This window comes from Qipengyuania sp., from assembly GCF_048550555.1.
GTDB lineage: Bacteria > Pseudomonadota > Alphaproteobacteria > Sphingomonadales > Sphingomonadaceae > Qipengyuania.
Map to the genome: position 1 here is coordinate 57211 of NZ_JBLYYF010000037.1, position 57267 is coordinate 114477.

General features: G+C 67.1%; 51 protein-coding genes and 1 tRNA gene (2 of these 52 cut by a window edge). 34 read left to right on the top strand and 18 right to left on the bottom strand.

Going from position 1 to position 57267, the window contains the following annotated elements; translation table 11 throughout:
* The 3 genes from ACN4E0_RS09135 to ACN4E0_RS09145 form a co-directional block, all read left to right on the top strand.
* Positions 1–687, top strand: partial view of an arginyltransferase gene (locus ACN4E0_RS09135; protein ID WP_419567294.1) — the 3' portion only. Its footprint begins 156 nt before the window's first position; the window shows 687 of its 843 coding nt (coding positions 157–843); its start codon lies beyond the left edge, outside the window; its stop codon occupies positions 685–687.
* Positions 688–919: 232 nt separating this feature from the next.
* The gene (locus ACN4E0_RS09140) at positions 920–2827 is read left to right on the top strand and encodes an autotransporter assembly complex protein TamA (protein ID WP_419567295.1); all 1908 of its coding nucleotides are present in this window, start codon (positions 920–922) and stop codon (positions 2825–2827) included.
* The gene (locus tag ACN4E0_RS09145; RefSeq protein ID WP_419567297.1) at positions 2827–7035 is read left to right on the top strand and encodes a translocation/assembly module TamB domain-containing protein; all 4209 of its coding nucleotides are present in this window, start codon (positions 2827–2829) and stop codon (positions 7033–7035) included. The genes ACN4E0_RS09140 and ACN4E0_RS09145 overlap by 1 nt, the downstream gene beginning before the upstream one ends.
* Here the strand turns inward: ACN4E0_RS09145 and ACN4E0_RS09150 are convergent.
* From ACN4E0_RS09150 to ACN4E0_RS09185, 8 genes are all read right to left on the bottom strand, one after another.
* Entirely contained in the window at positions 7032–7610 is a 579-nt protein-coding gene (locus tag ACN4E0_RS09150; protein WP_419567299.1) for a fasciclin domain-containing protein, read from the bottom strand. The genes ACN4E0_RS09145 and ACN4E0_RS09150 overlap by 4 nt on opposite strands.
* A gap of 11 nt (positions 7611–7621) precedes the next feature.
* Entirely contained in the window at positions 7622–8593 is a 972-nt protein-coding gene (locus tag ACN4E0_RS09155; protein ID WP_419567301.1) for a hypothetical protein, read from the bottom strand.
* Between the two features lie 215 nt (positions 8594–8808).
* Positions 8809–12249 (bottom strand): autotransporter domain-containing protein, encoded by a 3441-nt coding sequence (locus ACN4E0_RS09160; RefSeq protein WP_419567302.1) that lies wholly within the window; start codon positions 12247–12249, stop codon positions 8809–8811.
* A 230-nt stretch (positions 12250–12479) separates the two neighbouring features.
* On the bottom strand, positions 12480–13889 hold the full coding sequence (gene glnA, locus ACN4E0_RS09165) for a type I glutamate--ammonia ligase (RefSeq protein WP_419567303.1): 1410 nt from the start codon (positions 13887–13889) through the stop codon (positions 12480–12482).
* A gap of 57 nt (positions 13890–13946) precedes the next feature.
* Complete coding sequence (locus ACN4E0_RS09170; protein ID WP_221603212.1) at positions 13947–14285, bottom strand: P-II family nitrogen regulator; 339 nt, start codon at positions 14283–14285, stop codon at positions 13947–13949.
* A gap of 212 nt (positions 14286–14497) precedes the next feature.
* The gene (argC, locus tag ACN4E0_RS09175; protein ID WP_419567305.1) at positions 14498–15436 is read right to left on the bottom strand and encodes an N-acetyl-gamma-glutamyl-phosphate reductase; all 939 of its coding nucleotides are present in this window, start codon (positions 15434–15436) and stop codon (positions 14498–14500) included.
* On the bottom strand, positions 15426–15779 hold the full coding sequence (locus ACN4E0_RS09180; RefSeq protein ID WP_419567306.1) for a hypothetical protein: 354 nt from the start codon (positions 15777–15779) through the stop codon (positions 15426–15428). Before ACN4E0_RS09180 ends, argC begins: the two co-directional genes overlap by 11 nt.
* Before the next feature lie 74 nt (positions 15780–15853).
* Positions 15854–17242: a leucyl aminopeptidase family protein gene (locus ACN4E0_RS09185; RefSeq protein WP_419567307.1), complete on the bottom strand. Its 1389-nt coding sequence runs from the start codon at positions 17240–17242 to the stop codon at positions 15854–15856.
* A 47-nt stretch (positions 17243–17289) separates the two neighbouring features.
* Between ACN4E0_RS09185 and ACN4E0_RS09190 the strand changes: the two genes are divergently transcribed.
* The gene (locus ACN4E0_RS09190) at positions 17290–18096 is read left to right on the top strand and encodes a PdaC/SigV domain-containing protein (RefSeq protein WP_419567308.1); all 807 of its coding nucleotides are present in this window, start codon (positions 17290–17292) and stop codon (positions 18094–18096) included.
* A gap of 41 nt (positions 18097–18137) precedes the next feature.
* Positions 18138–18965, top strand: coding sequence for a type I methionyl aminopeptidase (gene map / locus ACN4E0_RS09195; protein WP_419567310.1), 828 nt, complete (start codon positions 18138–18140; stop codon positions 18963–18965).
* Positions 18966–19031: 66 nt separating this feature from the next.
* Here map and ACN4E0_RS09200 read toward each other — a convergent pair whose 3' ends face one another.
* The 3 genes from ACN4E0_RS09200 to ccmA form a co-directional block, all read right to left on the bottom strand.
* Positions 19032–20744, bottom strand: coding sequence for a bifunctional sulfate adenylyltransferase/adenylylsulfate kinase (locus ACN4E0_RS09200; protein ID WP_419567312.1), 1713 nt, complete (start codon positions 20742–20744; stop codon positions 19032–19034).
* 62 nt (positions 20745–20806) lie between these two features.
* The gene (locus ACN4E0_RS09205) at positions 20807–21460 is read right to left on the bottom strand and encodes a heme exporter protein CcmB (RefSeq protein ID WP_419567314.1); all 654 of its coding nucleotides are present in this window, start codon (positions 21458–21460) and stop codon (positions 20807–20809) included.
* Positions 21457–22038 (bottom strand): heme ABC exporter ATP-binding protein CcmA, encoded by a 582-nt coding sequence (gene ccmA, locus ACN4E0_RS09210; protein WP_419567315.1) that lies wholly within the window; start codon positions 22036–22038, stop codon positions 21457–21459. The genes ACN4E0_RS09205 and ccmA overlap by 4 nt, the downstream gene beginning before the upstream one ends.
* A 57-nt stretch (positions 22039–22095) precedes the next feature.
* Here ccmA and ACN4E0_RS09215 point away from each other — a divergent pair, with 57 nt between their 5' ends.
* On the top strand, positions 22096–22389 hold the full coding sequence (locus tag ACN4E0_RS09215) for a 4a-hydroxytetrahydrobiopterin dehydratase (RefSeq protein ID WP_419567316.1): 294 nt from the start codon (positions 22096–22098) through the stop codon (positions 22387–22389).
* Here ACN4E0_RS09215 and ACN4E0_RS09220 read toward each other — a convergent pair.
* Both ACN4E0_RS09220 and ACN4E0_RS09225 read right to left on the bottom strand, forming a co-directional pair.
* Positions 22378–23424 carry an alpha/beta hydrolase gene (locus ACN4E0_RS09220; protein ID WP_419567318.1) on the bottom strand — a complete coding sequence of 349 codons (1047 nt, stop codon included), beginning with the start codon at positions 23422–23424 and terminating at the stop codon, positions 22378–22380. The genes ACN4E0_RS09215 and ACN4E0_RS09220 overlap by 12 nt on opposite strands.
* Before the next feature lie 22 nt (positions 23425–23446).
* Positions 23447–24253, bottom strand: coding sequence for an SDR family oxidoreductase (locus ACN4E0_RS09225; protein WP_419567320.1), 807 nt, complete (start codon positions 24251–24253; stop codon positions 23447–23449).
* A gap of 99 nt (positions 24254–24352) precedes the next feature.
* On the opposite strand from ACN4E0_RS09225, the gene ACN4E0_RS09230 reads away from it, so the two are divergent.
* On the top strand, positions 24353–25021 hold the full coding sequence (locus ACN4E0_RS09230; protein ID WP_419567321.1) for a class I SAM-dependent methyltransferase: 669 nt from the start codon (positions 24353–24355) through the stop codon (positions 25019–25021).
* A 39-nt stretch (positions 25022–25060) separates the two neighbouring features.
* Here the strand turns inward: ACN4E0_RS09230 and ACN4E0_RS09235 are convergent, their stop codons facing one another.
* Entirely contained in the window at positions 25061–25678 is a 618-nt protein-coding gene (locus tag ACN4E0_RS09235) for a DNA-3-methyladenine glycosylase family protein (RefSeq protein ID WP_419567322.1), read from the bottom strand.
* Positions 25679–25769: 91 nt separating this feature from the next.
* On the opposite strand from ACN4E0_RS09235, the gene ACN4E0_RS09240 reads away from it, so the two are divergent.
* From ACN4E0_RS09240 to ACN4E0_RS09360, 25 genes are all read left to right on the top strand, one after another.
* The gene (locus ACN4E0_RS09240) at positions 25770–26087 is read left to right on the top strand and encodes a 2Fe-2S iron-sulfur cluster-binding protein (protein ID WP_221603199.1); all 318 of its coding nucleotides are present in this window, start codon (positions 25770–25772) and stop codon (positions 26085–26087) included.
* A 227-nt stretch (positions 26088–26314) separates the two neighbouring features.
* The gene (locus tag ACN4E0_RS09245; RefSeq protein ID WP_419567324.1) at positions 26315–27331 is read left to right on the top strand and encodes a cysteine synthase A; all 1017 of its coding nucleotides are present in this window, start codon (positions 26315–26317) and stop codon (positions 27329–27331) included.
* Between the two features lie 31 nt (positions 27332–27362).
* Positions 27363–27725: a hypothetical protein gene (locus ACN4E0_RS09250; RefSeq protein WP_419567325.1), complete on the top strand. Its 363-nt coding sequence runs from the start codon at positions 27363–27365 to the stop codon at positions 27723–27725.
* Complete coding sequence (locus tag ACN4E0_RS09255; protein WP_419567327.1) at positions 27703–28467, top strand: ABC transporter; 765 nt, start codon at positions 27703–27705, stop codon at positions 28465–28467. Before ACN4E0_RS09250 ends, ACN4E0_RS09255 begins: the two co-directional genes overlap by 23 nt.
* Positions 28468–28809: 342 nt before the next feature.
* Complete coding sequence (locus ACN4E0_RS09260) at positions 28810–29310, top strand: division/cell wall cluster transcriptional repressor MraZ (RefSeq protein ID WP_419567328.1); 501 nt, start codon at positions 28810–28812, stop codon at positions 29308–29310.
* A complete protein-coding gene (gene rsmH, locus ACN4E0_RS09265; protein WP_419567329.1) occupies positions 29307–30245 on the top strand; it encodes a 16S rRNA (cytosine(1402)-N(4))-methyltransferase RsmH in 939 nt (312 codons plus the stop codon). Before ACN4E0_RS09260 ends, rsmH begins: the two co-directional genes overlap by 4 nt.
* Entirely contained in the window at positions 30245–30754 is a 510-nt protein-coding gene (locus ACN4E0_RS09270; RefSeq protein ID WP_419567330.1) for a hypothetical protein, read from the top strand. Before rsmH ends, ACN4E0_RS09270 begins: the two co-directional genes overlap by 1 nt.
* Positions 30755–30816: 62 nt before the next feature.
* Positions 30817–32517 carry a peptidoglycan D,D-transpeptidase FtsI family protein gene (locus ACN4E0_RS09275; RefSeq protein ID WP_419567369.1) on the top strand — a complete coding sequence of 567 codons (1701 nt, stop codon included), beginning with the start codon at positions 30817–30819 and terminating at the stop codon, positions 32515–32517.
* The gene (locus ACN4E0_RS09280) at positions 32514–33986 is read left to right on the top strand and encodes a UDP-N-acetylmuramoyl-L-alanyl-D-glutamate--2,6-diaminopimelate ligase (protein WP_419567331.1); all 1473 of its coding nucleotides are present in this window, start codon (positions 32514–32516) and stop codon (positions 33984–33986) included. Before ACN4E0_RS09275 ends, ACN4E0_RS09280 begins: the two co-directional genes overlap by 4 nt.
* Positions 33983–35449: a UDP-N-acetylmuramoyl-tripeptide--D-alanyl-D-alanine ligase gene (locus tag ACN4E0_RS09285; protein ID WP_419567332.1), complete on the top strand. Its 1467-nt coding sequence runs from the start codon at positions 33983–33985 to the stop codon at positions 35447–35449. The genes ACN4E0_RS09280 and ACN4E0_RS09285 overlap by 4 nt, the downstream gene beginning before the upstream one ends.
* 18 nt (positions 35450–35467) lie before the next feature.
* The gene (gene mraY / locus ACN4E0_RS09290) at positions 35468–36538 is read left to right on the top strand and encodes a phospho-N-acetylmuramoyl-pentapeptide-transferase (protein ID WP_419567333.1); all 1071 of its coding nucleotides are present in this window, start codon (positions 35468–35470) and stop codon (positions 36536–36538) included.
* The gene (murD, locus tag ACN4E0_RS09295) at positions 36535–37830 is read left to right on the top strand and encodes a UDP-N-acetylmuramoyl-L-alanine--D-glutamate ligase (RefSeq protein ID WP_419567334.1); all 1296 of its coding nucleotides are present in this window, start codon (positions 36535–36537) and stop codon (positions 37828–37830) included. Before mraY ends, murD begins: the two co-directional genes overlap by 4 nt.
* A 44-nt stretch (positions 37831–37874) precedes the next feature.
* Positions 37875–39092 (top strand): FtsW/RodA/SpoVE family cell cycle protein, encoded by a 1218-nt coding sequence (locus tag ACN4E0_RS09300; RefSeq protein ID WP_419567371.1) that lies wholly within the window; start codon positions 37875–37877, stop codon positions 39090–39092.
* Positions 39089–40285, top strand: coding sequence for an undecaprenyldiphospho-muramoylpentapeptide beta-N-acetylglucosaminyltransferase (murG, locus tag ACN4E0_RS09305; protein ID WP_419567336.1), 1197 nt, complete (start codon positions 39089–39091; stop codon positions 40283–40285). Before ACN4E0_RS09300 ends, murG begins: the two co-directional genes overlap by 4 nt.
* Entirely contained in the window at positions 40282–41706 is a 1425-nt protein-coding gene (gene murC, locus ACN4E0_RS09310; RefSeq protein ID WP_419567338.1) for a UDP-N-acetylmuramate--L-alanine ligase, read from the top strand. The genes murG and murC overlap by 4 nt, the downstream gene beginning before the upstream one ends.
* On the top strand, positions 41703–42608 hold the full coding sequence (gene murB / locus ACN4E0_RS09315) for a UDP-N-acetylmuramate dehydrogenase (RefSeq protein WP_419567340.1): 906 nt from the start codon (positions 41703–41705) through the stop codon (positions 42606–42608). Before murC ends, murB begins: the two co-directional genes overlap by 4 nt.
* Positions 42609–42617: 9 nt before the next feature.
* A complete protein-coding gene (locus tag ACN4E0_RS09320; RefSeq protein WP_419567341.1) occupies positions 42618–43592 on the top strand; it encodes a D-alanine--D-alanine ligase in 975 nt (324 codons plus the stop codon).
* Complete coding sequence (locus ACN4E0_RS09325; protein WP_419567343.1) at positions 43585–44493, top strand: cell division protein FtsQ/DivIB; 909 nt, start codon at positions 43585–43587, stop codon at positions 44491–44493. The genes ACN4E0_RS09320 and ACN4E0_RS09325 overlap by 8 nt, the downstream gene beginning before the upstream one ends.
* On the top strand, positions 44493–45779 hold the full coding sequence (gene ftsA / locus ACN4E0_RS09330) for a cell division protein FtsA (RefSeq protein WP_419567344.1): 1287 nt from the start codon (positions 44493–44495) through the stop codon (positions 45777–45779). The genes ACN4E0_RS09325 and ftsA overlap by 1 nt, the downstream gene beginning before the upstream one ends.
* Before the next feature lie 134 nt (positions 45780–45913).
* A complete protein-coding gene (gene ftsZ, locus ACN4E0_RS09335) occupies positions 45914–47662 on the top strand; it encodes a cell division protein FtsZ (RefSeq protein WP_419567345.1) in 1749 nt (582 codons plus the stop codon).
* Between the two features lie 49 nt (positions 47663–47711).
* Positions 47712–49346 (top strand): tetratricopeptide repeat protein, encoded by a 1635-nt coding sequence (locus ACN4E0_RS09340; protein WP_419567346.1) that lies wholly within the window; start codon positions 47712–47714, stop codon positions 49344–49346.
* 150 nt (positions 49347–49496) lie between these two features.
* A complete protein-coding gene (locus ACN4E0_RS09345; protein WP_419567348.1) occupies positions 49497–50000 on the top strand; it encodes a YbjN domain-containing protein in 504 nt (167 codons plus the stop codon).
* Positions 50001–50134: 134 nt separating this feature from the next.
* Positions 50135–50875: a Bax inhibitor-1/YccA family protein gene (locus ACN4E0_RS09350; RefSeq protein ID WP_419567350.1), complete on the top strand. Its 741-nt coding sequence runs from the start codon at positions 50135–50137 to the stop codon at positions 50873–50875.
* A gap of 128 nt (positions 50876–51003) precedes the next feature.
* A complete protein-coding gene (locus ACN4E0_RS09355) occupies positions 51004–51936 on the top strand; it encodes a hypothetical protein (RefSeq protein WP_419567352.1) in 933 nt (310 codons plus the stop codon).
* A gap of 87 nt (positions 51937–52023) precedes the next feature.
* Positions 52024–52099: transfer RNA gene (locus ACN4E0_RS09360), tRNA-Ala, on the top strand.
* An 18-nt stretch (positions 52100–52117) separates the two neighbouring features.
* On the opposite strand, the gene ACN4E0_RS09365 is transcribed toward ACN4E0_RS09360, so the two are convergent.
* From ACN4E0_RS09365 to ACN4E0_RS09375, 3 genes are read right to left on the bottom strand one after another with little or no spacing between them, the layout of a single operon-like run.
* The gene (locus ACN4E0_RS09365; RefSeq protein WP_419567353.1) at positions 52118–52831 is read right to left on the bottom strand and encodes a hypothetical protein; all 714 of its coding nucleotides are present in this window, start codon (positions 52829–52831) and stop codon (positions 52118–52120) included.
* Positions 52832–52856: 25 nt separating this feature from the next.
* Positions 52857–53735, bottom strand: coding sequence for a hypothetical protein (locus ACN4E0_RS09370; RefSeq protein ID WP_419567355.1), 879 nt, complete (start codon positions 53733–53735; stop codon positions 52857–52859).
* Positions 53728–55086: a replication-associated recombination protein A gene (locus ACN4E0_RS09375; protein ID WP_419567357.1), complete on the bottom strand. Its 1359-nt coding sequence runs from the start codon at positions 55084–55086 to the stop codon at positions 53728–53730. Before ACN4E0_RS09375 ends, ACN4E0_RS09370 begins: the two co-directional genes overlap by 8 nt.
* Before the next feature lie 106 nt (positions 55087–55192).
* Here ACN4E0_RS09375 and ACN4E0_RS09380 point away from each other — a divergent pair, with 106 nt between their 5' ends.
* Positions 55193–55828 carry a PadR family transcriptional regulator gene (locus ACN4E0_RS09380; protein ID WP_419567358.1) on the top strand — a complete coding sequence of 212 codons (636 nt, stop codon included), beginning with the start codon at positions 55193–55195 and terminating at the stop codon, positions 55826–55828.
* 71 nt (positions 55829–55899) lie between these two features.
* On the top strand, positions 55900–56355 hold the full coding sequence (locus tag ACN4E0_RS09385) for a hypothetical protein (RefSeq protein ID WP_419567359.1): 456 nt from the start codon (positions 55900–55902) through the stop codon (positions 56353–56355).
* 1 nt (position 56356) lies between these two features.
* Here ACN4E0_RS09385 and ACN4E0_RS09390 read toward each other — a convergent pair whose 3' ends face one another.
* On the bottom strand, positions 56357–57267 hold the 3' portion of the coding sequence (locus ACN4E0_RS09390) for a glycosyltransferase family 4 protein (RefSeq protein WP_419567360.1). It continues 265 nt past the right edge of the window; the window shows 911 of its 1176 coding nt (coding positions 266–1176); its start codon lies off the right edge, out of view; it ends in the stop codon at positions 56357–56359.

Consider the following 57267-nt stretch of genomic DNA (forward strand, 5'->3'; position numbering starts at 1 on the left):
AGCCAGACGGTCGCCTACCGCCCATCCTGCCTCGATTGTCAGGCTTGCGTCTCGGTGCGCGTCGCGGCGGGCGAGTTCAAGCCGTCCTCCAGCCAGAAGCGCACGTTAAAGGCGAACGAAGACCTCGTCGCCACCGAGTGTCGCCCCTGGGCGACCGCCGAACAGTTCGAGCTGCTGCAGAAATACCTTGCTGCGCGCCACCCCGGTGGCGGCATGACGCAGATGGAGGAAACCGACTTTGCAGACATGGTGGAACACACCAGCGTAACCAGCTATGTCATTGAATATCGGGAGCCGGCTGTCGGTCCCGAACCGGGTCGCCTGGTCGGGGCGTGCCTGACGGACTACCAGGGCGACGGGCTGTCGATGATCTACAGCTTCTACGACCCTGAGCATGAGGATCGCGCCGGGCTTGGGAACTACATCATTCTCGACCACATTCGCCGTGCCGCCACCAACGGATTGCCCTATGTCTATCTCGGCTATTGGGTCGAAGGCGCCGAGCGGATGCAGTACAAGGTCCGCTATCGTCCGCTCGAGCGGCTTACCAGGGGCGGATGGGAGCGCATGCCCGACCAAGAGCAGAAGCGCCATATCGCCGCCGCGACCGCTCCGAGGGGCGAGCGCCGCGAAGACGCGCTCCCGGCCAAGGACGGGCTGTCCGCGGATTACAAGATTCCCGACTGACCGCGCGCTGAGCGCCCTTGTCCACTGCCTGGCGGCGCTCGCCCTCGCCGGTGGCTCGGCGCTCGCCGCGCAGGATCGCGAGGTCCCGCCAAGCCTCGAGGATCTGATCCCCGACGGCGCGGTCGACGATCCCGACAGCTGGGCGCAGCAGGGAGCGGACGGGCCGGTCGAAACCACACCCGATGCGCTCGGTGAACCCGAGGCGGACACGCCGATATCCGATTTGCCGGACATGCCCGTCGCCTGGCCCGAGGACGTCGAGCTGGCGCCGCTGCAGGAACTCGAGCCGGAAGAGGATATCCGCTTTGCCGATCTGCTCGGCGATGCCCCCAAGATCGCCTTCGATGAGGCGGATATGGAGCGGATTTCGGACGCGCTCGTGCTGGGCTTCCCGCAGAAGGAGCCGCCGTTCAGCGAGCGCGGCGATTTCGTCGACCGCTTCGCGGCGCTTTCGACCATCGAGGAACTGGATGATGGCGACGAGAACGTCGCCCAACTCGCGGCCCGGGCGCGCAAGGACGAGGAACTCCTCGCCACGCTGCTTCGCGTCTATGGCTATTACGATGGCGAGATCGTCCGTACGATCGGCACGCGCGATGCCGGCGAGGACGCTGCCGAGCAGCGCCCCCGGGTTCGTTTCGATGTCATCCCCGGGCCGCGCTACAGCTATGGTGCGATCGACCTCGGCGAGCTCGCCAGTGCGCCCGATGCTGCCGAGCTGCGCGAGAGCTTCGATATCCACTCGGGCGACTTCCTCCAGTCGGACACGATCCTTGCCGAGCGCTTCGACCTCGACCGCGCGCTGGGCGAGACGGGCTATCCTTTTGCCGAAATCGACCAGCCCGAACTGCTGATCGACCACGAACGGACCGAGGGCGACCTGACGCTGCCCGTGCGGCCCAAGGGGAAATACGTGTTCGGCGAGGTCGTCAGCGGCGACGAGGAATTCCTTTCGAGCCGGCACCTGGCGCAGATCGCGCGTTTCGAGCCCGGCGAGGTCTACCAGCGCAGCCTCGCCTTCGACCTGCGCCGGGCGGTCACCGCCACCGGCCTCGTCTCGAGCGTCGGAGTGGAAGCACGCGAGATCAAGCCGCCGCAGGGCGACGAGCCGGGCGTGGTGGCGATGGACGTGTCCATGGAACGTGCCAAGCTGCGCACCATCGCCGGTGCGATCGGCTATGGTTCGGAAGAAGGCGTACGCATCCAGGCGAGCTGGGAGCACCGCAACCTGTTCCCGCCCGAGGGCGCGCTCAAGGTGCGCGGCGTGCTCGGTACGCGCGAGCAGCTGCTCGGCGCGACCTTCCGCAAGAACAATTTCGGCGGGCGCGACAAGGTGCTGACGCTCGACGCCTATGCCTCGACCATCGACACCGATGCCTATGATGCCAACACGGTGGCGCTGACCGGCACCTATGAACGCACCTCGACGCTGCTGTTCCAGAAGCCGCTGTCGTGGGGTGTGGGGGCCGAAATCCTCGCCACCGACGAGCGCAATCGCGTGATCGGCGGGATTCCCCGCCCGCGTCAGACCTATTTCATTGCCTCGCTGTTCGGCCGGGCGACGATCGACACCAGCGATTCGCTGCTCGATCCCACACGCGGCTTCCGGGTGACCGGCTTCCTCGGTCCCGAGACCTCGCGAACGGGCAGCGAGCAATATTACTACCTGCGCAACCAGTTCGACGCCTCATACTACAAATCGGTCGGCGAGCGGCTGGTGATTGCCGCGCGCGGGCGGATCGCCACGATACAGGGGGCCCGTCTCGCGGGTATTGCGCCCTCGCGCAGGCTCTATGCGGGCGGCGGCGGTTCGGTGCGCGGTTACGGCTATCAGACGATCGGGCCGAAGAACGACCTGCTCGAGCCGACCGGTGGGCGCAGCCTCGTCGAGGCCTCGCTCGAGGCGCGGATCGGGACGGGCTTCTTCGATGGCGCCCTTTCGGTCGTGCCGTTCGTCGATGCGGGTAGCGTGTCGATCGAGACCGTGCCCGATTTCCGCTTCATCAAGATCGGCGCGGGCGTCGGCGTCCGCTATGCCACGGGCTTCGGACCGATCCGCCTCGATGTGGGCGTGCCGCTCAATCCCGATGAAGACGATTCCCCGGTCGCGGTCTACGTCTCGCTGGGGCAAGCCTTCTGATGGCCGAGGACATGGCCAGCGACGCCGACCTCGCGCCCCGTCGTCGCGGCCGGCGCGTGACGCGTGCGGGCAAATGGCTGCTTGGTCTCGCGGCTGCCGTCGTCCTGCTCGTGGTCGGCGGGCTGGTGGTCCTCAACACCCCGCTGGGCGAACGCTTTCTCGCCAGCCGTATCGCCGAGCAGACTTTCCCCAACGGGCTGAACATCCAAATCGGTCGGATCGAGGGCAATCTCTACGGCGCGGCGGTGCTGCACGATGTCCGCCTGTCCGATCCCAAGGGCGTGTTCCTGACCATTCCGCGCGCCGAGGTCGACTGGAACCCGGGCGCCTGGCTCTACAACCGCCTGGAGATCGACAGCTTCGCCGCGCGTCGCGCCAATCTCTCGCGAGTCCCCGAATTCCTTCCCAGCGAGGACGACAATCCGGTCCTGCCGGGCTTCGACATCTCGATCGAACGGCTCGAGATCGACAATCTCATGCTCGCGCGCGGCATCGCCGGCGACCGTCCCCAGCGCGTCGACCTGACCGGCAGCGCGGAGGTTGCCGACCGGCGGCTGATGGTCGATGTCGATGGACGCCTGGGCGAACGTGACCGGCTCGCGCTGCTGCTCGATGCCGAGCCCGATGGCGACGATTTCGATCTTTCGCTCGATCTCGATGCGGCGGAAGACGGCCCCATCGCCGCGCTCGCCGGGCTGGACGGTGCGCACATTGCGCGCATCCGCGGCGACGGGACCTGGTCGGATTGGACGGGCGGATTGGTCGTCCGCAACGACGACGGACGCGTTGCGGCGTTGCGCATCACCAACCGCTCGGGACGCTTCGGCCTGCTGGGCAAGATCGACCCCTCGGGCTTCCTTTCCGGCATTCCCGCGCGGGCGCTGGGCGACGACGTGGCGGTCAAGGCCGAGCTGGCGATCGACAACCGCGCCTTCGACGGCCGTACCATCGTCGTCGGCCGCGGCCTGAGCGTGGATGCCAAGGGCTTGCTCGATCTCGCCGGAAACCGTGCCGAGGACCTCGCGATCACTGCAATCGTGCGCGACCCTGCCCTGCTCGGCGAGGGCATGGCGCTCCGCAATGCGCGGCTCACGGCGACGCTCGACGGACCCTTCAAGGATCTGGCGATCGTCCACGATCTGCAGGTCGGCGAGCTCGATCTCGGCGGGACGAGGCTCACGGGGCTGCGCCAGGCGGCCACGGCGCGCTATGACGGAACGCGCTGGATGCTGCCGCTCGACCTCCGGCTCGAGCGGGTGTCCAGCGGGAACACCATGGTCGATCCGCGGCTGATCAACGGGGTCGCGCGCGGCTCCATCGTCCTGACCGGGTCGACGCTGAGGTCGGACGATCTGCGCCTCGCTTTCCCCGCTGCTTCGGCCAATCTGGCGCTGCGCGGCAACCTTGCCAGCGGCGACTATCGCCTGCGCGGCCCGGTGCGCGCCGAGCGTCTGGCGCTCGAAAATGTCGGAATGCTCGGCGGCACGGCGGTGATCGATTTGACGCTTGCGCCGGGCGCGCCCTGGCGCCTTTCGGCCGATCTCGACGCGCGGGTCGCGCCGGTGACCAACGCCACACTCGCCAATCTCGCCGGGACCCCGATCCGCGTGCGCGGGGGAGTGGCGGTGGGCGGGAATGCGCCGCTCGACTTCAAACGGATGCGGATCGACGCGAGCAAGGTGCATCTCGCGCTCGATGGCAGCGTCCGTGGGGGAACCACGCGGCTCGCCGGTCGCGGGACCCATGTCGATTACGGTGCCTTCACCGTCGAGGCCAGCGTGACCGATGCGGGGCCGAGCGCCGCGCTGGTCTTCGCCAAGCCCGCGACCGGGCTCGAGAACGTCCGTGTCGCGATCGCCCCGCGCGATGACGGCTTTGCCATCGACACTGACGGACAATCGCTGTTCGGCCCGTTCGAGGGCACGCTCGGACTGACCGCGCCGGCAGGCGGGCCGACCCGCATTGTTATCGAGGACATGCGGGTGTCCGACACCAGGGTTACAGGCGGCGTCTCGCTGGTGGATGGTGGCGCCGATGGACGGCTCGCCTTCGCCGGGGGCGGGATCGACGGAACGGTGGCGCTGGCACCGCGCGGGGGCGGCCAGGGGCTCGACATCGACCTGCGCGCCCGCAATGCCCGCTTCGGCGGTGAGCCTTCCATGCGCATTGCGCGTGCGGATATCAGCGCCACCGGGCTTATCCGCGAGGGGCACAGCAGCTTTACCGGCACGGGCACTGCGGCCGGACTGTCCTATGGTTCGCTGTTCATTGGCCGGCTCGCCGCCAAGGGCGAGGTCGAGGATGGCGTGGGCCGGATCGACGCCTCGCTCGCCGGGCGGCGCAGCGGGCGTTTCGCGCTCGACCTGAACGCGACCGTGAGGCCCGAGCGGATCGCGCTGGCCGCGCAGGGTGAGTTTGCCGGGCGGCGCATCTCCATGCCGCGCCGCGCCGTGCTGACCAGCCTCGACGGCGGAGGGTGGCGGCTCGCCCCGACGCAGCTGTCCTATGGCGGCGCGGGAATGATCGCGGCCGGCAGCTTCGGTGGCGGCAATCTCGATTTCGAGTTCAAGCTTGCCCGCATGCCGCTCTCGCTGATCGATATCGTTCGTCCCGATACCGGGCTGGGCGGGACCATTTCAGGTACGATCGACTACCGTGCCGGCGCGAGCGGACTTCCGGTGAGCGAGGCCAAGGTCAAGATCGAAGGGCTGACCCGGTCGGGCCTCGTGCTGACCTCTCGCCCGGTCGACGTCGCGCTGGTGGCGCGCCTTTCGGAAAGCGAACTCGCCGCGAGGGCGGTGCTCGGTAACGAGGATATCCAGCGGGGCCGGATGCAGGCGCGGATCACCGGGCTACCCGGCAGTGGCCTGCTGCTCGACCGGTTGCGCGCTGGCCGACTTTCCGGCCAGCTACGCTATCAGGGGGCGGCGGAAAGCCTGTGGCGCCTGGCCGCGCTCGATACGTTCGACATTACCGGGCCGATCGCCATTGCGGCCGATGCGACCGGATCGCTGCGGGATCCCAGGGTGCGCGGCTCGATCGCGGGCGACACGCTGCATCTGCGCAGCGCCCTTTCCGGCACCGATATCCGCGACCTTGCCGTGCGCGGCAAGTTCAGCGGTTCGCGCCTGCAACTCGCCAGCTTCTCGGGGACGGCGGTCAATGGCGGGAGTGTCAGCGGGAGCGGGATCGTCGACCTGCGGACGCTGGGCGAGACGGTGGAGGGCCGGCTGCTCGAGATTCGCGGCCCGATCATCGATCTGCGCGCTTCGGCCAGGAACGCGCGGCTGCTCGACACCGCGGGCCTGAGCGCTACCATCACCGGGCCGCTGCGGATCGTCTCGAACGGCCTCGGCGGAACGATCGCCGGCCGGGTGCGGGTCGATCGCGCCAGCTGGAAGCTGGGCACCGCCGCGGATGACTTGCGCCTGCCGCAGATCGCCACGCGCGAGATCAACGCGCCGGCCAATCGCGCGCCGCAGGCCGCCCCCGGGCGACCGTGGCGCTATCTCATCGACGCCAAGGCCTCGAGCCGGATCGATGTCGACGGTATGGGGCTCGACAGCGAATGGTCGGCGGACATCCTCCTGCGCGGCACCACCGACGATCCGCGGATCGGCGGCAGCGCGACCATGGTTCGCGGCGATTACACCTTCGCCGGGACGCGGTTCGAGCTGACCCGCGGCGACATCGATTTCGACGAGACCGTCCCGGTCGATCCGCGGCTCGACATCAGGGCCGAAACCGAGCGCGACGGCCTGACCGTAGAGGCCACCGTCCGGGGCAGCGCCACCCAGCCCGAGATCGCCTTCAGCTCCAATCCTTCACTGCCCGAAGAGGAACTGCTCGCCCGTCTGCTGTTCGGCGGTTCGGTGACCAGCCTGTCGGCCACCGATGCGCTCCAACTCGGTGCGGCGGTCGCGAGCCTGCGCGGCGGTGGAGGGATGGATCCGATCAACCAGTTGCGCAGCGCCATCGGTCTCGACCGCTTGCGGATCGTCAGCGCCGACCCCGCGTTGGGACGCGGCACAGGCGTGGCGCTGGGCAAGAACTTCGGACGGCGCTTCTATGCGGAGATCATCACCGACGGGCGCGGCTACAGCGCGACCGAGGTCGAATTCCGCGTGACCAGCTGGTTGTCGCTGCTCGCCGCCGTCTCGACCGTCGGACGCGAGAGCGTCGTCGCCGAGATCAGCCGGGACTACTAAGGCGCGGTATCCTGTCGGGGCGGCAACAGCACCGTGTCGATGGGAATGATGACGCCATTGTTCGCGGCAATGGCGGTCCCTGCGAATTGCGCGGTCATTCCGTCGCCGCTCGACACCACGATGTCGTCGCCGGACCGGCTGAACGATACTTCGGCCTGGCCCAGCGTGGTCATCGTGACCGGTCCGCCGTGGCGCTCTATCGCTTCCCCGATCGTCTCGGGCGTGAGATGGCCGGGAAGCAAGTGATCGCGCAGGATCGCCACGAGCATGGGGCGCTGATCTGCCTCGAGCAGGGCCTCACCCTCGTCGCCGAGCGCCTCGAAGGCGGCATCGTCGGGGGCGAGGACAGTGTAGCTCGCCGGTCCGTCGAACACCCCCGAGAGGTCAGAGCGCTCGACCGCGGCTTGCAGGCTGCGCAGGTGATCGTCGGCGGCGAGGGCGGAGGCGAGCGTCTGCGTGCCATCGTCCCGCGTGCCATTTTCCGGTTCAGGGCTGTCCGCCTCGCTGCAGGCCGCCATCGGTACGAGCAGGACCAGAGAAAGCGGCGCGAGTGCGGATTTCCAAGTAACGGGCATCGTTGGCCACCTCATACGAGAAGATCGATTGCTGCAGCGACCAGCTGCGTTGTCGGGTCGATCCGGTACACATAGCCATCCGAGTAGCGGTACCAGGCATCGGGCGTATCGCGATAGCGATCGCGGTAGGAATAGGGGACGTTGTAGACGTCGTAGCCACGCGGCATGGGCTGGCCGACGACGAACTCGTCGCCCGTCAGCAGGGCCGCGACGGAGGCGATGGCGGAATCTTCCGGATCGACGCGGTAGATGACGTTGTCGGCATAGCGATAGGAATCGGGCGGCCCGAGATCGTAATAGTCGACGTAATAGTCTGGTAGGGCGTAGCTCTGGTAGGTCGAGGGCCAGGCGTTGCCGATCGCCAGCGCGCCGCCAAGCAGCGGAATATAGCCGGAGATACGGCCATCATCGAGGGCGCGGAGCAGGTAGCCACCGGCGTATTCGTACGGGCCAGCAGCATAGTTGGTCAGCCCGAACAGCCGCGGTCGATAGGTGTAGCCGTTCCAGCCGGTCGAGCGGATAGGCCTCTTCCTGGCCTGTCCGGGGGGCAGGCAGCCGTTGTTCTTGCGTGCGAGACCGGGCGGGCACCCGGCTATGATGTCGCGACTGCGGTCGTGGGTGAGAAACTCGCGATCGCGGCTGGTGTCGACGCGGTACCGCTCGGCGCGGGTGTGCGGCGCCTGCGTGCTCCGGTTCTCCCGGACTGCCGGCCGCGGGGCCCGACGATTGTCATCGCGACCAGCGGTCCGTCCGCTCCCGCGGAATTCTTCGTGCTGGCGAGGCGCGGGGGCGGGTTTCGCGCCGGGCGACTGGCGTGTGGCCGAGTCCGCGCGTGCAGCGCCCCCATTGCCGCGGTTCTTTTGAGGTTTTTCCGCGGCGTGGTGCTTGCCGCCGTGTTCGTTTCCCTTGCCTTTGCCGGGTTCGGCATTGGCTCCGGTCGCCGCGAGCGCGATCGCCGCGGCGCCTGCGACCAAGATACGCATTCCAATAACTCCTTTGGGGCTCCAACGGTGCCGGCTGGGCGGAGTTCCGGTTAATCCCGGCGTAACCGTTCGAGGCATGTGCGGGCCGCAATCAGGAGCGCGGATCGGCTTGCGAGGCAGACGGCATCCGTTCGCAATTGTCAGCGCACCAAAGGAAAGGGCCGCCCGGTTTCCCGGACGGCCCTTCCTGTCGGAGCCTGGGCCCCTGATCTGGCTTAGAACTTGAAGCTCGCCATCGCGCGATAGGACTGCGCGTTGGCATTGTCGCGGCTGATCGTCGTGTCGACGCCCACGCCGAACTTGGCCGACCCGCTGACGAACTGCGCCGAAAGGCCGACTTCACCCCAGTCCTTGTCCGTCGAAGCGACGCGGAACGGCACGGCCGGACCGGTGCCCGCAGCGAACTGCGCGCCGACGGCATAGACGCTGTCTTCGTATTCGTGGACCCAGTCGGCGTTCAGGTCGATCTGGAACGAGCCGGTCGTCTTCTGGTAGTCGAAACCGATCCGACCCTGGAGGCTCTCGAAGTCCTCGCGGTCGATCCGCAGCGCCAGCGTGCCGCCGGTTTCCTCGACCACGTCGAAGGAATGGTCGGCGTAACGCATCTCGATACCGGGCGAGAACGTGCCGAAATCACCTTCGAAGTCGTAGGAGATTCCGACCGCGGCGGAAATGCCGCCGTCACTGCTCTCGCTCGAAAGCGTCTGCGTGGTTCCGAGGAAGCCCACCGTCCGCATGGTATCCATGTCGACCTTGGTCAGGCTGACCTGGCCATCGATGACGAAGCCGTCTTCGGTCTTGGCACTGCCGTACAGCGAGACCGCGAACATCTTCGAGTCGGCCTCCTGGCCCAGCGCCACGTCCGCATCGAGATTCGAATAGTAGCCCGACAGGCCGATCATCGAACTCTCGCTGGGGAAGTACTCGATACCGCCGGCGAAGAAGTAGCCGTCGATATCGGTATCGCCGCTGTAGCCCGGCATCGGAGCACCGCTGCCGTTGAGCAGGCCGCCCGCCACGAAAATGCCGACATCCTCGCGGATGGCGCCCTGGCGCACGCTGGTGGGTTCATCGCCCTGGTCGAGGCCCAATGCCCCGGTCAGGACCGGCTGGCTGCCGCGCGAGACTTCCATCTGTGCGGTCTGGATCGGATTGCCGAGCGTGGCGATGGTGCCACCCGACCGCTCCAGCGTCGACTCACGCAGACGCGAAGCGTTGAACGAACCGAGGTGGTTGTACGACTGTGCCGCCAGTTCCCGCACCGCGCTCTCCGACACCGGAGCCAGCCCGTCGAAGGTCGACTGGATGGTGGCCGCGGTGGCGAAGTCGAGATCGTAGAGATCGGCCAGCGCCGCATTGCTGCGGTTCTGGTTGAACAGACGAGCATAGGAGTTCTGGGTCAGATTGGAGTTGTCGACCACGCCGCCATAGCTGCGGGCGAAGATCTCCATCATCACAGACGTGTCCGTGTAGGTGAAGTTCTGGTACAGGATCGCCGACAGGTCGCTGGCGGTGAAGGTACCGGTCAAACCGCCGTCCGCGGTCAGGATCGTGTACACCTGGCCGTTGCCGTTGACCTGCTGAGTGATCCCGGCGCCGACGGCGACGACGCCGCCGAGTGACGCTTCACCCGTTACCGCGACGCTATCCGAGGCATTGTTCGGACCGACGTCGATCATCAGCGTCGAGCCAGAAGCCAGGACCAGCGAACCGTCGATCGTCAGCGTGTCGATGCCGCCGATCGTACCCGGCGAAATCGCACCCATCAGGTTGGTGACGAACGGCGCGGTGATCGTGCCGCCGCCCTGCAGGGCGCCGCCGAAGATGGTGTAGTCGCCGACCGAGGTGAGCTGGCCGTCGACCGTGATCGTGCCGCCGAACTGGCTGACGTCGATCAGTGAGGTCAGGCTGCCGTCGGCCGTGATGTTGAGCCCTGCGGTGCTCAGCACGGTGAGGCGGTCGATGGTGACATCGCTGCTCAGCGTGGTGGTACCGGCATTGCCGAGCGTCACGTCGAAGTAGCGCGGGTCCACATTGACGGTCGGATCGGGATCCACGATCGGGTCGACATTGTCGGGCACGAAGCCGCTTGCGCCGGGCAGGCCGTTGTCGAGCGTGGGATCGGGCAGCGGATCGTCCGAGAACTCGGGGCTTCCGCCATCGCTGTCGTGCGGCGTTTCCTCGGCGATCTCGGCGCCGCCCCCGTGAGCGAGCTCTTCCGAGAATTCAGGCGCGCCGTTCTGCGCTTCGTGGGCATTGATCATACCCTCGCGACCCAGACCGCTGCGACCGACCGTGGATGCGGCCACTGTGCGCGCGCCGCCGCCGAGCGCGTCGGCGACATCCTTGCCCACTTCGCCGATACCCGAGCTGACGGTTCCGTCGGCGTTGCGCGCCGGCGGCGTGTCGTCACCCGTGGCTAGGTCCTGGCAGCCTTCGCCCGGGTTGTCGCCTTCCTGGTCGAAGCAGACTTCACCCCAGTTGGGCTCACCCCCGGTGACGCCGTTGCCGGGCGTGGTCGGAATGCCATTGACGATATCGCCGTCGGCATTGATCACGCGATAGTTCGGATCGAGCGTGGTTTCCCAGTGGCTCGCGTCTTCCCAGTCGCCGTCGCCCGCGGTCGCGGTAACGTAGCGATAGGGGTTGTTCGCCGCGATCCAGTCCCAGAACAGGAACAGCGGCTGGTAGAAGCTCTCGGTACCGTAGCTCGAGAAAACCTGTGCGCCGAAGAAGCGCGAGCCACCCGACAGCACCGCGATGACGAGATCTTCGTCGGTGATCGGGTTGTTGGCTGCATCGAGGATCAGCGGACCACCCGAGTCGCCGCCGGCGGTCGTCCCCTCCCGTTCGCGCGGTTCATCCTTGTAGAGGTTGAAGTCGAACGGATTGGTCTTGTTCGGATCGTCGAAGTCGAGGCGATAGAGAACCTGCGGCAGATCATCCACGCCGGGCCCGAACAGGAACGCGTTGCGCGCATCGAAAGAAGTCAGCGCACCGATCATGTTCTCGGCCGATTTGCGGCGCCAGTCGATCCCCTGCGAGGCGCCGGTCGTGCCCGAACCCGTGCGGCCATAACCGGTGATATTGACGTGATAGCCGGTGCCATCCTCGTCCGTAATCGCGTCGGGCGTCGGCAGCGGAGAGAACAGCAGCGACCAGGTCGGCAGATTGGCTGCAGGCGTGTCGAGGCTGGCGATGGCGACGTCGCCTTCGAGGAAGCCGAGGCCCTCGGGGCGTGCGACCGAGCGCGGGTCGTAATAGATGCGGTTGACGTTGAACACGGCCGCGCTGGGATCGCTCATGAACCCGTTGCCGACCCAGGTCTGGAAGCCCGGAAGCGCGTCCACGTTGAACGACCAAGCGGCTGGAATATTGTCGGTATTGTATTCGCTGGCGTCGCGGTCGTTGACGCAGTGCGCGGCGAAGATGACCGTGCGCGGATTGATCAGCGTACCCGAACAGACGAAGCCGTCGGCGCGGTAGAACATGCCGACGCCGCTGAACGTATCGTCTTCGTCGACGATATCGTCGGGGGTATAGTTGTCGTTCGGCACGATGGCGTGAGCAGGCGTGCTCAGCGCTACCGCCGACAAGGCGATGGTGGCAGCACCCGCGAGCAGACGGCCGCCGGTACGGTTGAACGTAGATTTCATTACGAAGCCCCTCCAGGAAATGTTCGCATATGCGCACCCCAAGTTGCGCATCGATCCATCCTAGGACCGGAAGCGATCAAAAGGGAAGGGTGTGTTTGCGATACTTGCGCAACTTTTGCGCTGCATAGTGGCGGGAAAGTCGCACCTTTTTATATACGTCAAAGAGAGAGGCGGCCGGATCGCTCCGGCCGCCCCATTCCTCCCGTTCGAGTTCGTTCGAACGGAGCGCGTCAGGCGCTGTAATACATGTCGAATTCGGCCGGGCAGGGCGTAGTTTCGACTCGCAGGACCTCGTCCCACTTGAGTTCGGCGTAGGCGTCGATCTGGTCCTTGGTGAAGACGTCGCCCTTGAGCAGGAACTCGTGATCGGCCTCGAGCGCCTCGAGCGCCTCGCGCAAGGACCCGCAGACGGTCGGCACGTCGGCGAGCTCGGCCGGCGGCAGGTCGTAGAGGTTCTTGTCCATCGCTTCGCCCGGATGGATCTTGTTGGTGATCCCGTCGAGGCCGGCCATCAGCAGCGCTGCATAGGCGAGGTAGGGGTTGGCCATGGCGTCGGGGAAGCGGAACTCGACGCGCTTCGCCTTGTCGCCCGCACCGTAGGGGATGCGGCACGAGGCCGAGCGGTTGCGCGCCGAATAGGCGAGCAGCACCGGCGCCTCGAAGCCCGGCACCAGACGCTTGTAGCTGTTGGTGGTCGGATTGGTGAAGGCATTGAGCGCCTTGGCGTGCTTGATGACGCCACCGATGTAGTAGAGGCAGTTTTCGCTGAGGCCGCCGTACTGGTTGCCGGCGAAGGTCGGCTTGCCGCCGTCCCAGATCGACATATGGGTGTGCATGCCGCTGCCGTTATCGTCCTTGATCGGCTTGGGCATGAAAGTTGCGGTCTTGCCGTAGATATGCGCGACCTGGTGCACGACATACTTGTAGATCTGCATGTTGTCGGCGGTTTCGACCAGCGTGCCGAAGGTCAGGCCGAGCTCGTGCTGCGCGGCGGCCACTTCGTGGTGGTGCTTGTCGCAGGGCAGGCCCATTTCGATCATGGTCGAGACCATCTCGCCGCGGATGTCGACCGCGCTGTCGACCGGGGCGACGGGAAAATAGCCGCCCTTGGCGCGCGGGCGGTGGGCGAGGTTGCCGCTCTCGTATTCCCGTCCGCTGTTGGTCGGCAGCTCGATGTCGTCGAGGGTGAAGCCCGAACCGGCATAGCCGTCTTCGAAGCGGACATCGTCGAACATGAAGAACTCGGCTTCGGGGCCGACATAGATGGTGTCGCCGATCCCGGTCGACTTGAGGAAGGCTTCGGCGCGCTTGGCGGTGGTTCGCGGGTCGCGCGAATACCATTCGCCGGTCGAGGGTTCGACGATGTCGCAGAACAGGATCATCATCGGTTCGGCGCTGAAGGGATCGACATAGACCCGCTCGAGGTCGGGCTTCAGGATCATGTCGGATTCATTGATGACCTTCCAGCCGGCGATCGACGAGCCGTCGAACATCAGCCCGTCTTCGAGCTGGTCTTCGTCCAGCGTCTTCGCAACCATCGTCAGGTGCTGCCACTTGCCCTTGGGATCGGTGAAGCGCAGGTCGACCCACTCGATACCGTCGTCCTCGATCTGCTTCAGGACCTTCTTTGCACTCGACATTGGTATTGCCTCCGTTTGAACTGGAAATTGGAATTGCAGGGGCGCCCCCGCGGGTCGTCAGATGGCGTCGTCGTCGCGCTCACCCGTGCGGATGCGCAGCGCGCCTTCGATCGTGGAAATGAAGATCTTGCCGTCGCCGATCCGTCCGGTCTGGGCGGCGGCGGCAATTGCCTCGACGGTGCGTTCGGCGATGGCGTCGGACACGACCACTTCGAGCTTCACCTTGGGCAGGAAGTCGACAACATATTCGGCCCCGCGATAGAGTTCGGTGTGGCCCTTCTGGCGCCCGAAACCCTTGGCTTCGGTCACGGTGATGCCGGACACGCCGATTTCGTGCAGTGCCTCCTTCACCTCGTCGAGCTTGAAGGGCTTGATGATCGCTTCGATCTTTTTCACGTCGTCTCCGACCCCCGGAAATGTGGAACCCGATCCTTCGCGCGATTCAATCCAAGAATCATGCCAAGGGGCCGGTCCGGGGGTAGACGAAGTTTCGGTGCGCGCCAAACGCCCTTGGCGCAATTATTGCGATCGCTGGGCGGGCGCTGGAGCAATCCCCTTCGCACAGGCGATCGAGGCTGCTTATCCTTCGATCAGCCTATGCCCAAACTTTAGGCAGTAGGTAGCCTGAGGCCGGCGGTTTCGGGGACGCCGCACATCAGGTTGAGACTCTGGATCGCAGCCCCGCTCGCACCCTTTCCGAGATTGTCGAGCCGCGCGACGAGGCGGGCATTCCAGCCTCCATCGTTGCCGAACACGAACAGCTCCAACCCGTCGTCGGGCGCGGCACTCCGTTCGAGCAGGAGCTCGTCCACAGGGCTCTTTTCGCGGACCGTCACCACCGGTGATTCCGCGTAGAACTCCGCCAACGCATCGCGCAGGCTGTCGGCATGCGGCTCGCCCGCCATTGCGCCAAGGTGCAGCGGCACTTCGACCACCATGCCGCGATAGGCGGGGACGACCGCGGGCGCGAACAGCACGGGATGCGCGAGTTCCGCATGCGTCTGCATCTCGGGCAGGTGCTTGTGCGCCATGTCGTAGCCATAGGCGCGGAATGCCGGCGCGCCTTCGGCTTCGAAGCGTTCGATCAGCGCCTTGCCGCCGCCCGAATAGCCGCTCACCGCATTGACCGTGTAGGGCCAGTCGGCGGGCAGCAGGCCCGCGCGCACGAGCGGTGCGATCAGCGCCAGGAAGCCCGTGGGATAGCAGCCGGGATTGCTGACCCGGCGGGCTGCCGCCACGCGTTCGCTACCGACCAGTTCGGGAAAGCCGTAGCACCAGCCTTCGGTGGTGCGGTGCGCCGAAGAGGCATCGATCACGCGGGTGCCGCTGGCCGGATCGAGCAGCTCCACCGCCTCGCGCGCGGCCTCGTCCGGCAGGCACAGGATGGCGATGTCGGCTTCGTTCAGCGCCTCGCGCCGCGCCGAGGCATCCTTCCGCCGCTCGTCGTCGAGCGTAAGCAGCGCGAATTCGCTGCGTCCTGCAAGCCGTCCGGCGATTTCGAGCCCGGTGGTACCCGCCGCCCCGTCGATGAAGACCTTATGCATCACTGGAGGGGGCGAGCTGGCCGAGCCGGACATAGCCGCTCGGGCCTTGCGGGCCGCAGGCGATCCACGCCCAGTCGCCGGCGCAATCGAGCAACTCGATCGCCTGGCCCGCCGCCAGAGTGGCGCCGTCCTCGGCATCGTCGCGCATGTTCAGCTTAAGCACGGCGGGCGCATCGCCGATCTGCCGCGACTGAGGGATCACGTAATGCGCTGCGAGATAGTGTTCGGCGAGCGCGACATGCGCCAGGTCGCCGCGTAGCGGAAGCGTTCCCGGCGCGGGCCTGTCGACCGGGCCCTTCAGGCCGACGGTGCTCTCGGGGAGGGAATAGCTGGCGGGAGCAGTCACGCTGTCTTGCAAATCCGGTTGTGAGTGTTGCGGGCGCTTAGCCGCGCGCGGCCCTTCAGGCAAGGCGGCGGCCTTCAGGCTCCCCCGAAACGCGCGCGCAGCATGTGCCAGGCGGCGCGCAGGCCGTAGGCGTCGCCGCCCTTGGGCCGGCCCGGCTTGGCCTGCGGGCGCCAGGCGAAGGTGTCGAAATGCGCCCAGTCGATCCCCTCGCCCACGAATTTGTCGAGGAACAGCCCGGCGACGCTGGCCCCCGCGAAGGAATTGGCATGCGCGTTGGAGGTATCGGCGATGTCCGAATTGAGCCATTCGCGATAGGCCTCGGGCAGCGGCAGGCGCCAGGGTTCGTCGTCATGCGCCTTGCCCGCCGCGATCAGCGCCTCGGCGGTCGTATCCTCGCGCGTCATCAGCGCCGGATAGTCGGGGCCGAGCGCGACCCGCGCGGCGCCCGTCAGCGTGGCGAAATCGAGGATCAGTTCGGGCTTTTCCTCGCTCGCGCGCTGGAGCGCATCGCCGAGGATCAGGCGTCCTTCGGCATCGGTATTGCCGATTTCGACGGTCAGCCCCTTGCGCGATTTGAGCACGTCGCCGGGGCGGAAGCTGTTGCCGCTGATGGCGTTCTCGACCGCGGGTACCAGCAGGTGCAGGCGGACCGGCAGGCCCGCGCCCATGACAAGGCCGGCGAGCGCGATCGCATGCGCCGCGCCGCCCATGTCCTTCTTCATCAGCAGCATGCCGGTGGCGCTCTTCACGTCGAGCCCGCCCGAATCGAAGCATACGCCCTTGCCAACGATCGCGAGGACGGGATCGCCCTCCTTGCCCCAGCTCAGCTGCATGATGCGCGGTGCGTGATGCCGCGCGGCGGCGCGACCTACGGCATGGACCATCGGATATTCCTGCTCCAGCGCATCGCCCCTGGTGACCTTGAGCGTGGCCGAATGCCGTCTGGCGAGCGCCTCGCATTGCTCCTCGAGCGCTGCGGGCCCCATGTCCTCTGCCGGGGTATTGACGAGATCGCGCACCAGGCACACCGCCTCCGCCTCGGCGATCGCCGGATCGATCGCCTTGACCTCCCTGGTCAGCAGGACACGCGGGCCGACGGGGCGCTCGGGCTGCTTGTAGCGATCGAAGACATATTGTGCAGTCTGCCAGCCGTGCAGCGCGGGGCCCGGCTCGCCCTGGGCCCGGCGATAGGTCCCCGCCGGAAGGCTCTCGGCGAGCCGCGCCATGCACCAGCTCGAGAGTTCGTCGGGATTGGCCACGCCGCCGACCGCGAACCAGCTATCGCCGTCGGGCACGATTCCCACCTGATAGCCGCCGCCGTCGAACTTCTGCGCTTCCAGCGCGGCGCGCTGGCTGGCGGAGAGAGTCTTTACCCAGCCCGCGAAGCCGTCGCGGTTGACGAGGTGGATGGAAATCGCCTCTTGCCCCCGGTCGGGCTGGATAAGCGGCTGCTTGTCGGCCATATCGAAAATCGCCCCTGATCAATTCGTCATTCGCAAAGGAAACCGCGATGCGTGCGCCCCTGTTCCTGATTTCGCTCGCCCTGTCGAGTGCGGCCTGTTCCGACGGCGCCGACTATGCGGAGAAGGCCGGAGTGAGCGAAACCGCGACCGCCAAGGCCGAGGCGAGTGCCGCTCCCGCGCCGGAGGCCCATTCGGTCGAGCAGGAAACCGAGCGTTACCAGTTCGCCTATTCCTGGCCCGCCGCGGTCGCCGCCGAGCCCGGATTGGCCGAGTATCTCGGAAAGCGCTCCGACGCGATGCTCGCGGGACTGCGCGAGGAAGCCGACGAGGATTGGGTCTCGGCCGAAGGGCAGGACTGGACACCGCGCCAGCACAGCGCCGCCGAGGAATGGAAGGTGGTCGCGGACCTGCCGCGCTTCCTCAGCCTTTCGGGCCATCTGTCGGCCTATTCGGGCGGCGCGCACGGCATGTATGGCGTGCAATCGCTGGTCTGGGATCGCGAGACCGGCCGGGCTGTCAAGGGCATCGAGCTGTTCAACTCGCCCGTGGCGCTGGAGCAGGGGCTGGGCAAGCGGCTGTGCGACACGCTCAACACGGCGCGGGAGAAGCGCCGCGGCGCGCCGGTGGAGGAAGGCAGCGACGAGATGTTCGACAAGTGCCCCGGCCTGGACGAGGCGGAAGTGCTGATCGGTTCGTCCAACGGCAAGACCTTCGACCGCATCACGGTCTATTTCGGTCCCTATGTCGCCGGCGCCTATGCCGAAGGCGACTACGAACTCGATTTTCCGGTCACCGCCTCGGTTCTCGACGCGGTGAAGCCCGAATATGCAAGGGCCTTCAGCGTCAAACACTAGCGCGCTCGCAAAATGCCCGGACAATCGCTATGTGGGCGCGCATGACCGAATATCAGGTGATCGACAGCGACCAAACCGTCTATCGCGACGGTACCATCAAGCTCCATGGCCCCGACGGCTTCGAGGGCATGCGCAAGGCCGGGCGCCTTGCCGCCGAAATCCTCGACGAGCTGACCACCTTCGTCCAGCCCGGCGTGACCACGGGGCAGATCGACGATCTCGTCAGGACGATGACGCTCGATGCCGGGGCGGTACCCGCGACCATGGGCTATCGCGGCTATGCGCACAGCTGCTGCACCTCGATCAACCACGTGATCTGCCACGGCATTCCGTCGGACAAGGCGCTCAAGGACGGAGACATCGTCAATATCGACGTGACCCCGCTGCTCGACGGCTGGCACGGCGACACCAGCCGCATGTTCTTCGCCGGCGAACCCTCGATCAAGGCCAGGCGGCTGGTCGAGGTGACCTATGAATGCCTGATGCTGGGGATCGACGCCGCCTCTCAGCCGGGTGCGCGCGTGGGCGACATCGGCGCCGCGATCGAGGCGCATGCGCGCCAGTATCGCTATGGCGTGGTGCAGGAGTTCTGCGGCCACGGGCTCGGCCGCCTGTTCCACGATGCGCCCGAGGTGATCCATGCCGCGCGCGCGGGCACCGGGCCGCAGATCAAGCCCGGCATGTTCTTCACCATCGAACCGATGATCAACGCCGGCCGCCCGCATGCCAAGGTGCTCGGCGACGGCTGGACCGCCGTCACCCGCGACAAGTCGCTCTCGGCGCAGTTCGAACACTCGATCGGGATCACCGAGAACGGAGTTGAGATTTTCACCGAAAGCCCCAAGGGCCTGCACCAGCCGCCTTATTGAGGCGCGGCCGCTCTTGCCGTTAACGTCACCCCGGCTCAAGGCGGGGGTGATGCCAGTGGTTGGTCTCTAAGCCAGATACCCCAGCTTCTCCAGCTTGAGCAGCACCTGCTGCGCGGCCTGGTCGATGGTGATGTCGGTGGTGTCGATCCGCATTTCGGGGTTCTCCGGCTCCTCATAGGGGTCGGAGATGCCGGTGAACTCCTTGATCACCCCCGCGCGCGCCTTGGCGTAGAGGCCCTTGCGGTCGCGCGCCTCGCACACCTCCAGCGGCGTGTTGACGTGGATTTCGAGGAACCCGCCCAATGGCTCGATCAGTTCGCGCACCACGCGGCGGCTGCCCCGGTAGGGCGCGATCGGGGCGCAGATCGCGACGCCGCCGTTCTTGGTGATCTCGCTCGCGACGAAGCCGATCCGCTCGATGTTGAGATTGCGGTGTTCCTTCGAGAAGCCGAGCTCGCTCGACAGGTTCTTCCTCACCACGTCGCCGTCGAGCAGCGTCACGCGCCGCCCGCCCATTTCCATCAGCTTGGTCATCACCGCATTGGCGATGGTCGACTTGCCGCTGCCCGAGAAGCCGGTGAAGAACAGCGTGAATCCCTGTTCGGTCAACGGCGGGTGGCGTTCGCGGAGCACCGCGACCACCTCGGGAAAGCTGAACCATTCTGGAAGTTCGAGATTGTGCTTCAACCGCCGCCGCAGTTCGGTGCCCGAGATGTTGAGCTGCGTTTCGTGGTCCTCGACCTCGTCGACCGGGGCGTATTGCGCGCGTTCCTGGACATAGACCATCTGCTTGAAGGGCACGAGGCTGATGTCGAGCTCGTCCTGGTGCTCGACGAACAGATCCTGCGCGTCATAGGGGCCGTAGAAATCCTCGCCCTTCGCATCCTTGCCCGGTCCGGCATGATCGCGGCCGATGATGAAATGGGTGCAGCCGTAATTCTTGCGGATGATCCCGTGCCACAGCGCCTCGCGCGGGCCGGCCATGCGCATGGCGAGCGGCAGTAGGCTCAGCGTGCTGGTCTGTTCGGGATAGTGCTGCATCAGCCGGTCGTAGCAGCGCACGCGGGTGAAATAGTCGATATCGCCCGGCTTGGTCAGCCCGACCACCGGGTGCAGCAGCAGGTTGGCCTCGGCCTCGCGCGCGGCGCGGAAGGTCAGTTCCTGGTGCGCGCGGTGGAGCGGGTTGCGCGTCTGGAACGCGACCACCTTGCGCCACCCCCATTTGGCGAAGAGATCGCGCATTTCCCGCGGGCTATGCCGGATATGGGTGAAGTCGAAGTGGCGCGGTGCCTGGACGCCCTTGAGCCTGCCGCCGAGATAGACGGGGCCCGAGTGGTTGAGGAGCCGGTCGACCTCGGGATGGGTGTCGTCGGTCGTGCCCAGGACGCCTTCGCATTCCTTGCGCTTGTCGGGCGTCCACTTGTCCGCGATCGTCATCGTGGCGACGAGCACGCCCTCGCGGTCGCGCAGGGCGATGACATCGCCTTCGTTTACGCTGTCGGCAAAGTCCTGCGAGACGTCGAGCGTGATCGGGATCGGCCACAGCAGTCCATCGGCGAGCCGCATGCCGGCCACCACGCTGTCGTAATCGGCCTTGCCGAGAAAGCTTTCGAGCGGGGAGAAGCCGCCGTTGAGCAGCAGCTCGATGTCGCACAGCTGCCGGGGCGTGAGGTCCCAGCTCGGCCAGTCCTTGGACCGCGCCTTTTCCTCGGCTGCGTCCTCGTCGCTGAGATAGAGGTTCTTCAGCTCGCCGCCATGCGGCTCCTTCTGGGCACCCAAATCCGTTTCTCCCCCCCGGCTGGACTGTCGTACTGGCTTCAAAGCATATTATCGCCCGGCGATCACCCCTCGCGTGCCGAACGGATGGCGGCCGCGGCCACGAAGGGCGCGGCCGCGCAGAGGCCAAGGCTGATCGCCGCGGCCAGCGCGATCCCGCCTTCGCCGGTGGTCGAGAGCGCGCCCGCGCCGAAGATCAGGATCGGCACGGCGAGCGGGATCACCATCAGGCCGGCGAGCGCCGCGCCGCCGCGCAGCGTGGCGGTGAGTGCGGCCACGGCGAGGCCGACCGCGGCGAGACCCGGGGTCCCGGCAAGCAGGCCGAGCAGCACGGCGCGCGTGGTCTCGCCCGACAGTCCGAGCAGGGCGGCGGCGGGCAGGGTGGCGAGCAGCAGCAGCGGCGCGAAGGCGAGCCAGTGCGCGAGCAGCCGGACCGCCATCGCCAGTTCCTCGCTCACGCCGCGCAGGTGCAGCTGGTCGAACACGCCCGCCTCCATGTCGCCGGCGACGAGCTTTTCGAGCGGGAGGATCGCCGCGAGCAGCGCGGCGACCCAGATCACCCCGCCGCCGGTCCGCGCCAGCAATTGCGCATCGGGCCCGACCGCGAAAGGATAGAGCATCGCGACGGCGAGGAAGAACAGCAGCGGCAGAACCCCGCCGCCGCCGCGCCCTCCAGGCAGCAGCAGCCCGAGATCGCGGCGCAGCAGCACGCCGATCACGCGACGTACTCCGCGAGGTCGATGGTGCGCGGTGCGGGGAGGGCGATCGGCTGGTGCGAGGCCACCACGGCAATGCCGCCACCCTGGCAATGCAGCGCGATCAGCGCCTCAAAGGCCTTCTGCGCCTGACTGTCGAGCCCGTTGAGCGGCTCGTCGAGCAGCCAGATCGGACAATTGCGATTGATCAGCCGCGCGAGCGCCGCGCGCTTCTTCTGCCCCGTCGAGAGGTAGCGCACCGGCACCTCCATCAGCGGAGCGAGCTGCAGCACTTCGAGTGCGCGGCCCGGCTCGCGGCAGCCGTCGATATCCTCCCAGAAGGCGAGCGCGCGTCCGAGCGGCAGATTGGCGTCGAGCGCCAGCCGTTCGTCGACCAGCCCCATCATGCCGTCGCGCTCGACCGTGCCAGCGAAGGGGCGCAGCAGCCCGGCGAGGATCCGCATGAGGCTCGACTTGCCGATGCCGTTGGCGCCGGTGACCTGCACCGCGGCGCCGCTGTCGCATTCGAGCGAGAAGCCACGAAACAGCAGCCGCTCGCCGCGGCGGCATGCTATATCCTTTGCGACGAGGCGAGCTTGCATGGGCAGGGGCGATAGGCAAAAGCGCCCGCAGCGACAAGCAGAGGAGATTCGCTCACCATGACCGTCGAGCAACTGACCGAAGAAGAACGCGACAGCTGGCTGCGCGGCCTGACCGGCTGGGCGCTTGCGCGCGAGGGCAAGGCGATCGAGCGCAAGTTCGAGTTCGCCGACTTCTCCGAAGCCTTCGCCTTCATGACCCGGGTGGCACTGATCGCCGAGACGCGCGACCACCATCCCGAATGGTTCAACGTCTACAACCGCGTCGAAATCACGCTGACCACGCATGACGCGGGCGGGCTCAGCCTGCGCGACGTCAAGATGGCGCGCAAGATCGACGCGCTAGTCGCCTAGCGTCCCCTCGCGCGCCCGCGGGCCGAGGTCCAGCAGCAGGCAGCGGTAGTAGAGGCTTTCGCGCGCCCGTTCGGCGGTGCCCGGGGTCATCGCGATACTGTTGTCGCGCGTGCACTCGGTATCGAGCAGCGCCTGCTCCTCGGCGGTGCGCTCGGTGATTTCCGGGCCGCCGATCAGGGGGTAGCTCTTGTACTCGCGCGTCGGGGTTCCGTAGAGCAGGCGGAACGCGTCGAGCGCCATGGGGTGGTACAAGGTGCCGTGCGTTTCCGTATCCCCGGCCTCCACGAATGCCCATTCGAGCCCATCGGGCGCGTCGGTCCGCAGCGCCGCGATCAGCCTTTCGGTCCCCTCGCGGTGCCAGTCGCCCTCGCTGGCGCTGGTGAGATAGAGGCGACGCTCGCCAGCGGGATGCTTGGTGAGATAGCTCGCCGCTTCCTTGCCGAATTTCATCCGTTCCCACCACATGCTGGGCGAAATCGCGATATAGTCGTCGAACAGCGTGGGATCCGTCAGCAGCGTTTCGATCACGAACAGGCCGGCGAGCGATTCCCCCATGATCGCGTCGTGCCCGTCGGTGCGGAAGCTCGCTTCGACAAGCGGCTTGAGCTCCTCGCGCAGGAAGCGGCGGTAGTCGGGCGAACCGCCGGGCGTGGCGCCCATGGCTTCCTCGTAGGGCTTCGGGTCGACTACCGGCGGGGCCAGTTCGTGGCGCCGGTTCACGCTCTCGATCCCGACGAGGATGAAGGGCTCGAACGACCAGTTCATGTCGCGGCTCTGCGCGATCCCGGCGATGTGCTCGAAATCCTGCTCGGGCCCGCCGTCGAGGACATAGACCACCGGATATGTCCGCTCGGGCTCCTCGTCATAGCCGGTCGGAAGGCGCACGCTGACCTTGCGGCTCTCGCCCTCGAGGATTGCGGTCTTCACCGTGTAGGTGGTGGCGACGACCAGAGGTTCTCCGTCCGCCAGCTGGGCTGCGGCGGGAGCGGCGAGGGCGAGCGCCAGCGCGGCGCCCGAGATCATGGCTTTCAGCATCTTTGCGACTCCTCGGATGCGCTTACTGGCCCAGCGGGCGGAAGGACGAGCGCGTCTGCTTGCGCACCCGGCCGGGCAGCCAGCGCGCGGCGAAGGCCATGCTCTTGGCGGTCTTGCCGACGGTAGTGTGCAGCTTCTCGCCATGGACCGCGGCCCAGGCGGCGGCGGCGACTTCCTCGACCGGGGTGATCTCGAGACCCGCCTCGGTGACCCGCTGGCGGATGCCTTCGTTCGAACGGGCATTGGGATTGTGGTCGAGCAGCGGCGTGTCGATGAAGCTCGGCATCAGGCTCCTGACATTGATCCCGTCCTCGGCCCATTCGCCGTCGAGGCTCTCGGTCACCGCGCGGACGCCGAACTTGGTCGCCGAATAGACGCTGGCGCCCGGCGTGCCGTAGATGCCGGCGGCGCTGGCGGTGTTGAGCAGGCAGGATCCCGGCGCGGTCTGCTTGAGGTGCGGATGCGCCGCCTGCGCGCCGAACAGCACGCCTTTGAGGTTGATGTCGAGGCAGCGCTCGATCTCCTCGGTGCTGTTTTCGAGCAGCGATCCGCCGAGCGGAATGCCGGCGTTGTTGAACACCACGTCGATCCGGCCCCCGGCCGCGACCGAGAATGCCTCGAGAGCCTCGTCCCAGGCGGCGCGGTCGCGTACGTCGAGGACATGCGAATAGACGAAGCCGTTGCCGATCATTTCCTCGGTACCGCGCATGCCCGCCTTGTCGATGTCGCCGAGCCCGACGAACCAGCCGCGCTGGCCGAAATATATCGCTACCGCGCGGCCGATGCCCGATCCGCCCCCCGTGATGAAGATCGCCTTGCGCACTGACATTTCCACTATTCCCTTGCCCCGCCGGAATATTGCCTTGCAATGCTCTGGCTACCGCGCGATTGATCCCCGTAATCCGTCGAGGGATGCAGGTGCTAATCGATGAACGAATATACGACCGGCGAATATTTCAACGATCAGGGCCGCCATACTGAGGATTCGGAATACAAAATCAAGGCCGTTTCGCCGCTGCTGAAGGGACGGAGCATCAGGACGGTCGCCGATGTCGGCTGCGGGTCTGGCGCGATCGCCGAACTGCTCTCGCGCGACTTCGAGGTGACCGGTTACGACCTGGGACCTCACGTCGAGTCGATTCCTTTCAAGGGGGCGAAGTTCGTCAGGGGCGATTTCACCGAGGTGGGCACGGATGTGGACCTGATCACGATGTTCGACGTGTTCGAACACGTGCCGGATCCCGAAGGCTTCATCGCGAGCTGTTCGCACAAGGCGCGCTACATGCTGTTCCACATTCCGCTCGACGATACCTGGCTGAACTCCTTCCGCGATTCCTATCGCGCCAAGCTTTCGCATCCCGGGCATCTGATCTTTCTCACCCCCACAGCCGCGCTCAATATCGTGGCACGGGCAGGCTTGCGCACGATCGATTATTGCTACTCACCGGCGTTCCGTTACCCTTCGGGACGGCGCTCTCTGGCAGCCAAGGTGGCCGGTGTCCCGCGCGAGATCATGTATTCGGTTTCGCCTTGGTTGGCGGCACGCACGCTGGGCAATGTATCGCTGGCCGTGCTGGCAGAGACACCGCGGAGATAAGCCACGGCTTGCTGAAGGACCGCCCGCTGGACCGCGTTTCTAGAGCGCCGCGTTGTTGTATGTGTGCCAGGTGAAGATGGCCATCGCGCCGCGATAGGGGCGCCACTTGTCGCCCAGCGCGCGCGTTTCTTTCTCGCTGGGTCGCGCGGGCAACTCGAGCAGGCGGCCGACCGCTTCCTGGACCGCGAGATCGCCCGCCGGCCAGATGTCCTGACGGCCCTCGGCAAAGAGCAGGTAAATTTCCGCCGACCAGCGGCCGATGCCCTTGATCCGCGTGAGTTCGGCTATGGCCGCCTCATCGTCATCGGGCAGGTTGTCGAATTGCAGTTCGCCGCTTGCCACCAGCTCGCACAGGCTCCGGGCATAGCCCTGTTTCTGGCGCGAGAGGCCGCAGGCGCGCAAGGCGTCGAAATCGCGTGCGAGGAGTTCGTGCGGATGCATCTCTTCGCCCAGCTCGGCCTCGAGCTTGGTCCACACCGAGGCGGCGGCCGCGACGCTGACTTGTTGCCCGACGATAGTCCGCAGCAGTGTCCGGTAGCCGGTCGGACGGATGCGCTCCTCGGGATAGCCGCAGCGCTGGATCGCCGCGGCGACCACGGCGTCTTCGGCGGCGACGGCATCGAGATGCTCGCGCAATTGTGCATTGGTCAGACCCATGGCGAGCGCGCTTGCCTTCCCCGTCCCGATTGAATAGCAGCGCGACGCATAGGTTGGGCTAGTGGCCCTTTGCAACCGAGGAAAGACGCACATGCCGAAACTGATCGTCACCACCCGCGAAGGCGAGACCAGCGAAATCGACGTCGCCGACGGCCTGACCGTGATGGAAGCGATCCGCGACAACGGCTTCGACGAACTGCTCGCATTGTGCGGCGGCTGCTGTTCCTGCGCCACCTGCCACGTCCATGTCGACGCGGCCTTCGCCGACAAGCTGCCCGCTATGAGCGAGGACGAGGACGATTTGCTCGAATCGACCGATCACCGCGAAGCGACCTCGCGCCTGTCGTGCCAGATCCCTTTTACGGCGGAGCTCGACGGGCTGAAGGTTACGATTGCTCCCGAGGATTGATTTGCTGCGTGCGTGAAGCGCATCCGTGCGTCCCTTGCGGCGGCACCAGCCCACTCCCCCACCCGGCCACCCACGGGATCATGCTCATCGGGTGGCCGGATGGGGAGTGGGCTGGTGCCGCAAGCCTTCGGCGGATGTCGAAGGCGCACCCGACAGGGAATCCTGCTTTCCTGCCTGAAGATTGATGTTGTTTGCGGGTTAAGGTCCGCTCGCCTAACTCGCACACCATGACAGCAATTCCCGTACGCGAGCAGACGCTCGACCTTATCGGCAATACCCCGCTCGTCCGTCTCGAAGGGCCAAGCGCGGAGGCCGGATGCGACATCTTCGGCAAATGCGAATTCGCCAACCCCGGCGCCAGCGTGAAGGACCGCGCCGCGCTCTACATCATCCGTGATGCAGAGGCGCGGGGCGACCTCAAGCCCGGCGGCACGGTGGTCGAGGGCACCGCCGGCAACACCGGCATCGGCATCGCGCTGGTGGCCAATGCGCTGGGTTATCGCACGATCATCGTGATGCCCGACAACCAGAGCCGCGAGAAGATGCAGACCATCCGCGCGCTCGGCGCCGAGCTGGTCACCGTTCCGCCGACGAAATACGCCGACTGCAACCACTTCCAGCACGTCTCGCGCCGCATGGCGGACGAGATCGACGGCGCGATCTGGGCCGGCCAGTTCGACAATACCGCCAACCGCAAGGCGCATATCGAGGGCACGGCGAAGGAATTGTGGGAGCAGATGGACGGCCGCATCGACGGCTTCACCTGCGCCGCGGGCACCGGCGGCACCATCGCCGGCGTCGGCATGGGTCTCAAGGAACTCGACGAGAATGTCACCATCGCGCTGACCGATCCGCACGGCGCGGCGCTCTACAACTACTACGCCCATGGCGAGTTGAAGGCCGAGGGCTCCTCGGTCGCCGAAGGGATCGGGCAGGGCCGGATCACTGCCAATCTCGAAGGCGCGCCGATCGACACGCAGTTCCGCATTTCTGACGAGGAAGGCCTGGCCTGGGTCGCCCGCCTGCTGCGCGAGGAAGGGCTGTGCCTCGGGCTGTCGAGCGGGATCAATGTCGCCGGCGCAGTCGCACTGGGCAAGCAGCTGGTCGCCGAAGGGCGCGAAAACCCGCGCGTTGCCACCATGCTGTGCGACACCGGTTTCCGCTATCTCTCGACGCTCTACAATCCCGAATGGCTGGCGGCGAAGAACCTGCCCGTCTTCGATTGGTTGCAATCCGGCGATTGACTGGCAGGCGGTGGTCCCTAGGCTTATGCGCGTGCCGCAATTTTTCGATATGAGCCGCAAGCCGCCGGTGGGCGAACTGCCCGAGGTGCCCGGCAACGATGCCCGGCGCGAACGGACGATCCAGCGCCTGCAGATCGGGATCACCGGGATCGTGATGATGATCCTGCTCGTCGGACTGGCGAGCATCATCCAGAACCGCGCCGCCGAAACCGATGCGACCACGGTGCCCGCGGCGGCGGCGACGACCGAGCCGACCCAGGCGGCAACGCAGAACGATCCGCTGGTCGAGGCCGGCGTGGTGCCCGACCTGCCGGCCCAGCCCACCGCCCAGCCGGGCGTGATGCCCACCACCGCGACGCCGACCGCTTCCGATGCCGCTCAGCCCGCCGATTAGGGTGCTCGCTGCATCGCTGGCCGTGCTCCTCGCCGCGTGCTCGGCGGGGTCGGCGAGCGAGGAAGCGGTGGCGAAGCCGCGGGTCGGGCTCTTCTCGACCCTGCCGATCTATTGGGGCGAGGGCGATATCGCCGCCGTGATTGACGGGGCGGACGAGAAGGACTGGGTGCGCGAGGAGCTGGAAAGCCGCTTCGACCTCGTCCCGCTCGACACGCTCGAGCCCGAGGCGCTCGCCGGGCTCGACCGGGTCGTCCTCGCCCAGCCGCGCGCGCTCGCGCCGTCGGAGAATGTCTCCTTCGACCAGTGGCTCGCCGAGGGCGGGCGAGCGGTGATCCTCGCCGACCCCATGCTGACGCGCCATTCGCGCTACTCGCTGGGCGACAGGCGCCGCCCGCAGGACGTCGTCCTGCTTTCTCCCATCCTCGCGCATTGGGGCCTCGAGCTGCGCTTCGAAGAAGACCAGCCCGCGGGCGAACGCAGCGCAGACATCGACGGCATTCCCATCCCGATAAATCTCGCCGGGCACCTGGCGGCGCGGGATGGCGGCGGGCAGGACCGCGTGTGCCAGGTTCGGGATTCCGGCCTGATCGCCCGATGCGATATCGGCGACGGCACGGCCGTGGTGCTGGCCGACGCCGCGCTGCTCGACTGGGAAGGGCCCCGTCCCGCACCCGTGGGACGCAAGGCTGCGCTGTGGAGCCTGCTCCGTCCGCTCACCGCCGGCGACACTCCCGGCGACTGATCGGGGATTTCGCGGGAGTGACTCGGGGAATGCGCGGGAAATCCCGCGCCCCTTTCGAAAATCCGTGCCTTTCCAGCGCCTTCGTTAGCCATTCGGTAACCACTACGAATATTGTGTCCGGGAAAATATACCTTAAAAACAAATAGTTGGCTGGTTATCCCGTAAAATCCCGCAATTTTCCCTTCCATCCCCCGCAGACCCGCGATAAACCGGCCTCACATCGGACAAGCACTGTCACTGCGCGCTCCGCCAGCAGGCGAGGCGACTCGCCCGTTCGCCTGGGCGTGGGGAAAGTCTGTGCGGTGGGGAGGTAAGTGAAACCCTATTAGAGGTTCGGGGAAAGTGGCATTCGGAGGGTACAGCGGTCAGGCCTATTCGCCCGCGGGCGACAAGGGCCGCTTTGTGCTTCCGCCCCTCTTCCGCAAGGCAGTGAAGGACAGCAGCGACGGCCGCGTCCTGTGCCTGATGAAACACCCCGGCTGGAACTGCCTCGTCGGCTTCGGCCTCTCGCGCAAGCCCGAACTCGAAGCCCAGCTCGACCGCGAGGAAGAACTCGCCGCCCGTCTCGGCAAGGAATACGACCGCGACACGCGCTCGAGCCAATTGTTCGGCTTCCAGGAGCTGCCCTTCGACGACAGCGGACGTTTCGTCATGCCCGAGCACCTGCGCGCGCTCGGCAAAATCGAGGACGGGCTCTACTTCCAGGGCGGCGGCCGCTTCTTCACCCTGTGGAATCCCGATGAGCTCGCCCAGATGGGCGACGACTGGGCAGGGGCGAAAGCCGCCTGCGACAGCTTCCTCGCAGATGCGAAGGCCAAGTCCGGGAAAGGGGGCGGCAAATGACCGGCGCCCCGCATATCCCCGTCCTCCTCGACGAGGTGATCGAGGCGCTCGACCCGCAGCCGGGCGACGTCGTGATCGACGCGACCTTCGGCGCCGGCGGCTATACCCGGGCGCTGCTCGAACGCGGCGCGACCGTCCATGCCTTCGATCGCGATCCCGATGCGATCGCCGCCGGGCGGGCCTGGGCCGAAACGAGCGAGGAACCGCCGCGCCTCGTGCTGCACCCGCACCGCTTCTCCGAAATGCTCGACGTCATGACGTCGGCGGGCGTCGCGCAGGTCGATGGGGTGGTGATGGATATCGGCGTCTCATCGATGCAGCTCGACCAGGCACATCGGGGCTTCGCTTTCTCCGCCGACGGCCCGCTCGACATGCGCATGAGCCAGGAGGGCGAGAGCGCCGCCGATTTCCTCAATACGGCGGACGAAAAGGCGATCGCCGACGTGCTCTATACCTATGGCGAGGAACGCCAGTCGCGCCGCGTTGCGCGCGCGATCGTCGCTGCGCGCCCGCTCGAGACGACCGGCGAACTCGCCCGCGTCGTGCGCAAGGCGCTGGGCCACAAGCCGCACGACAAGAAGGACCCGGCCACCCGTACCTTCCAGGCCATTCGAATTCACGTGAACGGCGAGCTCGACGAACTGTCCCAAGCACTGTCGGCTGCCGAACACCTGCTGCGTGAAGGGGGCCGCCTTGCGGTGGTCAGCTTCCACAGCCTCGAAGACCGGATCGTCAAGCGCTTCCTGCGCGAGGCATCCTCAACCCCGAGCGCCTCGCGTCACGTCCCCATGGCGGCGCAGGACGATCCGGTCTTCTTTCGTGTCAGCAAGGCGATCAAGCCGGGCGAGGCCGAGATCGAGCGCAATCCGCGGGCCCGTTCCTCGGTCCTGCGCCATGCCACGCGTACGGCCACTCCGGCACGGGAGGCCGCGTGATGGTCGGCGGTTCGCGCATTCGCCAGATCGGCTGGGCGCTGGTGCTGGCCGTCTGCTTCGCTCTGCTCCTCGCGCTGACCTTCAAGGTCAATGCGGTGAAGAGCGACGTGCGCCTGGCCGAGCGCCGGATCATCGCCGCGCAGCAGGCCAAGCTGATGCTCGAGACCGAATTCGAGACGCGCGCCAGCCAGCAGCAGCTTTCGGACTGGAACGCGGTCGAATTCGGCTACGCCGCGCCGCGCGCCGACCAGTATCTCGAGAACGAACGCCAGCTCGCCGCGCTGGGCACGCCGCGCGGTATCGACGCGCCCGCGCCGGTGCGCGTCGCGCTCAACCGCCCTGTCCCCGAGAGCGAGGGCCTGTTCGCCGAGTGGATCGACGATGGCGACGAGCCCGAGACCAGGCCGCATGCCGAGCGCCGCGAACTGGCCGCCGCCGCCGAGGGTCTGGCCGATCGTCTCGCGCGCCCGGCCGTTTCCGTGGCCGTGGCCGCCGAGGTGAGCCAGTGAACGCCTTCTCCGGCTTCGGCCCCGCCATCGCTGCGGGCAGGAGCGGGCACGGAGCGGTCAGCATGGCGGTGGCCTCGGGCCGCGTCCAGCTCGTCACCATCCGCGAACGCTCGCTGACCACGGCGCGCTGGCGCGTGCTGTGGGTCGCGCTCGGCTTCGCCTTCGTCGCGCTGCTCGCGCTGGTCCGGATCGCCTATCTCGGCATGGCCGACCACGGCCTGCGCGGCACCTCGCTCGAGGAAGCGCTGCTGCCGCCGCGCGGCGAGATCACCGACCGCAACGGCGTGCCGCTGGCGCGCGCCTTCCCCGCCTATGCGCTGTGGTTCAATCCGACCGCGTTGGGCGACGACGGCGCGCCGCTGGTGCGCGACCCGGCCACCGTCGCCGCCAAGCTCAAGGCGATCTTCCCCGACCTCGACCAGAAGGCCGTCGCCGCGCAATTCGCGGCCGGCAAGCAGGGCTATATCCGCCGCCGCGTGCTGCCCGAGGAAGCCAACCGGGTACAGGAAATCGGCGAGCTCGCGCTCGAGATGCCGATGGAGCAGGATCGCCACTACCCGCAGGGATCCATGGCGGCGCATGTCCTCGGCTATGTCGCCGCCGACGGCCATGGCCGTGTCGGCATGGAACAGGTGTTCGACAAGCATCTGTCGAACCCCGCCACACGCGGCACGCCAATCGCCCTGTCGATCGATTCGCGCGTCCAGGGCGCGCTCGAGGACGAGTTGCGCCGCGGCATGAAGCTGGTCCAGGCGCAGGGCGGGGCGGGTATCGTGCTCGACGTCGACACCGGCGAGGTTCTGGCGCTCGCTTCGCTTCCCGAATTCGATCCCAACAAGATCGACGCGCGCGGCGAGAAGCTGATGTTCAACCGGGTGACCAACCAGGTCTACGAACTCGGTTCGACCTTCAAGCCGCTGTCGATCGCCGCAGCGATCGATGCCGGCGTGGTCCGCAACCTCGGCCGGCGGTGGGACGCGACCCCGGTCAAGGTCGGTCGCTTCACCATCAGCGACAGCCACAGCCTGGGTGCCGATCTCAATGTGATCGAGACACTGATTCATTCCTCGAATACCGTGACCGCCCGGGTGGTCGACGAACTCGGGCCGGAACGCATGCGTCGCACGATGATCGATCTCGGTATGAACGAGCGCCCCTATATCGAGCTACCCGCCAAGGGCTTCCCGATCTGGCCGGGCGAGAAATGGCCACGCCTGCGGTCGATGACCGTCGGCTATGGCCATGGCATCGCCGTGACGCCGCTGCACCTCGCCAGCGCCTATGCGGCGATGGTCAATGGCGGCATCTGGCGCCCGGCGACGCTGAAGAAGCTGGGGCCGGGCGAGGCCCCCAAGGGCCGCCGCGTGTTCAAGGCATCGACCTCCAGCAGAATGCGTCAGCTGCTCCGCGCGATCGCGGTCTACGGGACCGGCAGGAATGCCGATGCCCACGGCTATCGCGTCGGCGGCAAGACCGGCTCGGCCGAAAAGCCCGGCGCGCACGGCTACCAGAAGAGCGCGCTCGTCTCGACCTTCGCCGCCGCCTTCCCGATGGACCGGCCCCGCTACGTCGTGATCGCCATGCTCGACGAGCCGCGCGGAACGCTCGCCAGCTCCTACCAGCGCACCGCCGCCTGGAACGCCGCCCCGATCGTCGGGCGTCTCGTCCCGCGCATCGGCCCGCTGATCGGCGTGCGCCCCGACGATACGCGCGATGTCGACATTTCCGACATCAAGCCGCTGATCCCGGAGGCCAACAAGTGAAGCTTGCGCAGTTGTGCAAGGCGGCAGGAATCGCCTGCGATGCCGATGTCCAGGTGACCGGCTTCGCGATCGACAACCGCAAGGTCGCGCCCGGCACCGTCTTCGGCGCCTTCCAGGGCGCGCGCGTCAATGGCGAGGATTTCATTCCCGCCGCGATCGAAAGCGGGGCGGTCGCCGTGGTCGCGCATCCCGAGGCGAAGGTCGAGGGTGCGCTGCACATCGCCGACGCCACGCCGCGCCGGGCCTTCGCCGCGCTGGCGGCGCAGTACTTCACGCCGGTGCCCGAACACATCGTCGCGGTCACCGGGACCAACGGCAAGACCTCCACCGCCGAGATGACGCGCCAGATCTGGCGCATGGCGGGCGAGCGCGCCGCGAGCATCGGCACGCTCGGCGTGACCACTCCCGACGAGAGTGTTTCGACCGGACTGACGACGCCCGACATCGTCACCTTCCTCTCCAACCTCAGCGGATTGGCGCGCGAGGGCGTGACGCACGTCGCCTACGAGGCATCGAGCCACGGCCTTTCGCAATTCCGCAACGAGGGCGTCCCGGTCGAGGCGGCGGGCTTCACCAATTTCAGCCGCGACCACCTCGACTATCACGCCGACATGGAGGACTATTTCCGCGCCAAGATGCGGCTGTTCGACGAGGTCGTCTCCGATGGCGCGACGGCGGTGATCTGGATGGGCGCGGGTGACAGCGGATGGAACGCGCGGGTGGTCGACCATGCGACGCGGCGCGGTCTGGATGTCATGACCGTCGGCGAGCAGGGCGAGGCGATCCGCCTGACCCGCCGCGAGCCGACCCAGCTCGGCCAGTCGCTGACCATCGAGCACGAGGGCACAAGCCGGACCATCAACCTGCCGCTGATCGGCGCCTATCAGGTGGCCAATGCGCTCACCGCAGCCGGGCTGGCACTCGCGACCGGCATCGATGCCGGTCAGGTATGGGACGGCGTCGCACGTCTCCAGCCGGTACGCGGACGGCTCGAACGCGCGGTCATCGCGCCGTCGGGCGCGCCGGTCTATGTCGACTACGCGCATACGGCCGACGCGCTCGAAGCGGCCATTGCCGCGCTGCGCCCGCATGTCAGCGGTAGGCTGATCACCGTCTTCGGGGCCGGGGGCGACCGCGACCACGGCAAGCGCGCACCGATGGGCGAAGCCGCGGCCAAGGCGAGCGATCTCGTCATCGTCACCGACGACAATCCGCGCGGCGAGGATCCTGCGGATATCCGCCGCCAGGTGCTTGAGGGCGCGCCGCAGGCACGCGAGATAGGGGATCGTCGCGAAGCCATCTGCGCGGCCATCGCCGAAGCCGGCGCGGACGACATCGTCCTCGTCGCCGGCAAGGGACACGAAACGGGTCAGATCATCGGATCGGGAGAAAACATGCGGGTGTTGCCCTTCGACGATGTCGAGGTTGCGCGTGAGTGCGCGGCCGAAACAGTCGGGACTGCGGAATGAGCGCCGCGATCCTGCGCCATCCGGCCTATGTCGAATGGCCCGCCGAGCCGCGCGAGCGGCTGCCGCTGACGCTGTGGTCGGCGAAGGACATCGCCGCAGCCGTGGGCGGTACCGCCAGCCATGACTTCCAGGTCGCCGGCGTCGAGATGGACAGCCGCGACGTCGTCCATGGCGATCTTTTCATCGCGCTGAAGGGCGAGGCGATGGACGGCCACCGCTTCCTCGACAAGGCTTTCGCCAATGGTGCGGCGGGCGCGATCGTCGACCGTCCGGTCGACTGGCCGCACATTCTGGTCGACGACACGACCGAGGCGCTGAAGGCGCTCGCCCGCGCCGCGCGCAGCCGGGTCGAGGCGAAGATCATCGGCGTCACCGGCTCGGTCGGCAAGACTGGGGTCAAGGAAGCGATCTTCGCCAGCCTCGAACGCGCCAGCCGCGGCGCGGCGCACCGCTCGACGCGCAGCTACAACAACCATGTCGGCGTTCCGCTGAGCCTCGCCCGCATGCCCGCACGCAGCCGCTTCGGCGTGTTCGAGATGGGCATGAACCACGCCGGCGAAATCGCCGGGCTGACCACGCAGGTACGTCCGCATGTGGCGGTGATCACCACCATCGCCCCGGCGCATATCGAGAACCTCGGCAGCATGGAGGCGATCGCCGACGCGAAGGCGGAGATCTTCGCCGGGATCGAAGCCGGCGGCACCGCGATCATTCCTGCCGACAGCGAGCATTACGAGCGCCTCGCGCAGGCCGCCGTCGCGGTCGGTGCGAAAGTGGTCAGCTTCGGCAGGGCACGCTTCGCCGATGTCCGCTTGCTCGACGCCATTCCCAGCGCCAACGGCGGCAGCCTCGTGACCTGCGAATTCCCCGAAGGACGGCTGTGCTACACCGTCGCCGAGCCCGGCGACCACTGGGTGGTGAACTCGCTCGCGGTCATGGCCGCGGTGCGCGCGGCGGGTGGCGACATGGCCGCGGCCGGCCTCGCGCTTGCCGAAATGGGCGGGCTCAAGGGCCGCGGCGCACGCCACGGGATCGACGTTCCCGGCGGCAAGGCGCTGCTGATCGACGAGAGCTACAATGCCAATCCCGCCAGCATGCGCGCCACGCTCGCGCAGCTCGGCCAGACGCCCTCGGGTCGCCGGATCGCCGTGCTCGGCGCGATGAAGGAGCTGGGCGATTTCGGCCCGCAATTCCACGCTGCGCTGGCCGAACCGATCGTCGAAGCGGATGTCGACTATGCGGTGCTGGTCGGCGACGAGATGCTCGCCCTCGCGCGCGAACTGGGGAAACCGCAGAACACCGCGCTTGGCAAGCCGCTTGCCTGGGCGCATTGCCGAACTGCCGACGAGGCGATCGAGCTGCTCGAGGACTATGGCGTCGTGGCGGGCGATGCCGTGCTGGTCAAAGGGTCGAACTCGGTCGGGCTCGGCCGGCTCGTGGATCATTTCACCCGCGCCGGATAGGCGCGACGAGAGGCCGAATTGCTTTACCTCCTCGCCGAATGGTTGAATTTCGAAGGCATCTTCAACCTCGTGCGCTACCAGACCTTCCGCGCCGGGGCGACGCTCATGACGGCGCTGGTCATCGGCCTCGTCATCGGGCCGCGCTTCATCGCCATGCTGCGCGTGCGCCAGGGCAAGGGCCAGCCGATCCGCGAAGACGGGCCGCAATCGCATCTCGCCAAGCGCGGCACGCCGACCATGGGTGGGCTGATGATCCTCATCAGCCTGTCGCTGTCCGTCCTCATCTGGATGGACCTGAGGAACCCGTTCATCTGGGCGGTGCTGGCGGTGACGCTGGGTTTCGGCCTGATCGGCTTCCTCGACGATTACGACAAGGTCACCAAGGCCAGCCACAAGGGCGTGTCGGCGCGCGTGCGCCTGCTGCTCGAATTCGCGGTGGCGGGCGTGGCGAGCTACCTCGCCGTGAGCCAGATCAACACCTTCCTCTACGTGCCCTTCGTCAACGATTTCGGGATCGAGCTCGGGTTCTTCTATTACGCCTTCGCCGCTATCGTGATCGTCGGCGCGGGCAATGCGGTGAACCTCACCGACGGGCTCGATGGCCTCGCGACCATGCCGGTGATCATCGCCTCGGGCACCTTCGCGCTGATCGCCTATCTCGTCGGGCGCGTCGACTTCTCGAGCTATCTCGGCATCCCTTACGTGGAGGGCGCGGGCGAACTGGCGATCTTCTGCGCCGCGATCATGGGGGCGGGGCTCGCCTTCCTGTGGTTCAACGCCCCGCCGGCCGCCGTGTTCATGGGTGACACGGGCTCGCTGGCGCTGGGCGGGGCGCTCGGCGCGATTGCGGTATCGACCCACCACGAGGTGGTCCTCGCCATCGTCGGCGGGCTGTTCGTGTTCGAGGCGCTCTCGGTCATCATCCAGGTCTTCTGGTTCAAACGTACGGGCAAGCGCGTCTTCCGCATGGCGCCGATCCATCACCATTTCGAACAATTGGGCTGGTCGGAGAGCAAGGTGGTGATCCGCTTCTGGATCGTCGCCATCATCCTCGCGCTGATGGGGCTGGCAACGCTCAAGCTACGATGATCACATCGCCTGCCTGGAAGGACAAGAAGTACGCGGTGCTCGGCCTCGCGCGCTCCGGCCGGGCCACGGTCGAAGCGCTGCTGGCGAGCGGTGCCGACGTACTCGTGTGGGACGATCGCGCCGAGGCGCGCGAACCCTTCGTCGGTCGCTGCGCCGTGGCCGACGCGCTAGACGCGGACCTGAGCGGCTATGCCGGTGTGGTGGTCAGCCCCGGCGTCCCGCTCAACACGCACCCGATCAAGCCGCATGCCGACCGCCTCGGCGTGCCGGTGATCGGCGATATCGAACTCTTCGCACAGGCCCGGGGCGGCCTGCCGCCGCACAAGGTCGTCGGCATCACCGGCACCAACGGCAAGTCGACTACCACCGCGCTGGTCCACCACATCCTGCAGACCGCGGGCGTGCCGACCACGATGGGTGGCAATATCGGCCTGCCGATCTTGGAGCAGGAGCCTTTGCCCGAAGGCGGGGTCTATGTGCTGGAGCTGTCGAGCTACCAGATCGACCTGACCTATTCGCTCGATTGCGATGTGGCGGTGCTGCTCAACATCACGCCCGATCATCTCGACCGATATGACGGCGACTTCGCGAAATATGCGGCGAGCAAGTCGCGCTTGCTGGCGATGCAGACACGCGGCCACAATTCCATCGCCCGCTTCACCGATGCGCGAGCCCTGGGCCAATTCGCCGAGGGCACGATAGCAAGCATCCTCGAAGATGTGCTCGAGAACAGGGGAGTCGAACCAGACGAGCAAGCGCATTGGCCGTCCCTGCAGGGGCCTCACAATCTGGAGAATGCGGCAGCCGCGATCGAGGTCTGCGACATTCTCGGGCTCTCAGGGAGGCAAATCCGCGCCGGGCTCGAGAGTTACTCCGGCCTCCCGCACCGCATGGAGCGCGTCGCCGAAATCTCCGGGGTCGCCTACATTAACGACAGCAAGGGCACCAACACCGCCGCTTCCGCCCCAGCGCTGGCGGCCTTCGACAAGATCCACTGGATCGTCGGCGGACTCGCCAAGGAGCCGGGGCTGGGCAAGTGCGAGGCCGAAATGGGCCAAGTGAAGGCGGCCTATACCATCGGCAAGGCCGGGCCGGACTTTGCCGCGCTGATTGAACCAATTGTGCCCGTCGAACGGTGCGAAACACTGGACCGTGCGGTCGCCAAGGCGGCGGAAAATGCGGTGCCCGGCGACACCGTGCTCCTCTCGCCCGCCTGCGCCAGCTTCGACCAGTATCGCGATTTCGAGGCGCGCGGGGAGCATTTTCGCACGCTGGTGGAGGGGCTGAAGTGAACACCGTGCAGCCCTATGTTCCCGGCAAACGCCAGCCTGCGCACATGCCCAAGGGCAAGATTTCGCGCTGGACCGAGCTCAGGATCTGGTGGCGCGAGATCGACCGCGTGCTGCTGCTGCTCGTGCTGCTGCTGATGGGCCTCGGCACGATCGCCGTGGCGGCGGCCAGCCCGGCGAGCGCCGATCGCCTGTCGACCTCCAGCGAGACGCTCGACCCGCTCTATTTCTTCTATCGCCACCTCGCCTGGCAGGTGCTGGCGATCTCCACCATGCTCGGCATCTCGATGCTCGGACGCGAGAATGCGCGGCGTTTCGGCCTGCTGCTCGCCGCGGGAATGACCGGCCTGCTGTTCCTCGTTCCGGTGATAGGGGCGGAGATCAACGGCGCGCGGCGCTGGATCAATCTCGGCATGCAGTTCCAGCCGTCGGAGTTCCTCAAGCCCGGCTTCGCCATCGCCACCGCCTGGATCCTCTCCTGGCGCATGCGCGATCCCAACATGCCCGTGGCCGGCATCGCCACCGCCTATGTCGGGCTGATCGCGGCGCTGATGATGATGCAGCCCGATTTCGGCGGGACGATCCTCTTTGCCGGCGTGTGGTTCGTGGCGATGATCCTCGCCGGGATCGACGTGAAGCGGCTCGGCGCGGTGATCGGCGCTGCGGTGGCCGGGCTGACCGCGACCTATTTCCTTTACGACAACGCCCGCCACCGCATCGACAGCTTCATCGGCGGCGGCACCGCCTACGACCAGGTGGATCTCGGCGCGCGCACGCTTACCGCGGGCGGGTGGCTCGGTGCGGGATATGGCCTCGGCATCCGCAAGATGAGCCTCCCGGAGGCGCATACCGACTATATCTTCAGCGTCATCGGCGAGGAATTCGGCCTGATCGCCTGCGCGCTGATCGTGCTGCTCTACCTCGCCATCGTCGGCCGCGTGCTGATGCGGCTGATCGACGAGGAGGACCTCTTCGCGCTGCTCGCCGGGGCGGGGCTGACCGCGCTGCTCGGGGGGCAGGCCTTCATCAACATCCTCGTCAACCTCCAGCTCTTCCCGTCCAAGGGGATGACGCTGCCGCTGGTCAGCTATGGCGGGTCCTCGACCATTGCCGTCTGTCTCACGGTCGGCCTGCTGCTGGCGGTCACCCGGCGCAATCCCTTCCTCAAAAGCCGGACCAAGGGACTTGGCGACCGGCTCGGCTTCGGGCAGATGGCCCCGATGCAAGAAAAGTCGGGTTCCGCGCGCCGGGAGATTCACCCATGACCGGTGCCAGTCGCCATTATGTTCTCGCCGCCGGGGGTACCGGCGGGCACCTGCTGCCCGCCTTCGCGCTCGCCACCGAACTCCACCGGCGCGGCCACCACGTCGCGCTGATCACCGATGCGCGCGGCGCGCAAATTCCGGGCAAGCCCGACTTACTGCCCGCCCACGTCATTCCCGCGGGGCGCTTCGGCAAGAACCCGCTTACCTGGATAAAGGGTATCAGGGCCGTGCTCGAAGGGCGCCGGATGGCGCTGCGCCTGTTCGAGAGCTTCGAGCCGAGCGCGGTGGTCGGCTTCGGCGGCTATCCCTCGCTGCCGACGATCCTCGCCGCGACCAGCGCCGGCGTGCCGACCGTGGTACATGAACAGAACGCCGTGCTCGGCCGGGTCAATCGCCTCTTCGCGCGCCGGGTCGATGCGATCGCGACCGCCTATCCCGAGGTCGAGCGCCTCGACGCCAAACATGTCGGCAAGGTCCACCTCGTCGGCAATCCGGTGCGTGCGGGCGTCCTGTCGCTGCGCGAAGAGCCATTCCCCGCCTTCACCGAGGACGGTCTGCTACGCGTGCTCGTGACCGGTGGCAGCCAGGGCGCGCGGGTCCTCTCCGAAGTGGTCCCCGACGGCCTGTCCATGCTCCCGCCCGCGCTGCGCCAGCGGCTGCAGGTCACGCAGCAATGCCGCCCCGAGGATCTCGACACGGTGCGCGAGCGCTATCGCTCGCACGGCATCCCGGCGGAACTCGCGACCTATTTCGAGGACATGGCCGCACGCCTCGCCGATGCGCATCTGTTCATCGGCCGTGCGGGTGCGTCGACAATCGCCGAGCTGACCGCGGTCGGCCGTCCCGCCATCCTCATCCCGCTGCCCATCGCGACTGACGACCACCAGGCCGCCAATGCGCGCGAGCTGGCCAAGTCGGGCGGGGCGCGGATGATCCGGCAGGAACGGTTCACCGGCAAGGAGCTGGCCAAGCAGATCAAGGCGCTCGCGGAGAATCCGCAGGGCCTCGCCAAGGCCGCGCATGCCGCGTGGAACTGCGGGCGCCCGCGGGCGGCCGAGGACCTCGCCGATCTCGTCGAGAGCTTCGGCGGAGCCGAGATGATGGATGTGATCCGGGTCGGCGGCAACAATGCCCGCGGCGCGTCGCAGGGCCTGCCTGCGGGGCAGGGCGCCAATCGGGAGACTGCACGATGAGAGGCGTCGCAACCGACATTGGGACCATCCACTTCGTCGGCATCGGCGGCATCGGCATGTCGGGCATCGCCGAGGTGATGAACAACCTCGGCTACAAGGTCCAGGGCTCGGACGCGAAGGAAAGCGCGACCGTCGAGCGGCTGCGCCAGCGCGGCATCCAGATCGCCATCGGCCATGCTCCCGAGAACGTCGAGGGCGCGGCGGTCGTGGTCACCTCGACCGCGGTCAAGCGGACCAATCCCGAAGTCGCCTATGCGCTCGAAAACCGCATCCCGGTGGTGCGCCGCGCGGAAATGCTCGCCGAGCTTATGCGGCTCAAGTCGACCGTCGCGGTAGCTGGCACGCATGGCAAGACGACCACCACCAGCATGATCGCCGCGCTGCTCGATGCGGGCGGGATCGACCCGACCGTGATCAACGGCGGGATCATCGAGCAATATGGCTCGAACGCGCGGCTCGGCGACAGCGAGTGGATGGTGGTCGAGGCCGACGAGAGCGACGGCAGCTTCCTGCGGCTCGACGGCACCATCGCCGTGGTCACCAATATCGATCCAGAACATCTCGACCATTACGGCGATTTCGACGGGGTGAAGGACGCCTTCGTCGAGTTCATCCACAACGTGCCCTTCTACGGTGCGGCGGTGCTGTGCATCGACCATCCCGAGGTCCAGGCGGTGATCGGCAAGGTGCGCGATCGCAACGTCGTGACTTATGGCTTCAACCTCCAGGCCGACATCTGCGGGGTGAACGTCCGCCCCGATGCCGGCGGCAATTGCTTCGACGTGATCGTCCGCCGCCGCGGGCAGGAGGATCGCCGGATCGAGGGTGTGCGCCTGCCCATGCCCGGGCGGCACAATGTCCAGAACGCGCTCGCCGCAATCGCCGTCGCGATCGAGATGGGCTGCGACAACGATGTCATCTGCACCGGCTTTTCGCATTTCGGCGGCGTCCGGCGGCGCTTTACCAAGGTCGGTGAAGTGCCCAGCGGCACGGGCGTGGCGACGATCATCGACGATTACGGCCACCACCCGGTCGAGATCAGGGCGGTGCTCGCCGCGGCGCGCGAAAGCGCGGGCGAGGGGCGCGTCATCGCGGTCGTCCAGCCGCATCGCTTCACCCGCCTGCGCGACCTGATGGACGAGTTCCAGTCCTGCTTCAACGAGGCCGACCAGGTCTATGTCACCCCGGTCTATGCCGCGGGCGAGGACCCGATCGAGGGTGTCGATGCCGATGCGCTCGTCGCCGGCCTCAAGGCGCGCGGCCACCGCGCCGCGCAGACGGTCGCCGGCGAAGGCGATCTCGCGGCGAAGCTGGCCGACGACCTGCGCGCGGGCGATTTCGTCGTCTGCCTCGGTGCGGGCGACATCACGCAATGGGCGGCGGGGCTCGCCGATGCCATCGCGAGGGCCACGAGGGCATGACCGCACTCGACGAACCCGTCGACACAACCGGGTTGCGCGGCAAGCTGACGCCCGACGCGCCGCTCGCCAGGCTCGTCTGGTTCAAGGCCGGCGGCAAGGCCGACTGGCTGTTCGAACCGGCCGATCTCGACGATCTGAGGCTTTTCCTCGAGCGGCTCCGCGGCCGCCTGCCGGTGATGGCGCTGGGGCTCGGCTCCAACATGATCGTGCGCGACGGCGGTGTGCCGGGCGTGGTGATCCGGCTCGGCAAGCCCTTCGCCAAGATCGAGACCGGCGCGGATCACACGCTCAGCTGCGGGGGCGGCGCGCATGGCATTCTCGTCGCCTCGACCGCGCGCGATGCGGGCATCGCCGGGGTCGAATTCATGCGCGGCATCCCCGGCACGGTCGGCGGCTTCGTGCGGATGAACGGCGGCGCCTATGGCCGCGAGGTCAGCGACGTGCTGATCGACTGCGACGTGGTGCTGCCCGGCGGCAAACTGGTCACGCTGCTCGCGGCAGAGCTTCGCTACACCTACCGCCATTCCGAATTGCCCGAAGGCGCGGTGGTGGTGCGCGCGCGCTTTCAGGGCGAGCCGGGCGATCCCGCCGCAATCGGCGCCAAGATGGACGAAATCGGCGAGGCACGCGAACAGTCGCAGCCGCTGCGCACCAAGACCGGCGGGTCGACCTTCAAGAACCCCCCGGGCAAGAAGGCATGGGAACTGGTCGATGCAGCGGGCTGTCGCGGCCTCAAAATGGGCGGCGCGCAGGTGAGCGAGAAGCACACCAACTTCCTGCTCAATGTCGACGACGCGACCAGCGCCGACATCGAAGGGCTGGGCGAAGAAGTGAAGCGCCGCGTCTACGCGAACTCGGGCGTCGATCTCGAATGGGAAATTCAACGAGTGGGGCGACCTTAGGAACTTTTGATGAGCGATCTCCCCAAACTCCACATCGCGGTCCTCATGGGCGGCTGGGCCAACGAGCGGCCGGTCAGCCTCATGTCGGGCGAGGGCGTCGCCAAGGCGCTGGAGGAACGCGGGCACCGCGTCACGCGGATCGACATGGACCGGCAGGTCGCGGCGCGGATCGCCGAGGCCGCCCCCGACGTCGTCTTCAACGCGCTCCACGGCGTGCCGGGCGAGGACGGAACGGTGCAGGGCATGCTCGACCTCATGGGCGTTCCCTATACGCATTCGGGCCTCGCCACTTCGGTCATCGCGATTGACAAGCAGCTGACCAAGCAGGCCCTGGTGCCGCACGGCATTCCCATGCCCGGCGGGCGGATCGTCAAGAGTGCCGAGCTCTACGAGCGCGACCCGATGCCGCGGCCTTATGTGCTCAAGCCGGTCAACGAGGGCAGCTCGGTCGGCGTCGCCATCGTCACTGCGGAAGGCAATTACGGCAATCCCATTGCACGTGACGCCAAGGGACCGTGGCAGGAGTTCGACGAACTCCTCGCCGAGCCCTATATCAAGGGCCGCGAGATGACCGCGGCGGTGGTCGATTTCGACAATGGTCCGCGCGCGCTGGCGGTGACCGAACTCAAGCCCAAAAGCGGCTTCTACGATTTCGACGCCAAATATACCGACGGCATGACCGACCATGTCTGCCCCGCCGACATTCCCGATCACATTCGCGAGCTGTGCCTCGAATATGCGCTGCGCGCGCACAAGGTGCTCGGCTGCCGCGGCACCAGCCGGACCGATTTCCGCTGGGACGAGGAGCAGGGCGAGGACGGGCTGTTCGTGCTCGAAACCAACACCCAGCCGGGAATGACGCCGCTCAGCCTAGTGCCCGAACAGGCGAAGCACGCGGGCATCGAATATGGCGCGCTGTGCGAACTGGTGGTCGCCGCCGCGCTGCGCCACCATGCCGCCAAATCGGGGGGCGGCGATGGCTAGGGTCAAGCGCAAGCCGACCGGGGTGCGTCGCTCTGCCGCGACGCGCAGCCGCAACCAGAAGGCCCGCGCCGCGCGCCAGCACACCAGCGGGCTGTTCGACCGCGCGATGACCGCGCTGCCCTTCACCGAGGAGCAGTGGCACAAGTTCTTCCTCTCGGCGATCATCGTCGCGGGGCTCGGGATCGCCTGGACCATCGCCAGCTTCGCCGGCCTGCCCGAGATCGCCCAGACCGAGCTGGCCAAGTCGGCCTCGCGCTCGGGCTTCGAGGTGCGCCGGGTGCAGGTCTCGGGCGTCAAGCGGATGAACGAACAGCTGGTCTACGAGCGCGTGCTTGCCGAGCAGGACCAGCCGATGCCGCTCGTCGATCTCAACAAGGTGCGCGAGCGCCTGCTCGACCTCCCCTGGGTGGCCGACGCGCGCGTCTCGCGCCAGCTGCCCGATACGCTCAAGATCGACGTGGTCGAGCGTGTCCCGCATGCGGTGCTGCGCAAGCCCGATAGGCTGATGCTGATCGACCGCCAGGGCCACGAACTCGAACCGATCGGCGCGGCGAAGGCTAAGGGCATGCTGCTGATCGAAGGCCCCGGCGCGGCGCGGCAGGTGCAGGAGCTCGGCCGGCTGCTCGACGCGGCGCCCGCGCTGAAGCCGCAGATCGCCGCGGCCGAATGGGTCGGCAACCGGCGCTGGAACCTCACCTTCAAGACCGGCCAGCTGCTCGCGCTGCCCGAAGGCGATCTCGGCGCCCCCGCGCTGGTCAAGTTCGCCCAGCTCGACGGCATGCACCGGCTGATCGGCGGCAAGCCCGTGGCGATCGACATGCGTGTGCCCGATCGCGCCTATCTTCGCTGCGAGGACGGGCCGTGTCCCAAGCTCACCTCGCTCAACGGAAAGGCTGACTGATGGCCACCCAGCAGCCGCGCATCACCCGGGTCTTCGCCGCGGTCAATATCGGCTCCTTCCGCGTCTCGGCGATGATCATGGGCCAGGCCGAGAGCGGCGAGATGGTCGTGCTCGGGTCGAGCCACCGCGCGAGCGAGGGGATCAAGCGCGGCTATGTCACCGACATGCGCGCGGCGAGCCACGCGATCCGCACCGCGGTCGAGAAGGCCGAGGCCAATGCCAACACCTCGATCCAGAGCGTCTGGATCGGCTGCGCCGGTGCGGGCCTGTCGAGCAAGATCTCGAGCGTCGAGATCGCGATCGGCGGGCGGCGCATCGAAGAGGACGATATTGAGCACCTCCTCTACGCAGCGCGCGATCATCTGCATCCCGACGGGCGGATGGTGCTCCATGCGCAACCGGCGCATTACACGCTCGACGGGGCGCACGGCGTCGCCAATCCCAAGGGATTGCACGCCGAGGCCTTGGGAGTCGACGTCCATGTGACGCTGGCCGAGGGCGCCCCGGTGCGCAATCTGATCGAGGCGGTGCAGACCGCGCATCTCGATGTCGAGGGCGTGGTCGCGAGCCCGCTCGCCGCCGCCTATGCCTGCCTGACCGCCGAGGAACGCGATCTCGGCGTCGCGCTGGTCGAGATCGGCGCGCAGGTGACCAATGTCTCGGTCCATGCGGCGGGCATGCTGCTGGGCTTGAAATCGATCCCGGTCGGCTCGAACGACATCACCGATGCCATCGCCTCTTCGCTCGGCATTCGCCGAAGCCAGGCAGAACGGCTCAAATGCGTCGCCGGATCGGCGATCGCCACGCCGACCGACCACCGCGAGATGATCCCCGTCAACGGCCCCGGCGAAGAACCCGGCGGCAGGCTGGCGCGCGGTGCCGACGAGCACAATCGCATCGCCCGCGCGGAACTCGTGTCGATCGTCACCGACCGGCTCGGCGTGACCACTGCCGAGGTGGGCAAGGCGCTCAAGGCGATGGGCTTTTCCGGCGCGCAGGGCGGTCAGGTCGTGCTCGCCGGCGGTGGGGCGGAACTGCACGGGATCGCCGAATTCATGCAGGGCGCGCTCGGCCGCCCGGTACGGATCGGCAAGCCGCCCGCGCTGCAGGGGCTGCCCGAGGCGCATGCGACTCCCGGTTTCGCGACGCTCGCAGGCCTGTGTCTCTATGCCTCCGATGACCCGGTCGACATCCGTTCGGTGGGCCCGCGCTACCAGCCGACCCGGCGCTATCGCGGCATGGGTTTGGTGAACCGTGTTTTTCAAGCGGTGCGCGAGTATTTCTGAGGGTTGCTACGCCGCGCGATCCCGCCTTTAGGCCTTGTGGATAAGGCATCCGGCGGGTCGCTCCGCGATTCGCTTTGTGCCCGAGTTGTGACATAAAGCCCGTAACTGACTTTCGAATACCCAGGGGACTCTTGATGAGTATCAATATCGGACCGGCATCGGACGACGATCTTCGTCCCAAGATCATGGTCGTTGGTGTCGGCGGTGCAGGCGGCAACGCCATCGCCAACATGATGGAGGCGCAGATCGAGGGCGTCGATTTCATCGTCGCCAACACCGATGCGCAGGCGCTCAGCAGTTCCCCCTCGGAAAAGCGCATCCAGCTCGGTCCCGACATCACCGGGGGTCTTGGCGCGGGCGCGCGTCCCGAAGTGGGCAAGGCGGCCGCGGAAGAAACCGTGGGAGATATCGAGGACGCGCTCGAAGGCGTGAACATGGTCTTCATCGCCGCCGGCATGGGCGGCGGTACCGGCACCGGCGCGGCCCCGGTCATCGCCGAGGCGGCGCGCAAGAAGGGCGTGCTGACCGTCGGCGTGGTGACCAAGCCGTTCCTCTTCGAAGGCACGCGCCGCATGCGCGCGGCGGAAGCGGGCATCGACGAGCTGCAGAAGCATGTCGACACACTGATCGTCATTCCGAACCAGAACCTGTTCCTGGTCGCCAAGGCGGAAACCACCTTCAAGGAAGCCTTCCAGCTCGCCGACGAGGTGCTTCAGCAGGGCGTCCGCTCGATTACCGACCTGATGGTCATGCCGGGCCTGATCAATCTCGACTTCGCCGACGTCCGCTCGGTCATGAGCGAGATGGGCAAGGCGATGATGGGCACGGGTGAAGGCGAGGGGGACAACCGCGCCCTCGAAGCCGCCGAACGCGCGATCGCCAATCCGCTGCTCGACGGCGTCAGCATGGCCGGAGCCAAGGGCGTGATCATCTCGATCATCGGCGGCGAGGACATGAAGCTGCTCGAGGTCGACGAAGCCGCGAACCACATTCGCGAGCTGGTCGACGAGGATGCCAACATCATCTGGGGCTCGGCCTTCAATCCCGATCTCGATGGCAAGATTCGCGTCTCTGTGGTCGCCACCGGCATCGAACCCGACGGTTCGGTGGCCGTCGCGCCGACCCGCAGCTTCTCGATGCGCGAGAGCAGCGCGCCCAAGCGTCCGGTGCTCGACCTGCCGAGCGAGAGCGTGACCGACGACGAACCGTTCGAGCTCAGTGAAGGCCTCTCGGCCGAACCCGAGCCGGAGCCCGCGCCCGCTCCTTCGTACTCGCCGGAACCGGTCGAGGCCGAAGACGACGCGCTCGACCTGACCGACGAAGCCTATGTGGAAGAGGACGAGCGTCCCTTCGGCCTGTCGCCCGCAACCTCCGGCTCTTCGGACGAGGAAGCCGAAGAGGATTACGACGACGTCGACGATATCGTCGATCCGCTCGCCGGCCTGCGCAACGAGCATACCGAGCGCTTCGACGTGGATGGTGAGGACGAGGACGATCACGGCTTCGGCGCACCGCGAGGGGCCGGAGGTGGCGACCAGCAGCGCGCCCCGCTCGACCTGTCGGGGGCGATGCGCGAGCCCGATGCGGGGTCGCAGGACGAATTCGCACTCGGCGACGAGCATCGCGCCGGCGGCAGTCCGCTGGCGGCCAAGCCGGCGCAGCGTCAGCCGGGCATGGCAGGCGACCAGGGAGGCCAGGGTGGGGCTCCGGCAGGGGGCGGCTCGGGCTCGCTGCCCGGCAATACGCTGTTCGAGCGCATGGCCAACCTGTCGCGCGGGGCGAGCACCGCCGATGGCGAGGAAGACGAGGATGACGATGCCGACGGCGGCAGCGGCGGCGGTCTCAACATCCCGCGTTTCCTCGGACGCCAGAACAACCAGTAAGTGCAGCCGCGTCGGCGCGGGATGATGCCCGCGCCGAGGGGAGCGGGATATGATTTCGAACCGGCGACTTGCGACTGCGGCTGCGCTGCTGTCCGTAACCGCGCATGCGGCGCCGGTCGCGGCCCAGCGTGAAATCGTCCAGCCCCTGCCCGGGGAAGGCGAGCGTAAGCTGAGCGAGGCGCTTGCGCGGCTCGCGCGCAATGCCGCGGACATGAACGCCCTGCTCGATGCCGGCGAGGCCGCGCTCCAGCTGGGCGACATCGACGCGGCGATCGGTTTTTTCGGCCGGGCGAACGAGCTTTCGCCGGGCAATGCGCGGACCAAGCTGGGGCTGGCCCGTGCCTACACCCGCTCGCGCCGACCGGTCGAGGCGCTGCGCCTCTTCGCCGAGGCGGAAAAGGCAGGCGCTCCCCTCGCGTCCATGGCCGAGGATCGCGGGCTTGCCTTCGACCTGGTCGGCGATGCCGCAAGCGCCCAGCATTTCTACCGCCTCGCGCTGGCCAACGGGGCAGGCGAAGAGGTCACCCGGCGTCTCGCGCTGAGCCAGGCCATCAGCGGAGACCGCAAGGGTTTCGAAGCCACCCTGCTGCCCTTGCTCGAGAAGCGTGATGTGACCGCGTACCGCACTCGCGCATTCGGCCTGGCCATCCTCGGCGATGCGCGTGCGGCCAAGGACATCGCCGATACCATGCTTCCGGCGGGTGTCGGCGCCCGCATGGCCGCCTATTTCGATTACATGCCCCGCCTCACCAAGGCACAGCAGGCCGCCGCCGCCAATCTCGGCATCTTCCCGCGCACGGCGAGCATAGGCACCGACGATGCCGACATCGCGGGCTATTCTCCGCCCCCGGCACGGGTCGCTCGCGCCGATACGACAGCCGCGCAACAGGTGGCCGCGCCCGCAACCGCGGCGTCCGACCCGCGCAGTCGCCAGAACCGGCGTCGCCCCGACCTGACCCGCAGCAGGGGGGGCGGGGCCACTCCGATCGAGCGCCCGGAGCGCGAAGCACCGCCCCCTGCTCCACCGCCGCCTGCTCCCGCTTCGCCCCCGCCAGCGAACGGCGAAAACACAGCCGTAGTCCCCTCCGGCGAGCCTGCGGCGGCGCCTGCGACACCGGTCGTGGTCGCGCAGGCTGGGACGGATCCGGCAATGCCTGCCCCGAAGGCGCCGACGCCGTCACCCGAGCCAACGCCGTTACCCGCGCCCACTCCGACACCCGCGCCGTCACCTGTGCCGACGCCGCCTCCCATGTCGAGCGCCGCTCCCGCACCGAGTCCGGCAAGCGTCGCCGACGCCTTCAGCGGTTTCACACTCGAACCGCAAACTCCGGCCCCCGCTGCGAGCGGGGCGGTCGATATCACCCGCATCGAAATCCCGCGCGAGCGGGCGGCCCCCAAGCCGCCGCCTCCACCAGCCTATCCTTCGCGCCACTGGGTGCAGGTGGCGACCGGCAAGGACACCGACGCGCTCAAGTTCGACTGGCGCAGGATCACGCGCAAGGCGGAGGGCAAGCTCGACGGCAAGGGCCCCTTCGTCACCCCCTGGGGCGAGGCCAACCGGCTGCTTTCGGGACCTTTCGACAGTGCCGAAAGCGCGCGGGAAATGGTCAACGAACTGAGGAAGTTGGGATTGGACTCCTTCCCCTTTACCAGCGCCGAGGGCGAGAAGATCGACAAGCTGTGACCAACGGGCACGGTTAACGCCGTTCGCGCACTTGTTCACAAGCTTTGCACAAGCCAGCGCGGTTCTCCCCAGCGTCGAGCCCTGCCTGCATTGCCAAGCGGCCCCGCGCTTCTGCATCCAGCGGGGGATGACGGGCACGGGACAGCTTCGATGAGACCAGCAGAAGACCGCTTCGAGGCGGAAGAGGGCGCGGCGCCGCTCGACATGCTGGTGGCGCTGTTCGAGGCGCGCGGCTGGCCGTGCGAATCGACCTCGACGGAGATGAGCGGCGAAATCCAGGGTAGCTGGACCACCTACCAGCTGCGCGGGATCTGGCGCCCCGAGGACCTGGTGCTGCAGATCCTTTGCCTGCCCGACATCCGCATCTCGAAGGACAAGCGGGCGCCCGCGCACGAACTCGTCAGCCTGGTCAACGAACAGATGTGGCTCGGACATTTCGACATCTGGTCGAACGGCGGCGTGCTGCTCTATCGCAATGGTACCATGCTTGGCGACGAGGGGCTGCTGAGCCTCGGCCAGGCGCAGGAGCTGGTCGAAATAGCGGTCGACGAATGCGACCGCTTCTATCCGGCGTTCCAGTTCGTCCTGTGGGGAGGTCGGACTCCTGCCGAGGCGCTCGAGGCGGCCATGGTGGACGCGGCCGGCGAGGCCTGATCGTCCCTTCGTCGAGGGGGAATGCGCGCTCGGCGATCCCGGTCCGGTTTTGCTTGAAATTGTGGGCTCGAATGCCGATATTCCGGACACGGAGCGGGGCGTATCGCCGCCCTGCCAAGAGGAGTTGCACAGACATGGCCAATTGGAACGACACCGACCAGCGGCAGGGCTTCGGCACCGTGCCGCGCGCCGGCGACGCCGTTGCCAGGCAGGGAACCTACGATGCGGGCCTGCGCGCCCACATGCTCAAGATTTACAACTACATGGCCTCGGGCGTGCTGCTGACCGGCGTGGTCGCGCTGCTCACCGCGCGCAGCGGTCTGGCGCTGACCTTCGCAACCGGTCCGCTGATGTGGCTGGTGGCCCTGGCGCCGCTGGCCTTCGTCTTCGCGATGAGCTTCGGTGTCAACAAGTTCAGTCAGGGCACGCTGCAGGCGATGTTCTGGGGCTTTGCCACCGTGATGGGCCTTTCGCTGTCGACCATTTTCCTGGTCTATACGGGGGAAAGCATCGCCGCGACCTTCTTTGCCACCGCCGGTGCCTTCGCCGGCCTCAGCCTGTTCGGCTATACCACGAAGAAGGATCTGTCGGGCTTCGGGACCTTCCTCGTCATGGGCGTTATCGGCCTGCTGATCGCCATGGTGATCAACATCTTCCTGCAGTCGAGCACGCTGGCGCTCGCGGTCAGCTTCCTCGGCGTGCTGATCTTCGCCGGCCTTACTGCCTATGACACCCAGCGCCTGAAGCGCGAATATCAGTACCTGCGCGGTACCGAATTCGCCGGCAAGGCGGTGATCATGGGCGCGTTGAGCCTGTATCTCGATTTCATCAATATGTTCCTGTTCCTGCTGCGTTTCATGGGCAACCGGAACTGATCCGCTCGTCGCACGCAGGAGTCGCTTGATCGTGCCCGGGGCGTAAGTAGCGCCCCGGGCATTTTCTTTGCCCGGCGCAGCGGCTAGGCGGGCATGCTTCATCCCCCGTCAAGGGACGCCGGCGCAGGATGAACGACAGCTTTATCGAGGAGGGTCTGCGCGCCATGAGCCGCGGTTTGAACATCACCATTCGCATGGCGGCGACCGCCGCCGGTCTTGCCGCTCTCGGGGCCTGCACGACCCCGCCTCCGCCGCCCCCACCGCCGCCGCCGCCGGTGGTCGAGGCGGTGCCCATTCGCCCGCTGCCGCCGGGCCAGGCGTCCTATGTCATGAACATCCCGCCGGTGAATTCGCTCGGGATGCGCGAAACGGTCAATCTCGGCATCTCGGACGATGAGAAGGTGTGGCACTTCCGCTCGGCGTGGAACGTCGCTGCGCTCAACTGCCTCGACCCGCAGTACCAGCCGATCCTCGATGCCTACAGCAGCTACATCAAGGACTATGCCCGGCCGCTGAAGCAGGTGAACGACCGGATCGATGCCGCCTACGGCAAGGAATACGGCAAGGGGCGCTCGGCGATCCAGGCGCGCGAGAGCCAGATGACGATGGTCTACAACTATTTCGCGTTGCCGCCCGCGCGAGCCGACTTCTGCCGCACCGCGCTCGGCATCTCGCAGCAATATCTCGCTTCCGAGAAGGTCGATCCGCTCGCCTTCGGGCTCGCCAATTTCGCGGCCTTCGAAGGACCGTTCGAACGCTTCTTCCAGGCCTATGAGCAATATGAACGCGATTCCTCTGCCTGGGACGCGCGCTATGGCGACCGCTACGGCGCCTCGCAGCCCGGCTATGTCGCGGTCATGAGGGCCCGTTCGCAACGGCTGCCCGGGCCGGGTGCCGACCCCTCCATGCTGAGCGCCGCGCCGCTTCAGGAATCCAAGGTCGTTGACCCCGAGACGGGGGCGAAGATTCCCGTCGCCCCGATCGACGAAACCCGCTCCTCGGTTCCGGTCATCCAGCCGATCCTCAACGATGCGGGCGAGGACGACACGCCGAAGAACTGACAATATTGGTTCTTTTCAGGCGCGCCGCAATTGGCTAAACGGCGCGCCTCGTACCGCCCGAAGGTGGCGGTACGGCAAACCTGGAACGGGGCCGTAGCTCAGTTGGGAGAGCGCGTCGTTCGCAATGACGAGGTCAGCGGTTCGATCCCGCTCGGCTCCACCAGGTACTCCTCGAAAGCGGCTATTTCTTCTCGCGCCACTCGCGTGAATAGACCGATTCCTCGCCATATTTGCGCGCCTTGGCCGCGTCCTGTTCGGCCCGCTCCTCCGCGGTTGCGGCGCGCGCCTGCGACCGCTTGAGCAGCGTGTCGCGGCGGATCGGGACCGCCTGCACGAGCGGTGTGCCCGCGGGCAGGTAATGGTCGCCCGTCTCGCCGGTCCAGAGGAAGGGAAAATTGATCGTGGTGGCGAAGCGGTCGCAATCGACCAGGCCCGAAAAACAGGTGAAGGGCAGGTCCGGCCGACTGAAGGGCGGGGCGAAGAGCACCGAATAGCCTTCGGGCACCTTGATCCGCCACGGATTGATGAACTTCAGAGGCATCGCGCGTTCGAAAGGATGCTCGGGCGCGCCGATCTGCGCGGGCAGGTGTTGCTCGACCGGCTGGAAGGGCAGGTCGGGTCCCCAGCCGAGCTGGATCGTCACGCGATCCTCGGGCACGCGCAGCATGACGTCGAAGGGCAACGGGATGACGTAGCCGAGCGAGAAAGCGTCGGTGACGGGAAGGCAGGCCTTGACGGTCAGACCGGGAAGGCCGTGGGCATCGGGTACGCCCAGTTCGCGATCGAGCCGCTTGAACCACTCGGGCGCGAAACGAACCGCGCGTTCGGGCACCGGGATGGTCCCCTCGAGCGCGGGATCGCACAGAAATTCGATCAGCGGTTCGGTGTCGGCCATGGCCCCTCCCTCCCCTGGAAGTGGCCTAGAGCGCGCCGAAGGTCCAGCCCTCGGTGCGGGCAAGGCCCGGCGAAAGCCCTGCCGGGTGCCAGCGCGCCGGATCCTTGTGGACCTTGCGGAGCCAGGCAGCGGTCAGCAGCGCGTCGGAGGAATGGTCGTCGATCGGGCCCGACGCGGCGATGGAGGCGCTTCCCAGCGAGACCAGGGCGTCGTCGAGTTCTTCGCGGCTACGCATCTTCGCCCGGCTCGCGCTGCGACCGGCTTCGAGCGCGGCCAGGCTGGTATAGATTTCTACCACGGCGGACCCTGTCTCGGTCAACGGGTCGACCGGCCATACGGGCAGGCGCCCGCGCAAACGGTGCAGCATGCGCATGCCCGTCAGGCTCGACTTGCCGACCTGCGCCGCGCCGACGAGGTTGAAGTTCGAATAGGGCTTGCAGCCCATGGAAGCCTGCGCCTGTTCGGTCACGCGGAACCGCCCGCGACCATGCTCGGCGCCATCGCAGCCGAAATGCGGCCCGGTCTCGATCCCGTCGCGGAAATAGGGCCGGAATTCAGGATGGTCGACGAAGGCCTGCGCCCCGAGATTGGCATTGCCCGAACAGACATCGTCGATCAGCGCCCAGAGTTCGGGCGCGTCGCTCGGAGAGTGGTGGGAGCGGGGGAAGAAGGCCCCGCAATCGGCGAAGGGCAGCGCGATGCCGAGGTCGAGCCCGACCAGCGTGTCCTCGGGCAAATCTTCGCGCAGCAGGGCCAGCACATCCTCGCGCGACCAGCCCCGGCCAGGCTCGACCAGCACCGGCGGTCCGCCCTCTGCATGAGCCAGCGCCAGCGCGATACCTTTCTGGACCGGCCCCTTTGCGCCCGACCAGTCGATCGCGAGGAAATGGCTGAAGCTACGCACTCTTGTCTTGCGCCACGGCATCGCCATTTGAGCGCGAGCCACGCTCGCGCCGCAGCTTGTCCCAATAGTCGAGCCGCTTCTTCACCTCGCGCTCGAAGCCGCGTTCGACCGGCTGGTAGTAGCTCTGGGGCTCCATCTCATCGGGCCAGTAATCGTCGCCCGAAAAGCCGCCTTCGGCATCGTGATCGTAGCTGTAGCCCGCGCCATAGCCGATATCCTTCATCAGCTTGGTCGGCGCGTTGAGGATGTTCTGCGGGGGCATCAGGCTGCCCGTTTCGCGGGCCGATTTGAACGCGGCCTTCTGCGCCTTGTAGACGGCATTCGATTTGGGCGCAGTGGCGAGATAGGTGCAGGCCTGCACCAGCGCGAGTTCGCCCTCGGGGCTGCCGAGGAATTCGTAGGCGTCCCTGGCCGCCATGCATTGCACCAGCGCCTGCGGGTCGGCCATGCCGATATCTTCAACCGCCATCCGCACCAGCCGCCGGGCGAGGAAACGGGGTTCTTCCCCCGCGGTGAGCATGCGCGCGAGGTAATAGAGGCTCGCCTGCACGTCGCTGCCGCGCACCGCTTTGTGAAGTGCGGAGATGAGGTTGTAATGCCCCTCGCGATCCTTGTCGTAGACTGCCACGCGGCGCTGCAGGAATGTGCCCAGCCCTGCCGGATCGAGCGGCTCGCCGATCTTCGCATTGTAGAGCGTTTCGGCCTGGTTGAGCAGGAAGCGGCCGTCGCCGTCGGCGCTCGCGACCAGCGCATCGCGTGCCTCGACGGTTAGCGGCAGCGGGCCTTCGAGCGCTTCCGCGCGATCGAGCAGCTGGCCGAGCGCCTCGCGGTCGAGCCGCTGGAGGATCAGCACCTGCGCGCGGCTGAGCAGCGCGGCGTTGAGCGCGAAGCTCGGGTTCTCGGTGGTCGCCCCCACGAGCGTTACCGTGCCGCGTTCGACGAATGGGAGGAAGCCGTCCTGCTGGGCGCGGTTGAAGCGGTGGATCTCGTCCACGAACAGCAGCGTGCGCTGGCCCGCTTCGGCGGCCTTGTCGGCGGCGGCGAAGGCCTTCTTGAGGTCGGCGACGCCGCTGAACACCGCGCTAACGCTTTCGAAGCGCATACCGACGCTGTCGGCGAGCAGTCGCGCGATGGTGGTCTTGCCCGTCCCGGGCGGTCCCCACAGGATCATGCTCGACAGGCGACCGGCCGCGACCATTCGTCCAATCGCGCCCTCGGGCCCGGTCAGATGGTCCTGCCCGATGACCTCCCCGAGGCTCGCCGGGCGCAGCCGGTCGGCCAGCGGGGCATCCTCGCGCGGCGCGTCTGCGGGGCGGGACTGGGGAGCATCGTCGGGAAACAGGTCGGCCATTGGTCGGCTGACATAAGGTCTTTGCCGAGGATTTGCATCGCCATCTTGCGTTATGCCTCGTAAGATATATCTTAGAGCTATCGACGATAGGACAAGGAATGAGGCGATGTACAAGGCTCACAAGTGGCGCAAGATGCGCAAGATGCGCAAGATGGGCGGCTGGCCCTTCGTGGCCGCGATGATGTCGGAAGCCGATTGCGGTGACGGTTTCGGCGCTGCGGCGGGCTTCGGCGGCCCGAACTGGAGCTTCGATTTCGGTCCGCGCGGCGGAGGGCCACGCCGGCGTCGCATGTTCGGTTCGGGCGAATTGCGGCTCGTGCTGCTCAAACTCGTCGCCGACGAGCCCCGCCACGGTTACGAACTGATCAAGGCGATCGAGGAACTGACCGAGGGCGCCTATGCCCCCAGCCCGGGGACGATCTATCCCACCTTGGCGCTGCTCGAGGACGAGGGCGCGATCGCACAGGCTGATGGCGACGAGACGCGCAAGGCCTATGAAGCAACCGATGCGGGCCGCGCGGAACTGGACGAGCGCGCGGACGAGGTCGAGGCGCTGTTCGAGCGCCTGTCGGGGCACGGCGAGCACCGCCGCGCCTACGCCACCCCCGAAATGTTCCGCGCGATCGGCAATCTCGCCGGCGTGCTCAAGAACCGCGCGCGTTCGGGCAAGCTCGACGAGGAAACCATTCGCGAAATCGTCGACCTGGTCGACGAACTCGCCAAGAAGATCGAGCGGCTCTGAGGGTCCTCCTGTTTACGTTCCGCGGGGCGAGGTCTATTCTCCCCGCGGGTTCGTAAGAGGGAGGGAAGACAATGGACAATACAGGCAAGGCGCCGTGGCACCTGTGGGTGGTGGGGCTCGTGTCGCTGCTGTGGAATGCTTTCGGCGGCTACGACTACATCATGTCGCAATTGCGCGATCGGGCCTATCTCGAAGCGACGATGGGGCAGATGGGCATGACGGTCGACCAATCGATCGCCTTCCTCGACAGCTTCCCCGTCTGGGCCGATGCCCTGTGGGCGCTGGGCGTCTGGGGATCGGTTGCCGGCTCGGTGCTGCTGCTGCTCCGCTCCCGCTTCGCGGGCACCGCATTTCTGGTCTCGCTGGTCGGCGCGGTACTGAGCCTCGCCTATCAGTACACCATCGACCTGCCGCCGCAGATGGCGGACAACACCATGGGCAAGGTCATGCCGCTGGTGATCATCCTCTCGATCGTGCTGCAATGGTGGTATGCACGCAGCCAGAAGGCTACCGGGGTCCTGCGCTGAACTAGGCCGCTTCCGCCGCGCGCAGTTCGTGGAGCCGCAGATAGGTGTCGACGACCGCCTGGTTGATCGCGTCCCACGAATAAGCGCCTGCGGCTTCCTCGCCGTTGGCGCCGTGCCGCAGGCGCAGCTCATCGTCTAGGCAATAGGGGGCGAGCGCCTCGGCGCAGGCCGGCGCGAAGACATCGGGCTTGCCCGGGGGGACCAGCTGGCCGGTTTCGCCGTCGATGACCAGGCTGGCCGCACCGGTGGCACCGGCGGCGACCACGGGGAGGCCGCAGGCCATCGCCTCCAGCGTGACGTTGCCGAAGGTCTCGGTGATTGAGGGATTGAAGAAAATATCCCCGCTCGCCAGCGCCTTGCCGAGATCGGCGCCGGTCTTGAACCCGGCGAAGATGCCGCCCGGCAGGGCCTTTTCGAACCAGCCGCGGGCCGGCCCGTCGCCGATCACGAGGACCTTGTGCGGCACCTGCCGCTTGCGCAGCTGGACGATGGTCTCGGCAAAGACGTCGAGGCCCTTCTCCATGACCAGCCGGCCGAGAAAGACGATCGCGACGTCGTCGTCGGCAAGGCCGAGCGAGCGGCGCCATTCGAGATCGCGCTTGGAGGGATGAAAGACCGTCCGGTCGACGCCGCGCGACCAGATGCTGATATCGTCATGCATCCCCTGCGCCTTGAGCTCGTCGATCTGGCTCTGCGAGGGCGCCACCAGAGCGTCACAGCGGTGGTAGAATCGACGCAACAGCGCGATTACCGCCGGTTCGAGGAAGCCCAGGCCGTAATACTGGGGGTAGGTTTCGAAGCGCGTGTGAACCGAGGCGAGCACGGGCAGGTCACGCTTGCGCGCCCAGTTGAGCGCCGAGTGCCCGGTGAAGTCGGGCGCCGAGAGGTGGATCGTGTTGGGAGCGAAGGCCT

What these genes read in the sequence shown, in the direction of transcription:
- ACN4E0_RS09380 (WP_419567358.1), top strand. Translation starts at nt 55,193, where the DNA reads ATGTACAAGGCTCACAAGTGGCGCAAGATGCGCAAGATGCGCAAGATG.
- ACN4E0_RS09365 (WP_419567353.1), bottom strand. Translation starts at nt 52,831, where the DNA reads ATGGCCGACACCGAACCGCTGATCGAATTTCTGTGCGATCCCGCGCTC.
- ACN4E0_RS09230 (WP_419567321.1), top strand. Translation starts at nt 24,353, where the DNA reads ATGAACGAATATACGACCGGCGAATATTTCAACGATCAGGGCCGCCAT.
- ACN4E0_RS09220 (WP_419567318.1), bottom strand. Translation starts at nt 23,424, where the DNA reads ATGCTGAAAGCCATGATCTCGGGCGCCGCGCTGGCGCTCGCCCTCGCC.
- ACN4E0_RS09270 (WP_419567330.1), top strand. Translation starts at nt 30,245, where the DNA reads ATGGTCGGCGGTTCGCGCATTCGCCAGATCGGCTGGGCGCTGGTGCTG.
- ACN4E0_RS09385 (WP_419567359.1), top strand. Translation starts at nt 55,900, where the DNA reads ATGGACAATACAGGCAAGGCGCCGTGGCACCTGTGGGTGGTGGGGCTC.
- murG (WP_419567336.1), top strand. Translation starts at nt 39,089, where the DNA reads ATGACCGGTGCCAGTCGCCATTATGTTCTCGCCGCCGGGGGTACCGGC.
- ACN4E0_RS09350 (WP_419567350.1), top strand. Translation starts at nt 50,135, where the DNA reads ATGGCCAATTGGAACGACACCGACCAGCGGCAGGGCTTCGGCACCGTG.
- ACN4E0_RS09345 (WP_419567348.1), top strand. Translation starts at nt 49,497, where the DNA reads ATGAGACCAGCAGAAGACCGCTTCGAGGCGGAAGAGGGCGCGGCGCCG.
- ACN4E0_RS09215 (WP_419567316.1), top strand. Translation starts at nt 22,096, where the DNA reads ATGACCGTCGAGCAACTGACCGAAGAAGAACGCGACAGCTGGCTGCGC.
- ccmA (WP_419567315.1), bottom strand. Translation starts at nt 22,038, where the DNA reads ATGCAAGCTCGCCTCGTCGCAAAGGATATAGCATGCCGCCGCGGCGAG.
- rsmH (WP_419567329.1), top strand. Translation starts at nt 29,307, where the DNA reads ATGACCGGCGCCCCGCATATCCCCGTCCTCCTCGACGAGGTGATCGAG.
- ACN4E0_RS09235 (WP_419567322.1), bottom strand. Translation starts at nt 25,678, where the DNA reads ATGGGTCTGACCAATGCACAATTGCGCGAGCATCTCGATGCCGTCGCC.
- ACN4E0_RS09155 (WP_419567301.1), bottom strand. Translation starts at nt 8,593, where the DNA reads ATGCGTATCTTGGTCGCAGGCGCCGCGGCGATCGCGCTCGCGGCGACC.
- ACN4E0_RS09325 (WP_419567343.1), top strand. Translation starts at nt 43,585, where the DNA reads ATGGCTAGGGTCAAGCGCAAGCCGACCGGGGTGCGTCGCTCTGCCGCG.
- ACN4E0_RS09150 (WP_419567299.1), bottom strand. Translation starts at nt 7,610, where the DNA reads ATGCCCGTTACTTGGAAATCCGCACTCGCGCCGCTTTCTCTGGTCCTG.
- ACN4E0_RS09320 (WP_419567341.1), top strand. Translation starts at nt 42,618, where the DNA reads ATGAGCGATCTCCCCAAACTCCACATCGCGGTCCTCATGGGCGGCTGG.
- ACN4E0_RS09140 (WP_419567295.1), top strand. Translation starts at nt 920, where the DNA reads ATGCCCGTCGCCTGGCCCGAGGACGTCGAGCTGGCGCCGCTGCAGGAA.
- ACN4E0_RS09375 (WP_419567357.1), bottom strand. Translation starts at nt 55,086, where the DNA reads ATGGCCGACCTGTTTCCCGACGATGCTCCCCAGTCCCGCCCCGCAGAC.
- ACN4E0_RS09185 (WP_419567307.1), bottom strand. Translation starts at nt 17,242, where the DNA reads ATGGCCGACAAGCAGCCGCTTATCCAGCCCGACCGGGGGCAAGAGGCG.
- murC (WP_419567338.1), top strand. Translation starts at nt 40,282, where the DNA reads ATGAGAGGCGTCGCAACCGACATTGGGACCATCCACTTCGTCGGCATC.
- glnA (WP_419567303.1), bottom strand. Translation starts at nt 13,889, where the DNA reads ATGTCGAGTGCAAAGAAGGTCCTGAAGCAGATCGAGGACGACGGTATC.
- ACN4E0_RS09160 (WP_419567302.1), bottom strand. Translation starts at nt 12,249, where the DNA reads ATGAAATCTACGTTCAACCGTACCGGCGGCCGTCTGCTCGCGGGTGCT.
- murD (WP_419567334.1), top strand. Translation starts at nt 36,535, where the DNA reads ATGATCACATCGCCTGCCTGGAAGGACAAGAAGTACGCGGTGCTCGGC.
- murB (WP_419567340.1), top strand. Translation starts at nt 41,703, where the DNA reads ATGACCGCACTCGACGAACCCGTCGACACAACCGGGTTGCGCGGCAAG.
- ACN4E0_RS09225 (WP_419567320.1), bottom strand. Translation starts at nt 24,253, where the DNA reads ATGTCAGTGCGCAAGGCGATCTTCATCACGGGGGGCGGATCGGGCATC.
- ACN4E0_RS09190 (WP_419567308.1), top strand. Translation starts at nt 17,290, where the DNA reads ATGCGTGCGCCCCTGTTCCTGATTTCGCTCGCCCTGTCGAGTGCGGCC.
- ACN4E0_RS09340 (WP_419567346.1), top strand. Translation starts at nt 47,712, where the DNA reads ATGATTTCGAACCGGCGACTTGCGACTGCGGCTGCGCTGCTGTCCGTA.
- ACN4E0_RS09255 (WP_419567327.1), top strand. Translation starts at nt 27,703, where the DNA reads ATGCCGCTCAGCCCGCCGATTAGGGTGCTCGCTGCATCGCTGGCCGTG.
- ACN4E0_RS09300 (WP_419567371.1), top strand. Translation starts at nt 37,875, where the DNA reads ATGCCCAAGGGCAAGATTTCGCGCTGGACCGAGCTCAGGATCTGGTGG.
- ftsA (WP_419567344.1), top strand. Translation starts at nt 44,493, where the DNA reads ATGGCCACCCAGCAGCCGCGCATCACCCGGGTCTTCGCCGCGGTCAAT.
- ACN4E0_RS09245 (WP_419567324.1), top strand. Translation starts at nt 26,315, where the DNA reads ATGACAGCAATTCCCGTACGCGAGCAGACGCTCGACCTTATCGGCAAT.
- ACN4E0_RS09240 (WP_221603199.1), top strand. Translation starts at nt 25,770, where the DNA reads ATGCCGAAACTGATCGTCACCACCCGCGAAGGCGAGACCAGCGAAATC.
- ACN4E0_RS09275 (WP_419567369.1), top strand. Translation starts at nt 30,817, where the DNA reads ATGGCGGTGGCCTCGGGCCGCGTCCAGCTCGTCACCATCCGCGAACGC.
- ACN4E0_RS09355 (WP_419567352.1), top strand. Translation starts at nt 51,004, where the DNA reads ATGAACGACAGCTTTATCGAGGAGGGTCTGCGCGCCATGAGCCGCGGT.
- ACN4E0_RS09285 (WP_419567332.1), top strand. Translation starts at nt 33,983, where the DNA reads ATGAGCGCCGCGATCCTGCGCCATCCGGCCTATGTCGAATGGCCCGCC.
- ACN4E0_RS09145 (WP_419567297.1), top strand. Translation starts at nt 2,827, where the DNA reads ATGGCCGAGGACATGGCCAGCGACGCCGACCTCGCGCCCCGTCGTCGC.
- map (WP_419567310.1), top strand. Translation starts at nt 18,138, where the DNA reads ATGACCGAATATCAGGTGATCGACAGCGACCAAACCGTCTATCGCGAC.
- ftsZ (WP_419567345.1), top strand. Translation starts at nt 45,914, where the DNA reads ATGAGTATCAATATCGGACCGGCATCGGACGACGATCTTCGTCCCAAG.